The 55,690-nt window shown below is 71.5% G+C and carries 54 protein-coding genes and 1 pseudogene; 25 read left to right on the top strand and 30 right to left on the bottom strand.

What is annotated here, in order from left to right:
• Positions 1-89 precede the first annotated feature (89 nt).
• From ABZ793_RS24395 to ABZ793_RS24380, 4 genes are all read left to right on the top strand, one after another.
• Positions 90-371 (top strand): hypothetical protein, encoded by a 282-nt coding sequence (locus ABZ793_RS24395; protein WP_357461255.1) that lies wholly within the window; start codon positions 90-92, stop codon positions 369-371.
• Between the two features lie 215 nt (positions 372-586).
• On the top strand, positions 587-1,234 hold the full coding sequence (locus ABZ793_RS24390) for a DUF998 domain-containing protein (protein WP_357461253.1): 648 nt from the start codon (positions 587-589) through the stop codon (positions 1,232-1,234).
• A gap of 49 nt (positions 1,235-1,283) precedes the next feature.
• Complete coding sequence (locus tag ABZ793_RS24385; protein ID WP_357461250.1) at positions 1,284-1,655, top strand: YciI family protein; 372 nt, start codon at positions 1,284-1,286, stop codon at positions 1,653-1,655.
• 41 nt (positions 1,656-1,696) lie between these two features.
• Positions 1,697-2,962, top strand: a complete 1,266-nt coding sequence (locus ABZ793_RS24380) for an RNA polymerase sigma factor (protein WP_357461248.1) — start codon at positions 1,697-1,699, stop codon at positions 2,960-2,962.
• 317 nt (positions 2,963-3,279) lie between these two features.
• Here the strand turns inward: ABZ793_RS24380 and ABZ793_RS24375 are convergent, their stop codons facing one another.
• From ABZ793_RS24375 to ABZ793_RS24360, 4 genes and pseudogenes are all read right to left on the bottom strand, one after another.
• A complete protein-coding gene (locus ABZ793_RS24375) occupies positions 3,280-3,435 on the bottom strand; it encodes a DNA alkylation repair protein (RefSeq protein WP_357461245.1) in 156 nt (51 codons plus the stop codon).
• A gap of 64 nt (positions 3,436-3,499) precedes the next feature.
• Positions 3,500-3,598, bottom strand: a pseudogene (locus tag ABZ793_RS24370) (DNA alkylation repair protein); the annotation flags it as partial.
• Between the two features lie 145 nt (positions 3,599-3,743).
• Entirely contained in the window at positions 3,744-4,244 is a 501-nt protein-coding gene (locus ABZ793_RS24365; protein WP_357461242.1) for a GyrI-like domain-containing protein, read from the bottom strand.
• Positions 4,245-4,274: 30 nt separating this feature from the next.
• Positions 4,275-4,874: a TetR family transcriptional regulator C-terminal domain-containing protein gene (locus ABZ793_RS24360; RefSeq protein WP_357461240.1), complete on the bottom strand. Its 600-nt coding sequence runs from the start codon at positions 4,872-4,874 to the stop codon at positions 4,275-4,277.
• A 35-nt stretch (positions 4,875-4,909) separates the two neighbouring features.
• On the opposite strand from ABZ793_RS24360, the gene ABZ793_RS24355 reads away from it, so the two are divergent.
• The gene (locus ABZ793_RS24355; RefSeq protein WP_357461238.1) at positions 4,910-5,776 is read left to right on the top strand and encodes a hypothetical protein; all 867 of its coding nucleotides are present in this window, start codon (positions 4,910-4,912) and stop codon (positions 5,774-5,776) included.
• A gap of 178 nt (positions 5,777-5,954) precedes the next feature.
• On the opposite strand, the gene ABZ793_RS24350 is transcribed toward ABZ793_RS24355, so the two are convergent.
• The 3 genes from ABZ793_RS24350 to helR all read right to left on the bottom strand — a co-directional run bounded on the left by ABZ793_RS24350 (position 5,955) and on the right by helR (position 10,001).
• Positions 5,955-6,746, bottom strand: a complete 792-nt coding sequence (locus ABZ793_RS24350) for an NAD-dependent deacylase (protein WP_357461236.1) — start codon at positions 6,744-6,746, stop codon at positions 5,955-5,957.
• Positions 6,747-6,960: 214 nt separating this feature from the next.
• A complete protein-coding gene (locus tag ABZ793_RS24345; RefSeq protein WP_357461234.1) occupies positions 6,961-7,713 on the bottom strand; it encodes a HEAT repeat domain-containing protein in 753 nt (250 codons plus the stop codon).
• Between the two features lie 143 nt (positions 7,714-7,856).
• Positions 7,857-10,001: an RNA polymerase recycling motor ATPase HelR gene (gene helR / locus ABZ793_RS24340; protein ID WP_357461323.1), complete on the bottom strand. Its 2,145-nt coding sequence runs from the start codon at positions 9,999-10,001 to the stop codon at positions 7,857-7,859.
• Positions 10,002-10,674: 673 nt separating this feature from the next.
• On the opposite strand from helR, the gene ABZ793_RS24335 reads away from it, so the two are divergent.
• Together ABZ793_RS24335 and ABZ793_RS24330 are read left to right on the top strand one after the other, a co-directional pair.
• A complete protein-coding gene (locus tag ABZ793_RS24335; RefSeq protein WP_357461232.1) occupies positions 10,675-11,475 on the top strand; it encodes a GNAT family N-acetyltransferase in 801 nt (266 codons plus the stop codon).
• 227 nt (positions 11,476-11,702) lie between these two features.
• Positions 11,703-12,536, top strand: a complete 834-nt coding sequence (locus ABZ793_RS24330; RefSeq protein WP_357461230.1) for a DUF4328 domain-containing protein — start codon at positions 11,703-11,705, stop codon at positions 12,534-12,536.
• Positions 12,537-12,706: 170 nt separating this feature from the next.
• Here ABZ793_RS24330 and ABZ793_RS24325 read toward each other — a convergent pair whose 3' ends face one another.
• Entirely contained in the window at positions 12,707-13,483 is a 777-nt protein-coding gene (locus ABZ793_RS24325; protein WP_357461228.1) for an alpha/beta fold hydrolase, read from the bottom strand.
• 55 nt (positions 13,484-13,538) lie between these two features.
• On the opposite strand from ABZ793_RS24325, the gene ABZ793_RS24320 reads away from it, so the two are divergent.
• Positions 13,539-16,589, top strand: coding sequence for a BTAD domain-containing putative transcriptional regulator (locus tag ABZ793_RS24320; protein ID WP_357461226.1), 3,051 nt, complete (start codon positions 13,539-13,541; stop codon positions 16,587-16,589).
• On the opposite strand, the gene ABZ793_RS24315 is transcribed toward ABZ793_RS24320, so the two are convergent.
• The 3 genes from ABZ793_RS24315 to ABZ793_RS24305 all read right to left on the bottom strand — a co-directional run bounded on the left by ABZ793_RS24315 (position 16,586) and on the right by ABZ793_RS24305 (position 18,941).
• Complete coding sequence (locus ABZ793_RS24315) at positions 16,586-17,137, bottom strand: dihydrofolate reductase family protein (RefSeq protein ID WP_357461224.1); 552 nt, start codon at positions 17,135-17,137, stop codon at positions 16,586-16,588. The two genes, ABZ793_RS24320 and ABZ793_RS24315, sit on opposite strands and share 4 nt — an antisense overlap.
• A gap of 154 nt (positions 17,138-17,291) precedes the next feature.
• Positions 17,292-17,624 carry a putative quinol monooxygenase gene (locus ABZ793_RS24310; RefSeq protein ID WP_357461221.1) on the bottom strand — a complete coding sequence of 111 codons (333 nt, stop codon included), beginning with the start codon at positions 17,622-17,624 and terminating at the stop codon, positions 17,292-17,294.
• A 153-nt stretch (positions 17,625-17,777) separates the two neighbouring features.
• Positions 17,778-18,941: a DUF418 domain-containing protein gene (locus ABZ793_RS24305; RefSeq protein WP_357461219.1), complete on the bottom strand. Its 1,164-nt coding sequence runs from the start codon at positions 18,939-18,941 to the stop codon at positions 17,778-17,780.
• A gap of 82 nt (positions 18,942-19,023) precedes the next feature.
• Between ABZ793_RS24305 and ABZ793_RS24300 the strand changes: the two genes are divergently transcribed.
• From ABZ793_RS24300 to ABZ793_RS24290, 3 genes are all read left to right on the top strand, one after another.
• The gene (locus tag ABZ793_RS24300; protein WP_357461217.1) at positions 19,024-20,160 is read left to right on the top strand and encodes a sensor histidine kinase; all 1,137 of its coding nucleotides are present in this window, start codon (positions 19,024-19,026) and stop codon (positions 20,158-20,160) included.
• Complete coding sequence (locus ABZ793_RS24295; protein WP_357461214.1) at positions 20,157-20,843, top strand: response regulator transcription factor; 687 nt, start codon at positions 20,157-20,159, stop codon at positions 20,841-20,843. Before ABZ793_RS24300 ends, ABZ793_RS24295 begins: the two co-directional genes overlap by 4 nt.
• A 271-nt stretch (positions 20,844-21,114) precedes the next feature.
• Positions 21,115-21,747, top strand: a complete 633-nt coding sequence (locus ABZ793_RS24290; RefSeq protein ID WP_357461212.1) for a hypothetical protein — start codon at positions 21,115-21,117, stop codon at positions 21,745-21,747.
• A 116-nt stretch (positions 21,748-21,863) separates the two neighbouring features.
• Here ABZ793_RS24290 and ABZ793_RS24285 read toward each other — a convergent pair whose 3' ends face one another.
• Genes ABZ793_RS24285 through ABZ793_RS24245 form a run of 9 tightly spaced genes read right to left on the bottom strand, consistent with a single transcriptional unit; the run spans position 21,864 to position 30,434 of the window.
• Entirely contained in the window at positions 21,864-22,409 is a 546-nt protein-coding gene (locus tag ABZ793_RS24285) for an OsmC family protein (RefSeq protein WP_357461210.1), read from the bottom strand.
• A gap of 38 nt (positions 22,410-22,447) precedes the next feature.
• A complete protein-coding gene (locus ABZ793_RS24280) occupies positions 22,448-23,074 on the bottom strand; it encodes a VOC family protein (protein ID WP_357461208.1) in 627 nt (208 codons plus the stop codon).
• A gap of 39 nt (positions 23,075-23,113) precedes the next feature.
• On the bottom strand, positions 23,114-23,722 hold the full coding sequence (locus ABZ793_RS24275) for an alkylhydroperoxidase domain protein (protein WP_357461206.1): 609 nt from the start codon (positions 23,720-23,722) through the stop codon (positions 23,114-23,116).
• Positions 23,719-24,330 carry a CMD domain protein gene (locus tag ABZ793_RS24270; protein WP_357461204.1) on the bottom strand — a complete coding sequence of 204 codons (612 nt, stop codon included), beginning with the start codon at positions 24,328-24,330 and terminating at the stop codon, positions 23,719-23,721. The genes ABZ793_RS24275 and ABZ793_RS24270 overlap by 4 nt, the downstream gene beginning before the upstream one ends.
• On the bottom strand, positions 24,327-25,364 hold the full coding sequence (locus tag ABZ793_RS24265; protein WP_357461202.1) for a putative FMN-dependent luciferase-like monooxygenase: 1,038 nt from the start codon (positions 25,362-25,364) through the stop codon (positions 24,327-24,329). Before ABZ793_RS24265 ends, ABZ793_RS24270 begins: the two co-directional genes overlap by 4 nt.
• Positions 25,361-26,983 (bottom strand): ABC transporter ATP-binding protein, encoded by a 1,623-nt coding sequence (locus tag ABZ793_RS24260; RefSeq protein WP_357461200.1) that lies wholly within the window; start codon positions 26,981-26,983, stop codon positions 25,361-25,363. The genes ABZ793_RS24265 and ABZ793_RS24260 overlap by 4 nt, the downstream gene beginning before the upstream one ends.
• Positions 26,980-27,840, bottom strand: coding sequence for an ABC transporter permease (locus ABZ793_RS24255; protein WP_357461197.1), 861 nt, complete (start codon positions 27,838-27,840; stop codon positions 26,980-26,982). Before ABZ793_RS24255 ends, ABZ793_RS24260 begins: the two co-directional genes overlap by 4 nt.
• Entirely contained in the window at positions 27,837-28,781 is a 945-nt protein-coding gene (locus ABZ793_RS24250; protein ID WP_357461194.1) for an ABC transporter permease, read from the bottom strand. The genes ABZ793_RS24255 and ABZ793_RS24250 overlap by 4 nt, the downstream gene beginning before the upstream one ends.
• Positions 28,782-28,796: 15 nt before the next feature.
• On the bottom strand, positions 28,797-30,434 hold the full coding sequence (locus ABZ793_RS24245) for a TIGR04028 family ABC transporter substrate-binding protein (RefSeq protein WP_357461191.1): 1,638 nt from the start codon (positions 30,432-30,434) through the stop codon (positions 28,797-28,799).
• A gap of 581 nt (positions 30,435-31,015) precedes the next feature.
• On the opposite strand from ABZ793_RS24245, the gene ABZ793_RS24240 reads away from it, so the two are divergent.
• Together ABZ793_RS24240 and ABZ793_RS24235 are read left to right on the top strand one after the other, a co-directional pair.
• The gene (locus ABZ793_RS24240) at positions 31,016-31,999 is read left to right on the top strand and encodes a hypothetical protein (protein ID WP_357461189.1); all 984 of its coding nucleotides are present in this window, start codon (positions 31,016-31,018) and stop codon (positions 31,997-31,999) included.
• A 148-nt stretch (positions 32,000-32,147) separates the two neighbouring features.
• Positions 32,148-32,456 (top strand): hypothetical protein, encoded by a 309-nt coding sequence (locus ABZ793_RS24235; RefSeq protein WP_357461185.1) that lies wholly within the window; start codon positions 32,148-32,150, stop codon positions 32,454-32,456.
• Here the strand turns inward: ABZ793_RS24235 and ABZ793_RS24230 are convergent.
• Positions 32,453-33,064, bottom strand: coding sequence for a dihydrofolate reductase family protein (locus tag ABZ793_RS24230; protein WP_357461182.1), 612 nt, complete (start codon positions 33,062-33,064; stop codon positions 32,453-32,455). The two genes, ABZ793_RS24235 and ABZ793_RS24230, sit on opposite strands and share 4 nt — an antisense overlap.
• A gap of 181 nt (positions 33,065-33,245) precedes the next feature.
• Positions 33,246-33,989 (bottom strand): GntR family transcriptional regulator, encoded by a 744-nt coding sequence (locus ABZ793_RS24225; RefSeq protein ID WP_350705795.1) that lies wholly within the window; start codon positions 33,987-33,989, stop codon positions 33,246-33,248.
• A gap of 278 nt (positions 33,990-34,267) precedes the next feature.
• Here ABZ793_RS24225 and ABZ793_RS24220 point away from each other — a divergent pair, with 278 nt between their 5' ends.
• The 11 genes from ABZ793_RS24220 to ABZ793_RS24170 all read left to right on the top strand — a co-directional run bounded on the left by ABZ793_RS24220 (position 34,268) and on the right by ABZ793_RS24170 (position 47,542).
• Positions 34,268-35,368 carry an ABC transporter substrate-binding protein gene (locus ABZ793_RS24220; RefSeq protein ID WP_357461178.1) on the top strand — a complete coding sequence of 367 codons (1,101 nt, stop codon included), beginning with the start codon at positions 34,268-34,270 and terminating at the stop codon, positions 35,366-35,368.
• Positions 35,369-35,393: 25 nt separating this feature from the next.
• Positions 35,394-36,929 carry a sugar ABC transporter ATP-binding protein gene (locus ABZ793_RS24215; protein WP_357461175.1) on the top strand — a complete coding sequence of 512 codons (1,536 nt, stop codon included), beginning with the start codon at positions 35,394-35,396 and terminating at the stop codon, positions 36,927-36,929.
• A complete protein-coding gene (locus ABZ793_RS24210; protein ID WP_357461172.1) occupies positions 36,926-37,885 on the top strand; it encodes an ABC transporter permease in 960 nt (319 codons plus the stop codon). The genes ABZ793_RS24215 and ABZ793_RS24210 overlap by 4 nt, the downstream gene beginning before the upstream one ends.
• Entirely contained in the window at positions 37,882-38,901 is a 1,020-nt protein-coding gene (locus ABZ793_RS24205; protein ID WP_350705787.1) for an ABC transporter permease, read from the top strand. The genes ABZ793_RS24210 and ABZ793_RS24205 overlap by 4 nt, the downstream gene beginning before the upstream one ends.
• Positions 38,894-39,778 (top strand): 3-hydroxy-5-phosphonooxypentane-2,4-dione thiolase, encoded by an 885-nt coding sequence (gene lsrF / locus ABZ793_RS24200; RefSeq protein ID WP_357461168.1) that lies wholly within the window; start codon positions 38,894-38,896, stop codon positions 39,776-39,778. Before ABZ793_RS24205 ends, lsrF begins: the two co-directional genes overlap by 8 nt.
• A gap of 60 nt (positions 39,779-39,838) precedes the next feature.
• Complete coding sequence (locus ABZ793_RS24195; protein WP_357461165.1) at positions 39,839-41,500, top strand: glycerol-3-phosphate dehydrogenase/oxidase; 1,662 nt, start codon at positions 39,839-39,841, stop codon at positions 41,498-41,500.
• Positions 41,497-43,026 (top strand): FGGY-family carbohydrate kinase, encoded by a 1,530-nt coding sequence (locus ABZ793_RS24190; protein WP_357461161.1) that lies wholly within the window; start codon positions 41,497-41,499, stop codon positions 43,024-43,026. Before ABZ793_RS24195 ends, ABZ793_RS24190 begins: the two co-directional genes overlap by 4 nt.
• 233 nt (positions 43,027-43,259) lie before the next feature.
• Positions 43,260-44,102, top strand: coding sequence for a PPOX class F420-dependent oxidoreductase (locus ABZ793_RS24185; RefSeq protein WP_357461159.1), 843 nt, complete (start codon positions 43,260-43,262; stop codon positions 44,100-44,102).
• Positions 44,103-44,154: 52 nt separating this feature from the next.
• Positions 44,155-44,679, top strand: coding sequence for a PadR family transcriptional regulator (locus tag ABZ793_RS24180; protein WP_357461156.1), 525 nt, complete (start codon positions 44,155-44,157; stop codon positions 44,677-44,679).
• Positions 44,676-45,347, top strand: a complete 672-nt coding sequence (locus ABZ793_RS24175; protein WP_357461153.1) for an ABC transporter ATP-binding protein — start codon at positions 44,676-44,678, stop codon at positions 45,345-45,347. Before ABZ793_RS24180 ends, ABZ793_RS24175 begins: the two co-directional genes overlap by 4 nt.
• Positions 45,344-47,542 (top strand): FtsX-like permease family protein, encoded by a 2,199-nt coding sequence (locus tag ABZ793_RS24170; RefSeq protein ID WP_357461151.1) that lies wholly within the window; start codon positions 45,344-45,346, stop codon positions 47,540-47,542. The genes ABZ793_RS24175 and ABZ793_RS24170 overlap by 4 nt, the downstream gene beginning before the upstream one ends.
• Before the next feature lie 146 nt (positions 47,543-47,688).
• Here the strand turns inward: ABZ793_RS24170 and ABZ793_RS24165 are convergent, their stop codons facing one another.
• Complete coding sequence (locus ABZ793_RS24165) at positions 47,689-48,033, bottom strand: nitroreductase/quinone reductase family protein (protein ID WP_357461148.1); 345 nt, start codon at positions 48,031-48,033, stop codon at positions 47,689-47,691.
• A gap of 257 nt (positions 48,034-48,290) precedes the next feature.
• Positions 48,291-49,253 (bottom strand): FAD-dependent oxidoreductase, encoded by a 963-nt coding sequence (locus ABZ793_RS24160; RefSeq protein WP_357461145.1) that lies wholly within the window; start codon positions 49,251-49,253, stop codon positions 48,291-48,293.
• Between the two features lie 108 nt (positions 49,254-49,361).
• Between ABZ793_RS24160 and ABZ793_RS24155 the strand changes: the two genes are divergently transcribed.
• Positions 49,362-50,264, top strand: a complete 903-nt coding sequence (locus ABZ793_RS24155; RefSeq protein WP_357461142.1) for a LysR substrate-binding domain-containing protein — start codon at positions 49,362-49,364, stop codon at positions 50,262-50,264.
• A 238-nt stretch (positions 50,265-50,502) separates the two neighbouring features.
• Here ABZ793_RS24155 and ABZ793_RS24150 read toward each other — a convergent pair whose 3' ends face one another.
• The 6 genes from ABZ793_RS24150 to ABZ793_RS24125 form a co-directional block, all read right to left on the bottom strand.
• Complete coding sequence (locus tag ABZ793_RS24150) at positions 50,503-51,588, bottom strand: radical SAM protein (protein ID WP_357461139.1); 1,086 nt, start codon at positions 51,586-51,588, stop codon at positions 50,503-50,505.
• 29 nt (positions 51,589-51,617) lie between these two features.
• Positions 51,618-51,803, bottom strand: a complete 186-nt coding sequence (rpmF, locus tag ABZ793_RS24145) for a 50S ribosomal protein L32 (protein WP_357461137.1) — start codon at positions 51,801-51,803, stop codon at positions 51,618-51,620.
• A 547-nt stretch (positions 51,804-52,350) separates the two neighbouring features.
• Positions 52,351-53,325: a VOC family protein gene (locus ABZ793_RS24140; RefSeq protein WP_357461134.1), complete on the bottom strand. Its 975-nt coding sequence runs from the start codon at positions 53,323-53,325 to the stop codon at positions 52,351-52,353.
• A 5-nt stretch (positions 53,326-53,330) separates the two neighbouring features.
• Positions 53,331-54,047: a helix-turn-helix domain-containing protein gene (locus tag ABZ793_RS24135; protein ID WP_357461132.1), complete on the bottom strand. Its 717-nt coding sequence runs from the start codon at positions 54,045-54,047 to the stop codon at positions 53,331-53,333.
• A gap of 191 nt (positions 54,048-54,238) precedes the next feature.
• Positions 54,239-55,129 (bottom strand): peptidoglycan DD-metalloendopeptidase family protein, encoded by an 891-nt coding sequence (locus ABZ793_RS24130; protein WP_357461130.1) that lies wholly within the window; start codon positions 55,127-55,129, stop codon positions 54,239-54,241.
• Positions 55,130-55,300: 171 nt separating this feature from the next.
• A partial coding sequence (locus tag ABZ793_RS24125; RefSeq protein ID WP_357461127.1) for a LuxR C-terminal-related transcriptional regulator occupies positions 55,301-55,690 on the bottom strand: 390 nt, incomplete at its 5' end.

The raw sequence follows: 55,690 nt of genomic DNA, 5'->3' as shown, positions 1-55,690 counted from the left end.
GGTCCTGCCGCCGAGGCCGGCGGCGGTTGATCGAAGCGGGCCGAATTGTCAGCCGAGGCCAGCCCAGTCCAGCAGCTTCGGTTTGCGGCGTGCCGCTCCTCAACGCGGCGATCCGGGAGGACCTGCTCACCGACAACGGTGGCCATCCCTGTCCATGCAACACGCCCATCGCGGGCAAGTCGTACACCGTTCCTGTGGACGCAACCCCGCCCGGTCGCGTCCCGCGGCGTGGGCAGGCGGGCCGCCACATCGGCGAGGATGCGTTCGTGCTCCAGGAGCAAGTTGGTTGTTCCGGATTGGCAGGTATGGGGCGCTTCGGTGCGGTCTTGCCGGAGGGTGTGCGACAAAGCCTGCTCACCGCGTCGGGCTAGAAGCTGATCACGAACGGTGGCGGGAACCCGGCGGCGGGGGGGGTCGGCGTGTGCGCGGCGGGCGCTGCTGGCCCAGCCGCCCAGCACGCCTCCCGCTACGGAACAGCCTACGAGCAGGCAAAACAGGAACTTCAAAAAAATCTTGAAGGCCTTTGTCGAATCCGGGTCACCGCGTTCGAGGCCTAGGTAGAGACCTCGAATGAAGGAGACAGGACATGAACCCGCACTGCACCCCCGCCGTCCGGACCACCAGGTCGCTGCTCGGCTATGGCGTCGTCGCGGGCCCGCTCTTCGTCGTGGTGGCCCTGGCCCAAGCGCTGACCCGGGACGGCTTCGACCTGAGCAAGCACGCGTGGAGCCTGCTCGCCAATGGTGAACTCGGCTGGATACAGATCACCAACTTCATCCTCACCGGCCTGATGACTCTTGCTGCGGCGGTCGGCCTGCGTCGGGCGCTGATGTCCGGACGGGGCCGCACCTGGGCCCCGCTGCTGATCGCCATCTACGGTCTGAGCGTGATCGGGGCCGGCTTCTTCCGCGCCGACCCGGCGCAGGGTTTCCCCGTTGGCACGCCGGAGACCACGACGATCAGCTGGCACGGCATGCTGCACTTCATGGTGGGCGGAGTCGGCTTCCTGTGCCTCATCGCGGCCTGCTTCGTGCTGGCCAGCCGCTTCGCCGGCGACGGGCGACACGGGCTGGCCTGGTTCTCCCGCATCACCGGGGTGGTCTTCCTCGCCGGGTTCGCCGGCATCGCCAGTGGCTCGCATGGCCCCACCACGCTGGCCTTCGTCGCAGCGGTTCTGACCACCTGGGCCTGGATGACCACGGTTTCCGTCCACCTCTACCGCACCGCTGCCTGATACCACCAGTAAACCCAGATACCACCAGCAACAAGGAGAGGACTCGATCATGCGCTACATGGTTCTGCTCAAGGGAAACCAGCCCGCGACCCCGCCGCCGGCGGAACTGATGGACGCCATCATGAAGCTCGGCGCGGAAGCCTCCGCGGCCGGTGTGCTGCTGGACACCGCAGGCCTGGCCCCGAGTGTCGCCGGCGCCCAGGTGCGCCTCTACGGCGGCAAGCTGAGCGTCACCGACGGCCCGTTCGCCGAGGCGAAGGAGACCATCAGCTATGCCCTGTACGAGGTTCGGTCCAGAGAGGAGGCAGTGGAATGGACCTCCCGGTTCGTGAAGCTCCACCGCGACCTGTGGGAGGGCTGGGAAGGCGAGGCCGATGTGCTGAAGGTGTTCGGCCCTGAGGACTTCGGAAGCCCCGCCTGAGGTACGCCCAACGTTCCAGTTGAGTGCGAGGATCGGTAGCTATGACAGCTACCGATCCTCGTCGCGTCGTGGAGGCGGTCTGGCGCATCGAATCCGCCCGGATCATCGCCGGCCTGGCTCGCATCGTCCACGACGTCGGCCTGGCCGAGGAGTTGGCTCAGGACACGTTCGTCATCGCGCTCGAGCAGTGGCCGGTCACCGGCGTTCCGGACCACCCGGGCTCCTGGCTCATGGCGACGGCGAAGCATCGGGCTGTCGACGTGTTACGCCGGCAAAGACGGTACGGGCAGAAGCTTGCCGAAATCGGAAGGGCGACGCCGGACGCGGAGGACCCCGACATTGCCGCGGAGCTCGACGACTACGTCGGCGATGACCTGTTACGGCTCATCTTCACCACCTGCCATCCGGTGCTGTCGGCCGAATCCCGGGCCGCGCTCACCCTCCGGCTGCTCGGCGGGCTCACCACCGACGAGATCGCCCGGGCCTACCTGGTCCCGGAACCCACCGTCGGCCAACGTATCACCAGGGCCAAGCGGACGCTCGCCGACAAGGAGGTGGCGATCGAACTGCCACCACCCGCGGAGGCCGCCGATCGGCTGGCCTCGGTGCTCGAGGTCATCTACCTGATTTTCAACGAGGGTTACGCGGCGACGGCCGGTGACGACTGGATGCGGCCCTCGCTCTGCGAGGAGGCGTTACGACTGGGCCGGATCCTGGCCACGCTGGCGCCGCAGGAGCCGGAGGTGCACGGCCTGGTGGCCCTGATGGAACTCCAGGCGTCGCGCACGCCGGCCCGTACCGGCCCGGACGGGGCCCCGATTCTGTTGCAGGAGCAGAACCGGCGGCGCTGGGATCGGCTACTGATCCGGCGGGGACTGGAGGCGCTCGCCCGCGCCGAAGGCACCTTCGGGCCGTATGTGCTGCAGGCCTCCATTGCGGCCTGCCACGCCCGCGCGACCCGCCCGGAGGAGACCGACTGGAAGCGGATCGCGGCGCTCTACGAGGTGCTGGCCCACGTCTCGCCGTCGCCGGTAGTGGATCTCAACCGGGCGGTGGCGGTCGGCAACGCCTACGGCCCCGCGCGGGGGCTGGAGATCGTCGACCGCTTGGTGTTGCCGAGCTATGCGCTGGTCCCGGCGGTCCGCGGCGACCTGCTAGCCAAACTAGGCCGCACCGCCGAGGCCCGCAACGAGTTCGAACGTGCTGCGGTAATGACCCGCAACGCCCGCCAGCGCAGCCTTTTTGAAGCCCGGGCTGCGGCGCTGGAGTGCGGGGCGCAGCGATCTGAGCTTGAGATTAACCCTTGATCTGCTGCTCAACCTTCCGCGTCGTATCCACTATGGACTTCCTGCCGGCTGGATATGGGGTTCGCGGGGGCCGGGTGCCACCCACGGGACGGCCGGGATCAGGGATGGTCATTTTCGGCCTACTGGCCGGAGTGCACAGATGTCGGCGCAGTATCGAATCCCGGCGGGCCCGACCGGGGTGATCGACCGCCCAGCAGGGATCGTCTTCTCCCGGGGGAGAAGCCGTCCTACCATCGACGCCACGTGAAACATCCGCGACCGTCGTGCAGCACCTGCCGACGTTGTTGCCCGGGATGGTGTTGCCGTGCGGTCGGCGGTCATTGCTGCCGGCGTAGCCGCAGGTAGAGTCGACGTTGTTCGGGCTCGAAATGTTCGATCGCGTACCGCAGCATCACGCGGGGCGTCGTGGCGGCGTGCCGGTCCAGGAACGCGGCCAGCCCGGGCCGGTCGTGTTTGCCGGTCTCCTGGATCATCCTCGCCGACGACCTTGGGGATGAGATCGTGCGGGTCGTGGACAAGGATCTCCGCGATCCGGTAGGTGTCGTCAAGATCGCCGGGGCGGATGAACGGCATCGTGGCGTAGATCGCGATCCGGCGTTCCCACCATCGCTCGGAGCGGGCCAGGTCATAGAGCACGTCACGGGGAAACACGACGCCGGGGACGCCCCATTGAAGACGTCATCGTCGCCGGGTCGGAACTGCCGCCGGGCCGCCTCCTGGTCGACTTGCGAGCCGTAGGCTGCAAGCCGGTCCAGGAAGCACGCCGCGGTCAGGCCGTCGGTCACGCGGGACGGACCGGCTGCACGATCTCGGTACTCCACTCGGTCGGGCTGGGCCAGGCGGACGGGTCCAGCGGTTCGGTCGGGTCGATCCACGTGTAGACCTCCCATGCCGGACCGGCCGGCGTGCGTCGATGCTCGCCGAGCCACGCTTCCAGCCGCGCGTACGCCTCGGCGAGTCGGTCGTGCGCACCGAGGTGCCACGTGCTGACGGCGGTGCCGCCGGGCAGCTCGGTGACGGCGATGCGATCCGTGCCGTCGGCATCGTCACCGACCGGAATGCCGGTCTCCAGGTCGGTCTCGTCGTCGCCGAACGTGTGGTAGCGGACGAACGGCGCGCCGGCCGGTGCGACGCCGGAAGCGCGGAGGTGGCTGATCAGCGACGCGAGCTGCTCGCCCTGGGTCTCGGTCAGCCGAGCCACCGGCACGGTGGCGCGGATGCTCAAGGAACGTTTCGGGTCACGCCGGTGCTCGACAACGTCGGCGGGCTGTTCGGTGGTCATTGGTTCTTCCTCTCCTGGGACGTTCACCGGTCAGGCGGTGGTGCCCGATGGCGTGGTCGAGGTGGCGGCGAGTGCGGCGAGATGCGCCTTGACGACCGCCCGGGCGCGTCGCGGGCTCTCGCCGTGCAGCACCGTGTGCAGGATGAGCCCGTCGACGAGCGCGTACAGCCGTCGCGCTTCCAAGGGACGGTCGACGTCCGGTCCGGCGATCCGTGCGACGAGATTGGTAAAGGCCTGGCGGAGCAGGCGGTGCATCTCGACGCTGAGGAGCCGCAGCGCCGGATCCACCAGCGACTGCGCGGAGAACGCGAGCCACACCTGACACTCAGCCAGTCGGTCGGCATCCAGCGGCAACATCTCGGCGATCGAGCGCTCCACGACCCGGAGCTGGTCACCGGTCACGTCGATCGCCTCGATCCGGGTTTGGATCCGTTCCGCGACGAGCCGCATGGCGAAGACCGTCAACTCCGTCTGCGACGGGAACGAGTGGCGCAATGATCCGGCTGACAGACCGGCCTCCTGCGCGACGTTGCGGACCGATGCGTGCGCCAGGCCGGCGCGTCGGACGACCCGCCAGACTGCCTCGGCCAGCTCGGCACGGCGGGCCTCACTGTCGACGATCTTCGGCATGGCTCTTTCTAACACAGTCGTGTTAACTTGCCAACATGACACAGTCGTACCAAAACGAGCTCGGCCAGATCGGTGTCAGCGCGGCCGTGGAGGTCGTGGTGCTCGCGGCAATCGTCTGGCTGCTCACCCGGCGCGCCGCCGTCGACGTGGCCGCCCGCGCGCCCACGGCACCGGCCGCGCGCCGCGAGCTCCTCGGGCTGATGGCGTACGGGCTGCTGGCCCAACTGCTCGGCGCGGCACTCGGCCACGCGCTGGGGTGGCACCCCATCAGCTTTCACCTCGCCGGCACGCTCATCGGCGGCGAGGAGCATCTCGGCCCGGCCGAAGTGCTCGGCTGGGCCGCGTACAACGCCACCGCCTACGCCGCACTGCCGTACCTGTGGTTCCGTCGTCGATACGACACGACCGCACTGTGTCTGCGAAGCGCGAACCGCCGCCGCGACCTGACCGTCATCGGTGTCGTCCTGGCAATCGAGTCGGTCACCCAACTGCTCGCCCTCAGCTCGGCCGTCCTCACGCTGACGGCGCGACAGACAGCGTCGGGCGTGCCGTTGACCTTCGTCCTCTACCTGCTGGGCACCGGCCTTCCGACACTCGTCTTCGTGCAGGCGCTGGTCGTGCCCAGACTCGCCCGGCTCACCGGACGGGTCGGCGCGGTGACGCTCGGCGGCCTCACCTACGCCGCCCTGCACCTCGGTGACGCGTGGACCAGCTACGCGTCCGCCAAGGACACCGCCGCCTCGATCGGCCTGGTGCTGCTCGTGTACACACTGCCCGGGATGTTCAAGGCGTTCCTCACCGTGCAGACCGGCAACGCCTGGGTGCACCTGTGGGCCTATCACGCCATCGCGCCGCACACTCTGATCGACACCCCACTCATCGTGCGCGTCTTCCGACTGTGACGGCTGCCGCTCGCCGAGGGCGAGACCTCCCGTACCGCGTGTGCCCGCGCCCTGCTGCGAACGGGGGTGGACGACAAGTCCGGCGAGAGCCTGTCCCCTGCCGCTGTCCTGGGACGTCTGGGCACATCTGACCCTCCACCGGCGGCCGATCCGGGAGCCGGCACGATGCCCGCCGCCGCTACTCCTCGCCGGTCTCCTCCCACGCGGCCGCGACCAGGGCCGGTAGAACGTGTGCCGCGGTGCCGCGCAGGTTGATGGCGCAGACCTGGTCGAGTGGGGTCGGCTGCGGATTGACCTGGATCACGGCAGCGCCTGAGCGTGCCGCGACCCGGGGGATCTCGGCGGCCGGGTGGACGACACCGGAGGTGCCGACCGTCAGCAGCACGTCGCAGGCAACGGCCGCTTCGACCGCCGCGGTCAACGCCGCCTCGGGCAGTGGCTCACCGAACCACACCACTCCCGGGCGGACGAGCGCTGCGCAGGACGCGCACCGCGGCGGCGGAATCCGGCGACCTTCGTGCGGCTGCGCGGGCTCGCCGTCCGATGTGCCCTCGAAGGTCGCCGGGTGGGCCGCCGCCGCGACGCAGCGGGGTGCGAACAGGCTGCCGTGCAGATGGATCGGTGCCCGGGTTCCGGCCCGTTCGTGCAGGTCATCGACATTCTGGGTGATGACGGTGCTGCCGAGGACCCGGGTCTGGATGGTGGCGATCGCCAGATGACCGGGGTTGGGTTCGGCTCGGGACACCCGCGCGCGCCGCCACTCGCACCAGCCCCAGACCAGGTCTGGATCGGCGTGGAACGCCTCGGCGGTAGCGAGCCGCTGAGCGTCGAAGCGCGCCCACAGGCCGGTGAGGCCGTCACGAAAGGTGGGCACACCGCTCTCGGCGGAGATGCCGGCGCCGGTGAGGACGACGACACGGCGGGCGCTGCCGAGGAGTTGGGCAGCTCGACGGAGCAGGACACCTTCCATGTGTGGAGATCCTGCCACCACGCCAGGACGACCGGCGTGCAACCGCCTCGCGGCAGACCGGGCCGGTTCGGGCACCAGGACCCCGACCCGGACACCCGGCTGCGGAGTGCGCCAGAGCCGGCGCGCCGCGCCGCCCTCACGTTGGTCGCGCGGGCACTCGCCGATCGCTGCCCGGCTGACCCTTCGAGAGTGCCGGCCGGGTCGACGGTGTCGATCAGTTGTCCGGATCCGCCGCTGTTGAATCGCTGAGCTGTAACCGCTCGCGTAGCCGCCGCGCTTCGCGGCCGCGGTACGCCCGCAGGACGCCTTCCAGGGTGTCGCGTACGTGCGGATCGGGATGATCGGCCAGGTATGCCAACTCCTCTGCACCGCCGCGCCGGCCGCGGCCCAGCTCGCAGAGCACATCGATGATCTCGTCGGCGCTGCTTGCCGCCCGCAACCGCATCATCAGCTCAGCCTTCGGCTTCGGTGGCTCGTCGTAGGGGAACCGGCGCCGCAGCTTGTCCACCTTGTACCCTCCGCGCGGCAGGCAGGATGGGCACGGGCAGGGGCGCCGACCGTGAGCTGCCGGCAGGTACCGCCAACCGACTCCTTGCGGGACGTCACGGATCCGTCGTATCTCGGCGCTCGTGATCGCGCGAGGCACGAACACCTCGTAGCCGCGCGGATCGTCGAGTTCGCGCAGCGCCGCGACCGCCTGGGCGGCGGTAGCCTCGCGCGGTGGGGTGCCGTAGTGCCCGACGGTCACCGGCTCGTCGTCGGGCAGCCGCAGATGCACCCCTACCAGCACCCCCGAGTGCCACCGCCGCAGCTCACGAACCCACTGGTAGGTGAGCGTGTACGACGGCAGCACCGACATGCAGTACACGCCCCGTCCGCCGGCCCGCCCGTGGCTGCGTGCGGCGATTCCCGAGCGCTCGATGCGTCGAGCCGACCGCCTCACGGTGATGTGCACGAACTCCGCCATTGCCGGGGATGGTAGCCGGCCGGCGGGTGGCGACGGTCACGAGTTTTCGGGCGTCCTACGCGATCGGGGCGACCGACAACGTACTCGTCCCGGGTGAGGATCCGCACCGCCCGCGCCCGTTCGGCGGTATGCGGTGGGGAAGATCAGGGGCTCGTGAGGATGACGAGCTGCTGGGTGGCTCGGGTCATCGCGACATAGCGGTCGACCGCTCCTTCGATGCCCTCGCCGAACGCCTCCGGGTCGATGAGGACCACCAGGTCGAACTCAAGCCCCTTCGACAGCTCCGGGGTCAGCGACCGGACGCGGGACGTCGCCCGGAACGTGGGATCGCCGATGACGCAGGCGATCCCCTCGGCGTGCGCGGCGAGCCAGGTGGCGAGGACCGAGTCCAGATCCGCAGCGGATCCGTGTACGACGGGGACGCCGCTGCTGCGGACGGAGGTCGGCACGTTGGCGTCCGGGAGCGCGGCCCGGATGACCGGCTCGGCTTGCGCCATGACCTCTTCCGGCGTCCGGTAGTTGATGGTCAGGGAGGCCACGTTGATCCGGTCGAGCCCGATCCGCTCGAGCCGTTCCTGCCAGGACTCGGTGAATCCGTGCCGGGCCTGGGCGCGGTCCCCGACGATGGTGAAGCTGCGCGACGGGCAGCGCAGCAGCAGCATCTGCCACTCGGCGTCGGTCAGTTCCTGGGCCTCGTCGACGACGATGTGCGCGAACGGGCCGGCGAGCGGGTCCCGATCAGCGCCGGGCAGTCCGGTCCCGTCGACCAGGGCGTCCCGCAGGTCCTGCTGGTGCAGCATCGTCATCAGGCCTTCGCCGTCGTCGTACGCGGCGGATGCGATCAGGTCGTCGACGACCCTGGCCATGTGCTCGCGCTGGACGGCGACGGCGGCGTCGCGCCGATGCCGGCGTCGGGACGCCTCCGGGTCGCCGAGCCGCTGCCGCGCCGCGTCCAGGAGCGGCAGGTCGGACACCGTCCACGCCCGCGCGTCTCCGCGTTGCAGCTTCCGTACGTCGTCGGGGCCGAGCCAGGGAGCGCACTTGCGCAGGTAGGCGGGGACCGACCACAGGTCCGCGACGAGGTCGGCCGGGTCGAGCAGCGGCCAGGCGCGGTGGAAGGTCGTGAGCAACTCCCTGTTGCGTAGCAGCGACCTGCGGACCACGTCATCCGGCTCGTCGCCGTCGTACTTGTCCAGCAGGACGGTGAGCAACTCCGCCCAGATCTCGTCACGTGCCTCGTTGTGCGGGGTACCGGGCCCCGGCGCCTCGAACGCCTCGGCCCAGTCGTCGGCGCTCAGCCAGATGTCGCACTCGTCGGTCGTGACCGTCATCCCCTTGGCCGGCGGCTCCTCGTAGAAACTGACGGCCGCCTCGATCGCCTTCACCAGGTCCGCGGACGACTTCAGCCGGGCCACGTCCGGGTCGGTCTCGACGGTTGCCGCGGCACCCTCGGGGACGAGGTCCCGCAGGGTGCAGGTCTGCACGTCCTCCTCACCGAGGCTGGGAAGGACGTCGGCGACGTAGGCCAGGTAGGGCTCGTGCGGACCGACGAACAGCACGCCGCCCCGGCGGTGACCGAGGCGAGGGTCGGCGTAGAGGAGGTAGGCGGTGCGGTGCAGGGCGACGACGGTCTTCCCCGTGCCCGGACCACCGTCGACGACGAGCGCGCCGCTCGACCCCGCGCGGATGATGGCGTCCTGGTCGGCCTGGATGGTGCCGAGCACGTCGCGCATCCGGGACGACCGGGTGCCGCCCAGGCTCGCGATGAAGGCGGACTGGTCGTCGAGCGCGGCGTGCCCGTCAAGCCCGTCCGAGGTGAACACCTCGTCCCAGTAGTCGCTGATCCGGCCACGGGTCCAGCGATACCTGCGCCGGCTTGCCAGACCCATCGGGTTGGCATGGGTCGCCCCGAAGAACGGCTCCGCCGCCGGGGAACGCCAGTCGAGCAGCAGCCGGCGACCCGCGCCGTCCGTGAGGCCGAATCGTCCGACGTACACGGGCTCGGAGTTGTCCGCGCCGACCATGCGGCCGAGGCACAGGTCCAGACCGAAGCGACGCAGGGCGCGTAGGCGAGCGGTCAGCCGGTAGATCTCCTCGTCCCGGTCCATCGCCCGCCGGCCCATCCCGCCGGGCGCCTTGCGCGCGGCATCGAGGCGGCCGGACAGGTCCGCGATCGACTGCTCGAGGCTCTCCGCGATGGCCGCGAAATGCTGCTCGTCGGCGGCGATCAGCTTCGGGTCGGCCTTGGCGGAGAGGTTGTCGGGAAGGTCAAACGCGCTGGTGGTCAGCGGGTTCACGTCATAGCTCCGATCTGAGGCCGCTTGCAACGATTGCGCGGCAGGGCGTCTGAAGCGGCGTGCCGAACCTGGGGGCCGTGACGAGCAACGCTCCGCCGGACGCGGATCCCGTGGCCGTTGTCGGTCCAGGTCGCCAGAGTTCGCAGGTTTCCGCGCGCGGCCCATACATCGACAACAACACACGCATTCCGCGAATCTCCCATTTCCGTAAGTTCTGGCCTCGGCCGGCAATTCTGCGGCACGACCCGGGTCTTGCCACAAGCCCCGGGGTGCGATATACGTTGGGAGTGGCAGGGAGTGGATATTTCCTTCCTGGATCCCCCTGTGGACGGACACGCCCTTCGTGAAGCGACGGCGCGCCGCGTTGTGGCCTGGTCAACAGACTGATGCAGGCGCGGTTGTCGATGTGTAGGCGGTGGCCGCCGGCGGCGTGTTCGACCGACACCAGCACGACAAAACCCGGGTCGGTGCAGCCCATGCCGCCCGACAGTCACGTACTCGACGGCGCGGAATCCAGGTGCTGCTGGGGCGTGGCGGCGGATAGCTTACGCAAATGAGCGCAATCCCGATCACCGGACCGCACCTACAGTTCCACACCGATCCGGGTGAGTTTCTTGCCGCGGCCGGCGACTACCTGGCCGCCGACCCGGTGGTCAGCACGGTCGTGACCACCGTTGCGCACCGACTGTTGTCGCAGCGCGCCGCCGGGATCGCTCAGCCCGACCGCAATTGGTGGCTGGTGGTCAGGGACGAGTCCGGCGCCGTGGTCGGTGCCGGGATGCGGACGGCGCCGTTCGCACCCTATCCGCCGTTCCTGTTGCCGATGCCCGACGAGGCGGCCGTGGCCCTGGCCCACACGTTGCACGAGCGCGGGGAGCAGGTGCTCGCGGTCAACGGTGCCCTTCCTGCCGCTGAGCTGTGCGCCGCCGAGCTGGCCCGACTCGGCGGTGGCCGAGTCCAGGTCAATCTGCACACGCGGCTGCACGAGCTCGGTGAGCTGGTGTGGCCGGCGCGAGTGCCCGGCGGCTTGGAGGTGGCGACCGAGGACGAACTGGAACTGGTCACGGAGTGGTTTGGCGCGTTCATGGGCGACGCCGACGAACAGGCCGGCCGCCGGCGCGGTGCCAGTGCTGACGAAACACCCGACCGTGCGGAGATGCTGCGCCGGCTACAAGGCGGACAGTTCTGGTTCTGGGTCGACGAGACTGGGCAGCGGGTGCACCTCACCGGCGCCAACCCACCGTCGTTCGGGGTCGCGCGCGTGGGCCCGGTGTACACGCCGCCGGCCCAGCGCGGGCGCGGTTGGGCCAGCAACGCGGTCGCTGAGGTTTCCCGGCGGATCCAGGCCGAAGGTGCCCGGGTGTGCCTGTTCACCGACCAGGCGAACCCGACCTCCAACAGGATCTACGCCACCCTCGGCTACCGGCCTGTGGTCGACATGGCCAACCTGGTCATCATTCGCTGACGTCGAACGCATCGCGGTGTGCACCAGCATCCGGTACGCCCCCTCCACGCCGCGCGACGCGGGGTCACCGTCCGCCGCATGATCGTCTAATCTGCGCGCGTCGCCTCTCGCCGCTTTCCTGGACGGTCACCATGCAATGCCAGACCTGTGGGGACGCCACGTCCCCGGCTTTCAACGAGTGTCAGCGCTGCGGCACGCCGCTCGGTCAGCCGGCAGTCACGCCAGGCGTGCCCACGTACCCCGTCTGGAGCCTGGGCACGGCCGCCGCGACAGCGGTCGGCGCGGCCAGCCTGCTCTACCTGCCGAGCGGGCTGTTCCCCGTGCTCGGCGTCCGGATGGCCCGCACGGCCGCCGAGCGGAGTGACCGCGACCTGCTGCTGGGCGCGGCGGTCGCCGAGGGGCTACTCACCCTGGTCTACCTGCTGGCGATCCTGACCGCCGCGGTGCTGGTGATCATCTGGACGTGGCGGGTGCGGACGAACCTGGCGGCATTCCCGGGAGCCCTGCCGACGCTGAGCCCGGCCTGGGCCATCGCCGGTTGGCTGGTCCCGTTCGCCAACGTCGTCGTGCCGGCCCGGGTGGTGGCCAACGTGGCCCGGGACAGCCTCTGGCGGCGGAACACGCCCGTGCTGGTCGGGGTCTGGTGGACGGCCTGGTTGGTGTTCGTCGTCGGGGACCGGGCCCTCGGTCTCCGCGACGAGCAGCGGTACGGCCGGCTGACCGAGTGGCCCCGCAGCGAGACGGAGTTCGCCACGTACGTCCGCTACTACCAGGAGGCGCTCGGCCCTCGGGTGATCCCCACGGTCGCCTGTCTGGTCGCTGGCGCGTCCTTCATCGTGCTGATCCGCCGGATCTCCGTCGCCCAGCAGGACCGGATCGCGAAAGCAGCTCCGCGCTGGCCCGGGTACCCCGGCGGGGTCGTGCCGGGCGCGCCCTACCCGCTGCCCCCGGGTGCGTCGGCGAACCCGGCGGGATCGATGTCCGGCATGCCGGCCGTGCCGGGTCCGGCCTCAGCGTCACCGCCGGCCCCGCCAGCGGCGGGTGACACGATCGGGGCGTGACGGGACTGGTCCAGCCGGCGGTCGCTGCCATCGCAGCATCTGGCGTCGCCGGCGCACCGGCCGCGCGGGAGTTGCTCGCCGGATCGAACCACCCCGCTGGCCAGTCAGTGGGTGCACGGCACGGACGCGACGCTCCCCGACCCCGGCAACGCCACCCGCCGGGGCCGCCGTTACGCGTCGAGGAACTCGTCGATCATCGGGGCCAACCATTCCGCGCGCTGCGGCAGCATGGTGTGGGTGGTGCCGGGCAGGACCGCCAGCCGGCAGGCCGGCAGGCCCGTCAGGTCACCGACCAGCCCGCCGCCGAGCAGCCGGAACATCTCCACCGCGTGCTCGGGCCGGACGATGTCCGAGTCAGCCAGGACCAGCAGCGTCGGCGCGGCCAGCGCCCGGATCGCCGAGGGCGACCACCGGGGCGGGTCCGCGTCCAGTTGCTTGATCTTGCGTACGAGGGTGGGCCAGGCCGCCGGGTCGGGGGCGGTGCCCACGTACTCGTCGTGGAACTCCGAGCCGTGCAGGTGCTCCGGTTCGAGATGCTGGATGCCGTCCAGCAGCCCCGGATGCAGGCCGGTGGCGTCGAAGCTCACCGAGGCCAGCACCAGACGGCCGACGCGGTGCGCGTGATCGGTGCCCAGCCGCAGCGCCACCGCCGCGCCCAGGCTCCACCCGAACACGTCCGCCACGGCGACGTCGAGATGGTCGAGCAGGGCGACGACGTCGACCGCGAAACCGTCGACCGACAGCGGGCCATCGCTGTCCGCCGTGCGTGCGTGGGCCCGCAACTCGACCGCGACCACGCGCCGGGTCTTCGCCAGCAGCGGCAGGATCGCGCCGAACGAGGTGCCGATGCCGGACAGGGCGCCGTGCAGCAGCACGAGCGGGCGGCCGGGCCCGTCGCCGTGCGACTCGTAGTACATGGACAGACCGTTCACGGGTGCGTACGCCATGGCGTCACCCTGGGCCGCGCCGCTTACGACCCGCTTACCGCGTAGGGTGGCCGGCATGCGTTTCGGCGTCCTCGGGCCGCTCGCCGTTGCCACGGACGCTGGCGCGCCGGTCACGGTGCCGGGCGCCAAGGTGCGGGCGCTGCTGGCCGACCTGCTCGCGCACCGCAACCAGGTGGTCTCCGCCGGCCGGCTCGTCGACGACCTCTGGGGTGACGCCCCGCCCGCCAACGCGGCGGGTGCTCTCCAGGTGCGCGTGTCGCAGCTACGCAAGGCCCTCGACGACGCCGAACCCGGTGCCCGGGACCTGGTCGAGTCCCGCGCGCCCGGGTACGTGCTGCGAACCGACGCGGTGGACGCCGACCGGTTCGTCGCGCTGGCCGCCGAGGACGACGTGGAGAGCCTCACCGAGGCGCTGGGATTGTGGCGGGGCGAGCCGTACGCGGACGTGGCGGACGAGGAGTGGGTGCGCGCCGAGGTCACCCGGCTCGCCGAAGCCCGGCTGGTGGTGCACGAGAAGCTGGCGGCGGCGCGGTTGACCCGGGGCGAGCACGCGCTGGTCGCCGCCGACCTGGCCGAGCTGGTCACCCGCCACCCGCTGCGGGAGGGGCTGCGGGCGCTGCACATGCGGGCCCTGTACGCGTCAGGCCGGCAGTCCGAGGCCCTGGACAGCTACGCCGACCTGCGCCGCCGGCTCGCCGACGAGCTGGGCCTGGACCCCGGCCCGGACCTGGCCGCGCTGCACCGGCGGATCCTGGAGCAGGACATCGCGTTGCGTCCGCCGCCGGCCGCCGCGCGGATCCGCAACAGCATGCCGGCCCGGCTGGACGAGCTGGTCGGCCGCGCCGAGACGCTCGCCGAGCTGCGTGCCCTCGTGCCGGGACAGCGGCTGGTCACGCTGGTCGGTCCCGGTGGGGTCGGCAAGACCCGGCTGGCCACCGAGGTCGCCCGTGAGCAGGCGTACCCCGACGGGGTGCACCTGGTCGACCTGACCGCGTTGCGCCCCGGTGAGACCGGCGTGGCCGACCTGGTGCTGGCCGCGCTCGACGTCCACGAGATCGCGGGAAGCCGCGTCACCGCCGAGGACCATCTGGTGGCGGCGCTGCGGCATCGGCGGACCCTGCTGATGCTGGACAACTGCGAGCACGTGGTCGAGCCGGCCGCCGCGCTGGTCGCCCGGCTGCTGCGGCAGGCACCGGAGGTGACGGTGCTGGCGACCAGCCGGGAACCGCTCGGCCTCGCCGGTGAGCTGCTGTGCGAGGTGCGGCCACTGCCCGTACCCGCCGAGGAGTCGGACCTCGACGCGGTCCGGCGGTCCGCGGCGGCCCGGCTGTTCGCGGCCCGGGCCGCCGCGCAGCAGCGCGGCTTCCACCTGGACGAACGGACCGCGCCGGCCGTCGCGCAGCTCTGCCGCCGCCTGGACGGCCTGCCGCTCGCGCTGGAGCTGGCCGCGAAGCGGGTACGCGCGTTCGGTCTGGCCGGTGTCGTCGAGCGGCTGGACGACCGGTTCCGGCTGCTCGGTACGACGCAGCGGGACGTCCCCGCCCGGCAGCGCACCCTGACCGCGGTGATCGGCTGGAGCTGGGACCTGCTCACCGACCACGAGCGGACGGTCCTGTCCCGGCTCGCCGTGCACGTGGACGGCTGCCCGGCGGAAGCCGCCGAGGCGGTCTGCGACGCCGACGTCGACGTCCTGTCCGGGCTGGTCGACCGGTCGTTGCTGGTGCTGGACGAGTCCGGTGTGGCGCCGCGCTACCGCCTGCTGGAGTCGGTCGCCGCGTACGCCCTCCAGCGCCTGGACCCCGCCGACCCGGTCCGGGCGCGGCACGCCGCGTACTGGACAGGGTGGGCCGAGCGCGCCGACCCGCTGCTGCGCGGCCCCGGCCAGCGCGAGTGGCTGGCCCGCCTGGACGCCGAGAGCGGCAACCTGCGTGCGGCCCTCGCCCACGGCGGCGGCCTGCGCCTGGCCAACGCCCTGACCTGGTACTGGTTCCTCCGTGGACGGCTCACCGAGGCCCACCGGGCCCTGACGCTCGACAGCGACGCCGCGGCTCGCGCCGAGGCGGCCGTGTGGCGGGTCGGGTTCGCGCTGCTGAGGGGTGAGCCGGTCCCGCCCACCGAGGTCGACGCCGCGCTCGCCGGCCACGCCGACGGCCGCGCCACCTGGTTCGTGGCTGCCGCGCTGCTGGCGAACAGCAACCGGACGCGGACCGCCGACCTGCTGGACCGGGCCGTCGCGGCCGGAGACGACCCCTGGGTCGAGGCGGCCGTGTGTCTGACCCGGGCCATGCTCGCCCACGCCGCCAGCGACGTCGCCGCGTTGGAGAGCGCCGGCACCCGTGCCGCCACGCGCTTCGCGGAGCTGGGCGACGACTGGGGCCGGCTGCAGGCGACCGACTGGCTGGGCGGGCTGGCCGAGTTGACCGGCGACCACGAGCGGGCCGCCGCCCTGCACCGCCAGGGCCTGCGCTGGGCCGAGGAGCTGGGGCTGTGGCCGCAGGTAGGGTCCAAGCTGTCCTGGCTGGCCTGGCTCGCCGTGCAGACCCGGGACCACAGCGCGGCGCGGGAACTGGCGGAGCGCGCGTACCGGCTGGCGGTCGAGCAGGACTCGCCGTCCGCGCAGGTCTTCGCCGAACTCAGCCTCGGCATCGCCGCCCGCCGCGACGGCAAGCTCGACGTCGCCACCACCCACCTGGAACGCCTGGTCGCGCAGGGCGGAGAGGACGCGCTGTTCCTGCCGATGGTGCTCTCCGAGCTGGCGTACGCCGTCGCGGAGGAGGGCGACGGCGACCGCGCGTTGGCGCTGCACGCCCGGGCGTTCGACGTGTCCGTCGCCATCGACGCGCCGCGCGACGCCTGCGGCGCGTTGGAGGGGCTCGCGTCGGCGGCCCCGACCCCGCAGGTCGGGGCGCGGATCCTCGGGGCCGCGCACGCCGCCCGGGTCGCGGCGCAGGCGCCGGTCGCCCCGGCCGAGCAGGACGAGATCGACCGTACGACCGAGCGATTGGCCGCGGCGCTCGGTGCGGACGGATTCGCCGCGGCGTACCGGGCCGGGCACGACCTGGGCCCGGGCGAGGCCCGGGCCCTGGTCCAGCCGCTTCCTGCCTAGGCGGCGGCCGGCGTGTAGGTCGCGATGATCACGCCACTCTTCATGACCTTCGTGTCGGTGAGGGTCAGCGTGGTCCGCGCGTCGGACAGCGGCGCCGACACCGAGGGGCCGCCCACGAGGACCGGGTGGATCCAGAACCGCACCTCGTCCACCAGGCCGGCCTTGACCAGGGCGTCGGTGACCACGCCGTAGCCGTACATCAGGATGTCCTTGCCGTCCTGGGCCTTCAGGGCGGTGACCGCCTCGATCAGGTCCCCCTGCAGCACCTCGCTGTTCTTCCACTCCGGGTCGGTGAGGGTGGTCGAGGCGACGTACTTCTTCACGTTGTTGAAGTAGGCGGCGCCGGTGCTCGGGTCGCTCTCGTCCATGTTCGGCCAGGCCGCCGCGAAGCCGTCGTAGGTGCGCCGGCCCATGAGCAGGGCGTCGGCCGCCTCGGTCTGCGCACCGGCGAAGGCGGCGGCCTCGTCGTCGAAGTACGGCATGGTCCACGCCGGGTCCTCGATGACGCCGTCGAGGGTGAGGTAGGTCGAGTTGATGATCCTGCGCATGTCGGGTTCCTCCTGGTTGTTGCGTGCCCCGTTCGACAACCAGGACTCTGCCCGAGGCCCCTTACGGTTCGCTTCACGTGCCCTTACGGACCACCCTTCCGCCGGCCGCCGCGCATCGGCGACGACCGAGCAGTCGCGCGCTCGCGACTGGTGGTCAGCTGCGGTCGGGAACGGCCATCTCGCCGAGCAGGGACCAGTCGTCCTGCGGGATCGTCACGTTGACGATGCGGGGCGTCTCGGCGAGGTGCGGCGGCAGGGTCTGCTGCGCCGCCCTGAAGTGCTCGGACTGGACGTGTGCCGCGCCGGCGTTCTCGTCGCGGAACGCCTCGACCAGGACGTACTCCGTCGGGTCGTCGACGCTGCGGGACCAGTCGAACCACAGGCATCCCGGCTCACGGCGAGTTGCCTGGGTGAACTCGTCGGCGATCTCGGGCCACCGGTCGGCGTGTTCGGGCAGTACCCGGAACTTGGCGGTAATGAAGATCATTGACATCTCCCGTTCGTAGGTGCCTCGTCACCCGGCCGGCGCTGGCCCGATTGCCGGCGTACCGGCTCGCCAGCGTGAATCGAGACGGTGAGGCCCGTGCACAGGTGGGACTGGCGGCGTCCACCCTATACGCCCGGAATGCAGTGCCCTTGGTCAGGTTCGCCACGAATCACGGGGTGGTCCCGGTGGTCCCGGTCGTCGTGGTGGGGAGACCGACGTCGGCCGCTCTCCCCGGGCGGCGACCCGCAGGGGCGGGCGGCGAGCCCAGGTGGCCCACCGCCAGAGCCACTCAAGCGGGCCGCTGCGGTACCGGGTCAGCCAGAGGGTGGACCACAGCCATTGGACGACGAGGACAGGGCCGGCGATCAGGAGGGCCGTCGTCACGGGCCAGTCCTCCGGCCGGCCGCCGACGAGCCTGGCGGCCACCAGCACCAGGATCGTGGCGGTCAGGTAGTTGGTCAGTGCCATCCGACCCAACGGCGCGAAGACGGTCCGCAGGGCCGGGCGGAGCGGCGTCCTGAGCAGGACCAGCAGGGCACACACGTAGGCCCCGGCGAGCAACAACCCGCCCAGGGACATCGAGAGGCTGGCGTCGCTGTCCTGGTCGCTGCTCAGCGACTTGGTCTGCGACCACAGGAACGGCGCGGCCGCTACCGCGAAGACCAGGCCGAGCACGGCCGGCACCGTCGCAGACTGCCCCATTCGGCCGATCACGCCGTACCGGGTGAGGGCTGAGCCCGCCAGAAACAGCCCGGCGATCAGAACGAAGTGGCTGTCTCCGATGATCAGCGCGGTGACGATGAGGAGGGTGCCGAGGATCGCCACCGTCCACCGGGGCAGCCAGGTCGAGGGGAGCAGGATCAACAGGCCGACGATGGCGTAGGCGTGCAGGATGTCGCCTTGCCACAACAGCAGATGCGCCACACCGATCGCGAGCAACAGCAGAAGCCGGCGTAGCAGGAGCACCCGTGGACGGGCAACGCGCCCCTCGGCGGAGGCCAGCAGCAGCGAGAACCCGATGCCGAACAGGAACGCGAAGATCGGAAAGAAGCGCTGCTCGACAAGGAGCCCCATCCACGCGTGCCCGTCGTCCAGGCCTGCCGGCGGTCTCGCCTCGACGACGACCCGACCGACGTTGGCTATCGGCTGGACGTTGGCCAGCAGGATGCCACACAGCGCGAAGCCGCGAATCACGTCGAGCGCGGCGATACGTTGTCGGCCCTCGGGGCGCGTCGGTGGGCGCTCGGCTTCGAGCGTCAGGCGAGAGTCGTGATGTGACATGGGGTTCATCCTGCGGACACCGCCGGCCGCCGGCATCGGGCCAAAGCACACTCCGCACTGTCGGCGACCGTACTTTTGACCGGTTCGGTGCGGATGGAGATCTCGTAGTCTGAGCAGAATGGGTCTTCACGATCGGCTGAGCCGGCCGGCCGATGTCGGCCTCGGCGTCCTCTCCGCCGCCGTACTCGCCCTCCAGGCAGTCGCGATCGCGCAGACCTGGGGTGGCGGCTACTGGCAGTTCGACTGCGCCGCCGGCGCGGTGATGTACGGAATTGCCCTGCTCCGCCGGCGTCACCCAACCGGGGCAGCGGCTGCGGGCCTCGCCGTCGCGGCGACCGCCATCCTGGTCTCCCGACTTGCCCACCTGCCCGCCGAGCCCAGCCCCGCCATGGTTCTCGTCCTGTCCGTGCTCGTCGGCTCGGCGGTCAGGGCACTCCCCGTACCGTTGGCCGGCGCCGTCGCGGCCGCCGGGCTCGCAGTGGTCGCCAGCACCCGGCTCGCCTTTCCCGGCGACCCGGGAAGCCGGGCCGTGACGTCGTGGAACGCGGCCGGGTGGCTCGCGGCTGTCGCGCTCGGGCTGGGTCTACGGTTGCTCGACGCCCGCGGCCGGGCCGTCGCCGAGCAGGTGCGCCGGGACGAGCGCATGAATCTGGCCCGGGAGCTGCACGACGTCGTCGCCCACCACGTCACCGGCATCGTGCTCCAGGCCCAGGCCGCCCAACTCGTCGCCGGCAAGCGCCCGGAGACGCTGGCCGGCGTGCTGTCCGGCATCGAGCAGGCCGGCTCCGACGCGTTGGCCGCGATGCGGCGCGTCGTCACCCTGCTGCGCGACAGCGACGACGTGCCGCCAGCCGCCGTCGTTCCCGAGCGGCTCAGCGAGTTGGTCAACCGCTTCGGCGGCCACGGACCCACGGTACGACTGCGAATGCCCGACGGAGAACCCGAATGGCCACCCGAGGTGACCAGCACCGTCTACCGGATCGTCCAGGAATCGCTGACCAACATCTCCCGCCACGCCGCCCACGCCCACTCGGTCATGGTCACCGTCACCCAGGATCGGTCGGCCGTCACTGTCGAGGTCGCCGATGACGGCAAACGGGTCCGCCCCCGACCTCACCACCTCGGCGGGTACGGCCTCGTCGGAATGCGCGAACGCGTCGAAGCCCTCGGCGGCACGCTGCGGGCCGGCCCGCGAGAGGGCTCCGGCTGGTGCGTACACGCCACCCTGCCCGTCCCCACCCCGGAGCCGCGATGACCATCACCGTCCTGCTCGCCGACGACCAGACGATGGTACGCAGCGGCCTGCGGCTCATCCTGGAGAATCAGCCCGACATCAGCGTGGTCGCGGAGGCCGCGGACGGTGTCGAGGCGCTCGCCGCGGCCCGACGACTCCGCCCGGACGTATGCCTCGTCGACATTCGGATGCCCCGCCTCGACGGCATCGAGGTGACCCGCGCGCTGGCGGGTCCCGGCGTCGTCGACCCGCTGCGGGTGGTCGTGGTCACCACCTTCGACCTCGACGAGTACCTCTACGGTGCGCTGCGTGGCGGGGCGGTCGGTTTCGTCCTCAAGGACGCCGGCCCCGCGCTGCTCGTCGAGGCCGTTCGGGCCGCCAGCGTCGGCGACGCGCTGATCTCCCCGTCGGTCACGCTGCGGCTGCTGCGCCACCTGGCGGTCACCGCATCACCCGGGAAGTCGGGACGTCAGCCGCTCCGGCCACTGTCCGAACGGGAGACCGAGGTGGTCAGGGCCATCGCCGCCGGCCGTACGAATCAGGAGATCGCCGCCCAGCTGTTCATCTCCCTCAGCACCGTCAAGAGCCACGTGTCCGGCATCCAGACCAAGCTCGGCGTCCGCAACCGGGTGGAGATCGCCGCCTGGGCCTGGGAGAACCGCATCGTGGGCGGCGGGCGGCAGTCGGATCTCGGGCCAGGGTGACCGGACGGGAACCGAGACGGGCCACCGCGCGCTCACTACCCTGTTGGATGATCCTGGGCACAAGTCGACAGCGATAGGGCTTCACATGACCGACAGTCACCCTCCATACGGAGGGCAGCCGGATCCAAACGTCACCTCCCGGAGCGGGCCGCCGGCCCCGCAGGGCGGGCATCCCGGACACGGCCAGCCACGGCAGGCACCGCGGTTCGAGGCTCCGGCCCTGCCGCCGCAGAAGCCGAAAAGGGCTCTGGTCATCGGTCTGGCCGCCGCCGTGGTGGCCCTGCTCGTACTCGCCGGCGTCGGGTTGGCCCTCGTCGACGACGACGAACAGACCCCGAGCGCAACCAGCGGCGGGCCGGGCGCGGACGCCTCCCCCACCCCTGGGGGGTCCGAGTCGCAGGAGCCGGGCGACAACGCGGTGACCGCCCGCTCCGACAGCGACCTGGGCAACGTCTGCGAGGGCAGCCAGATCCTCAACGCGGCGCCCTACAACGGGCCGTCGGGCGCGAAGGCGTACACATTCGCGAACTCCCCCGACCGGCCGGCGCTCTGGTCGTCGACGTCGATCGCCTCAGACAAGCCGTACCACGCCGAGAGCACCGACTTCGAGTCGGTGTCGGTCGTCGGATGCCTGGAGTTCGTGGGCGGCCAGGGCACCCCCCGCGAGTGCGAATACACCGACCTCGGCAACAGGCGGGTCACCATCGACTATGTCGCGTCGCGCTACAAGCTGACCTTCTACGCGGCGAAGACCGCCGAGAAGATCGGCGACGGCGGCACCGTGAGCACCCCGGCGAACCGCTGCCCGACCTTCCTCTCGTCGTACAACAAGAACACCGACAAGGCGTACGCCTCGCCGGACACCGACGCCGTCGAGACGGCCCTGGACAAGTTCCTGTCCTGAGCGGCAGGGTCGAGATCGGGGAGGGACGGTGACCCGTCCCTCCCCAGCGCCCGCAGGCCGCCTCTGTGGACCCGCCCGCCACCGCCCGCACCGGCATGCGCGCCGCTGCCGGCGAGTCAGGCGGCTCGGCCCTGCTCGTCCCCGTCGGCCCGAGTCACCCGAGTCACCGAGCCGCTGATCTCCTGCGGATTGCGCAGCAGGTTGAGGATCGGGCACACCCGTTGCACCTCAGCGTGCAGTCGTGCCAGGTCCTCGTCGAGGGCCGGCGAGTCGACCCGCACCTCGTAACGGAAGTTGTACGGGTGGACCGGCGCCTCGGTGTTCCCGGGCTCCTGGGCACGTGGGTCGTACTCGGCCTGCACGTCCACCGCCAGGGAGTCGAGCGGGATCTCCAGCTCCGCTGCCTTGATCAGGAAGATGTGCGTCACGCAGCTGCCGAGCACGCCGGCCTGCAGCTCCGGGGAGCCGGGCCCGAGATCGTAGCCGGCGAAGTCCGGACCGCTGTCGCTGATGACCTGGAAGTCACGGATCCGGATGCGCCGTACGCCGCTGCGTCCCTCGGCGGTGACCCGGGCGCGCAACGGAACGGGGCCGCGGTCCGGGGCACGGCGCGCGGTCAGTGCCGCCCGCTTCTGGGACAGGTATTCACGAAGGTTACTCACAGCATTCGCTCTCTTCTGGGTGTTGTCCGATCGGCCGCTCAGCGCAGAGTCACCGAGCCGCGCGGGGTGTCGAGTACCGCCTCCAGCGCGGTCTGCGGTCCGGCGGTCACGTCGAGTTCGACGCCGAGCGCGGCGAGGTCGCGGCGGACCACCGACGGGTCCGGGTGCGTCGCGGTGAACGAGGCGAGCCGCACCTGCGGCAAGCCGGAACGCGCGGGATGTTCCGTGCCGCCCCAGTCGATGAGGATCGGCACCAGCCCGCCCGCCGCCCGTTCCTTTCGTCGGGTCAGCCGCCAGGACAGCAGCACCCCGTCGGGTCGACGACGGGACAACGGCTGGATCTCGCCGGGGTCGTACCCGCGTTCGCGCGCGAGGCCGACCGTCTTCTCGATGTCGTCCGGGTGCACCGCCCAGGTGGCGAGGCGAGGCTCGGTCAGGGCGTCCAGGCCGAAGGTGCTCGGGCGGAGGGCGGGATCGGCCTCCGGATCCGGACCGATGATCTCGAGGTATGCGGTCGGGCCGAACCCGACGAGGTAGTTGGCGGTACCGCCAGGGTGCCGGCCCCCGGGAACGGGGGTGACGCCGGTGCGCGCCGCGAAGTCGGCGACACCGGCGGCGAGGTCGGGCACCGCGTGGACAAGGTGGTCGAGTCGGGGCTCGGTCACGTCACTGCCTTTCGTACGAGGACTGGTGGCTGGCGGCGCTCACGCGGCCGGTGGTGGAGTCGGCTCCCCGAGGGAGAGCATGAGTCGGTTGGCCCAGTTGAAGAAGGCGGCCGCCTGCAGCAGGTCGCTGATCGCCAGGTCGTCGAGACCGACCGCGCGCAGGGCGTGGATGTGCTCGGCGGTCAGCGCGGCCGGCGTGGCCGTGAGGGCCACTGCGGCGTCGACGATGGCCCGCCAGCGCTCGTCCTGGGGTGCGTCGACCCCCTCGTCGAGCAGCCGCTGCACGTCGTCGGGGCGGTTGGAGTGGTGCGAGGCGAACCGGGCATGGACGGAGGCGCAGAAGACGCAGCCGTTGCGGCGCGAGGTTGCCGCCGCCGCGAGTTCCCGCTCCGCCCGCGGTAGGCCCCCGTCCGGGTTGTAGAAGATGTCCTTGTCGGTCTTCGTCCGCGCGCGCAGGATCTCCGGGTCCCGCGCGAGCAGCAGGAAGTAGGGGAAGTTGGCGCGCGCCTTGTCGACGAGCGCCTCCCGATGGACGTCGGTGAGTTCCGCCTCGCTCAGCGGTGCGAGCCAGGGCTCCCAGCCGAGTTGGTCCTGGGTGAAGGCGAGCGACCGCGCGGCGGCGGGACGGTCGAGCACGGTGTCGGTCACGACGGGGATTCCTTTCTGGGTGGCACGGCCAGCAGCCGAAGGCTCGTGACGAGGCGCACCTGGAAGCTGAGGAAGGCGACGAGCTGCGACAGGGTCACCACGTCGGTGGTGCTCCAGCCGGCGTCGAGGAGTGCCTGCAACGCCTCACGGCTCGACTCGCGCGGACGGAACACCAGGAGGTGGGCGTGTTCCAGTGCGGCGGCGAGTCGCGTTCCCAGCGCGTCGCGGTCGTTCGTCCGGTACGCCGGCCCCGCCACGCTCTCCGCGGCGAGCGGACCGGGCGCCGGGTAGGCGCCGTACGGGCCGGTGGTCCTGCCTGCCTCGGCCTCTCTCGCGACCGCCGCGGCCAGCCGCGGTGAGTGCTCCGCCAGCCGGGCGGCGTAGAAGTCGGCGGTCGCGGCGTCCTGGTGGAGAGCGGTCACGAACGCGGCGACGGCGAGCCGCTCGGTCGTGGTGACCGCCCCGGCGAGGCGCGGCGAGAAGAGGGCCTCGTAGCTCGCCTGTGCGTTCCTCCTGGCCTCCGGTCGCCGGTGGCGGATCCGGTCGAGGTGGGAAGCCGGCTCGATGCCGACCAGGTGGTCGATGACGTCGGCGACGGATGTGCTCATGCTCTGCTCAGCTCGGTCGACGGGTCGGCGGTGGTGCTCGACGTCCAGCCGAGCGCGGGCGCGACCTCGGTCGCGAGCAGCTCGATCGAGCGGAGGACGAACGGATGCGGAGGGTCGACCGAGTGCACCTGGAAGACCAGGTCGGTCGAGCGTTCGAGGGTCGGGTCGGCCTCCAGGCTGGCGATGACGTCGTCCGGGGTTCCGACGTGCACGTCGAACGCGGCGATGAGCTGCGCGAGGCCCCCGTCCGGCACGGGGTGGCCCTTCGCCCTGAGCTGCCGCGCGGCGCGACCGAGCCCTGCCTCGGCGACGCGCAGCGCCTCGGCGCGGCTGTCGGCGACGAAGGCCGTACGCGACGCCATGATCCGCGGCGGCACACCATCCGGCAGGTTGTCGTGGTAGGCGTCCACGATGGGACGCTGGATCTCCGCCAGCGTGGCGTGCGGGGCGTCCTCGGTGCGCGGCTGGGTACGCGAGAGCATCAGTCCGTTGCCGGCCTTCCCGGCGCGGGCTCCCCCGCTCACCGAGAAGGTCGCCTCCCAGATGGCGTCGAGCAGGCGCGGCGCCGCCGGGTAGAGGTGGTTGCCGTCGTCGCCGAGGGCGCGGCCCGACCAGGCGTCGACGAGCACCGCGAGATGCTGGGCGTAGATGGCCGAGCGGTTCGCGCTGTCCTGCCCGAACGCGCTGAACGACGAGGGGGTGCCGCCGTTGCCGACGCCGACTTCGAGCCGGCCGCCGCTGAGCAGGTCGAGCACCGCGGCGTCCTCGGCGACGCGAACCGGGTTCTCCAGCGGCAACGTGATGATGCCGGTGCCGAGACGGATCCGACTGGTCTGCGCGGCGACGTGCCCGAGGAACACCAGCGGTGCCGGCAGCCCGCCCTCGGCTGCGTGGAAGTGGTGCTGGGCCACCCAGGCGGAGTCGAACCCGTACGCCTCGGCGTGCCGGATCTGCTCGGCGGCCAGCCGGTAGCGCGCCTCCGCCGGCCCGTCGTCGAGCAGCCGGGTGAAGAACCCGAGTCGCGGACGGCTCATGCCGCCAGCTCCGCGACGGCGCCGGGTACGGCGGCGAGCAACTCGGGGGTGTACTCGTGCTGCGGCGTCTCGAAGACCTGCCGCGTGGTTCCGGTCTCCACGATGCGTCCCTTTCTCATGACCGACACGGTGTCGGAGATCTGCCGCACCACCGAGAGGTCGTGCGAGATGAACAGGTAGGTGAGCCCGAGTTCGCGCTGCAGCCCGTCGAACAGGTCGAGGATCTGCGCCTGCACGGTCACGTCGAGCGCGGAGACCGCTTCGTCGAGCACGAGCACCTCCGGGTCCACGGCCAGCGCGCGGGCGATCGCGACGCGCTGGCGCTGACCGCCGGAGAGCTCACGCGGCTTGCGGTCGAGCACCGTCTGCGGCAGGGCCACCCGGTCGACCAGGTCCCGCACCCGCTTGCCACGGCCGGCCCGGTCACCGAGCCGGAAGTTGCGCAGCGGTTCGGCCACGATGTCGCCGACGGACTGCCGGGGATCGAGCGAGCCGGCGGGGTTCTGGTAGACCAGTTGCACCCGGCGGCGCAGTTGGCGCAGTTCCTCGCCACGCAGCCGCGCCACGTCGGTGCCGCCGATCGTCACGGAACCGGAGGTCGGCGCGGCGAAGCGGACGACCATCCGCGCGGTCGTCGTCTTGCCGGACCCCGACTCGCCGACGAGGGCATGCGTCGTCCCCCGCCGTACGTCGAACGAGACCCCGTCGACCGCCCGGAACGTCTTGCGCCCGACCCGGAACTCCTTGACCAGGTCGCGGGCGACGATCGCGGGCGGCTGCCCGCCGGCGGAGCTTCCGCCGCGCGCCGGAGGGGGGACGTCGCGGAACTGTCGTGGCGCCAGCGACGGGGCGTCCCGCAGCAGTCGCCGGGTGTACTCGGCTTCCGGTCGGGCCAGCACCGCCGCGGTAGCCCCCTGCTCCTCGACCCGCCCGTCGCGCATCACGACGAGCCGGTTCGACCGGTCGGCGGCGACGCCGAGGTCGTGGGTCACGAGGATCACGGCGGTGCCGAACTCCGTACGGAGGTCGTCGATGAGGTCGAGGATGCGCCGCTGCACGGTGACGTCGAGCGCGCTCGTCGGCTCGTCGGCGATGACGAGCTGTGGTTCGAGGGCGATCGCGCTGGCGATGAGGACGCGCTGACGCATCCCGCCGGAGAGTTCGTGCGGATACTGCCGGGCGCGCAGCTCGGGGTCGGACAGGCCGACCCGGTCGAGCAGTTCGATCACGCGGCGCGAGATGGCGCGTCGGTCGCCACGCTTGTGGATCCGCAGCGTCTCGCCGATCTGCGCGCCGATCGTCATGACCGGGTTCAGCGAACTCGTCGGGTCCTGCGGGATCAGGCCGATCTGCGCGCCACGGACCGACTCCAGACGCTTCGACGACCAGCCGGCGACGTCCGTGCCGTCGAGCAGGATCTGGCCGGAGTCGACGGACCCGTTCGCGGGCAGCAGGCCGATGATCGCGTGTGCCGTGGTCGACTTGCCGGAACCGGACTCTCCGACGACCGCGACGACCTCGCCGCGTTCGACGGCGAACGAGATGCCGTCGACCGCGGGGTGGACGTGGTCGCGGGTGCGGTAGGAGACGGTCAGGTCGCGTACCTCGAGCAGGCTCATCCGTCCTCCCTGCTGATCGCGCGGCTGATGCGGCTGGCGGCGAGCACGACGAGGACCACGACCACGCCCGGCAGGGTGGTCAGCCACCACGAGGTGGCCAGGTAGTTGCGTCCTTCCGAGATGAGCAGCCCCCACTCGGGGGTGGGCGGCTTCACGCCGTAGCCGAGGAAGCTGAACGTGGAGATGGCCAGGATCGCGGCGCCGAACTGCACCGCGGCGAGCGCCACGACGGGACCGAGCGAGTTGGGCAGCACGTGCCGCCGGAGCACGGTGGTGAACCGGCCTCCGCTGCCGAACGCGGCCTCCACGTAGTCGGCGCGCCGGACCCGTACCACCTCTGATCTCGCCAGCCGGGCGAAGGCCGCCACCGAGCCGATGCCGACGGCGATCGCCACGTTGATGGTGCCTGGGCCGAGCAGGATGATGGCCGTCAGCGCGAGCAGCAGTCCCGGGACCGCCAGCAGCACGTCGACCACCCGCATCACCAGCTCGTCGAGCAGGCCGCCGACCGATCCGGCGAGCAGCCCGAGCAGCGTGCCCAGCACGAGCCCGACCGCCACGGCGACGAACGCGCCGGACAGCGAGCGGGCGGAGCCGTGCACGACGCGGGCGAAGAGGTCCCGGCCCAGGGCGTCCGTGCCGAAGAGATGCTCGGCGCTCGGTGCCTGGAGCTTCTGCGCCGGTACGCCGTTGATCGGGTCGTGGCCGGTGAACAGGCCCGGCGCGACCGCCCACAGCACGACGACGGCGATCGCGAGCCAGGCGAGCACGAGCGCGACGGGTGGCCGGCGCAGCGGCAGCCGGGCCGGGGCCGGCCGCGCGGGCCGGAGGGCGTCGATACCGGATCGGGCGGTCATGCGGTGACACCGACCTTCGTCGTCAGTCGTGGGTCGAGAACGGGACAGAGCAGATCGACCACGAGGTTGACCAGCACGAACACGGCTGCGGCGAGCACCACGACGGCCAGCATCACCGGGGTGTCCTGGGCGGTGACCGCCTGTTCGGTCAGCCGGCCGATGCCGTTGCGGCCGAAGACCGTCTCGGTCACGACCGACCCCGCGATGAGCTCGCCGAAGGTCACCCCGGCGATCGTCAGCGTGGGTAGCAGCGCGTTGCGGGCGACGTGCCGCCAGAGGATCCAGCGGCGCGAGGCGCCCTTGGCGGCCACCACCGCGACGAACGGCTGCGCGTGAACCCGGTCGAGGCTGCGGGCCAGGACCTGCGCCAGCGGCGCCGAGATCGGTACGGCGAGAGTCAGCACGGGCAGGACGAGCTGTTCGAACCGGGTGCCGCCGATGACGGGCACCAGTCCGAGCTGGAACGAGAACACCTGGATCAGCACGATGCCCAGCCAGAAGGTGGGGACCGAGATGAACAGCGACGGCACCGCCAGCAGCGCACCCCGGATCCAGGCGAACCGGCTGTGGCTCGACACGAAGGCGATGGTCACGGCGATCAGCACGGCGACGAGGAAGCCGAGGCCGGCGAGTTCGGCGGTCGCCGGCAGGCCCTCGGCCAGCCGCTCGATCACCGGCGTGCCGGTGTCGATCGAATAGCCGAAGTCACCCCGCAGGAAGCCCAGCAGCGTGTGGACGTACCGGACGATGCCCGGCTCGTCGCCGCCGTACAGCTGGCGGATCTCCGCGATCTGCTCGGGCGAGAGCCCGAGTTCCGGGTTCTGGAACTTGATCAGAATGGAGTCGCCCGGCAGCAGTTGCAGCAGCACGAAGCCGACGGTGAAGGCGGCCCACAGCACGAGTACGGCCTGCCCGACACGGAGCGCGAGATACCTGGTCATGAGCCGCCCGCCGCCCTACTTGTCCTTCTTGTACAGCCACACGTCGTAGAAGCTGGGGCGTGCGACCGCCTCGAAGCCGACGCCGTGCACGTACGGCGCGGCGCCGTACACCTGCGGCTCCTCGAACAGCGGGATCGCGTAGCCCTGCTCGATCACGTACCGCTGGATCTCGACGACCTTCGCGTTGCGCGCGTTCTCGTCGACGAGCGCGGACTGCTCCTCGAGCAGGCGATCGAGCTTCGGGTCATTGGAGAGCAGCACGTCCCGGTTCTTGGTGTGGAAGTGGCTCTTGATCACGTCCTGGTCCGCCCGTCCCACCATCGAGTGCGTGATGGCCGTCCGCTCGGCGTTCTTGATGTCCACGGCCTGGGTGCCGGAGTCCGCGGGGCGGACGTCGAGCCGCACACCGATCCTGGTCCACTGCTGGGCGACCAGTTCGAGGGTCTGCTTCGACAGCGGCTGCGGGCCGGAGACGAAGACGCCCAGTTCGAGCTTGCGGCCACCCTTCTCCCGGATGCCGTCGCCGCCGCGTACCCAGCCGGCCTGGTCGAGCAGGGCGTTGGCCCGGTCGGGGTCGTAGGCGAGTTGCGCGGACAGGTCGGTGTACCCCTCTGCCAGGTGGCTGAGCACCGAGGTCGCCACCGGGTAGCTGCCGGTGAAGAGCGTTTCGACGACCTCCTTGGCGTTGGTGCCCGCCTGCAGCGCCTTACGGACGTTGATGTCCTGCAGGATGCTGTTCGCCGGTCGCAGGTAGAGCCCGTTGTTGACGCCGCGGGTCGGCTCGGCGTAGATGCGGTGGCCGGCGGAGGTCACGGTCGCCTCGTCGTACGCCTGCACGTAACGCACGTAGTCGGCCTGCCCCGAGGTCAACGCGCCGACCCGGACGCTGTCCTCCGGAGCCACGATGATCTTGATCCGGTCGAGGTAGGCGCGCCCCTGGTGGGCGAAGGACGGCGGGGCCCAGTTGTAGTCCTCGCGGGCCACCAGTTCGATCTCCTTGTCGACGACCTGGTTCGCGACGGTGAACGGGCCGGACCCGACGACGTTCTTGAGCTGGCACTGCTCCTCGTACGGCAGCGAGATGGTCTTCTTGGACACGAGGCCTGCCCCGATCACCGACGTGCCCTGCAGGAAGCCGGGCGACGGCTTGTCGAAGTGGAACTTCACCGTGTCCTTGTCGACGACCTCGCTGCGTTCGTAGTTGTTGACGAACTCGGCCACCGGAAGCTTCAGGTCCTTGTTGCCGAGGCCGTACACGTCGTAGTTCGCCGCCACGGTCTCCGCGTCGAGCGGGCTGCCGTCGCTGAAGGTCACCCCGTCGCGCAGGTGGAACGTGTACTCGGTCGCGTCGGCGTTGACCTCCCAGGACTTGGCGACCCAGGGCTCGACCTTGAGTGTCTTCGGGTCCTGCCAGGTGAGTTTGTCGGTGAGCTGGTTGAGCACCCCGCCGTTCGGGTAGAAGCCCGCGGCCGGCAGGTAGAGGCAGCTCGGCGGCTGGTGCTCGAGGTAGACGAGCGTGCCGCCGTAGACGGGGTCGCCGGCGTCCTGCCCGGCACCGGGCGAGCCGCCGCCCGAGCAGGAGGCGAGCAACCCGGCCACGGCGAGGGCGGCAGCCCCCGTCAGCGCGGTGGACCGGAACCTGGATCGTGACATGCGTGATGGCCTTTCGTGCCGGCAAGGAAAACTGCGTGGAGGGGCGACGGGATTCAGGCGCAGGGCGACGTGCTCATGCCGGAGCCGCCCGGCGTCCGGGTGTCAGGGCCGCCGGGCCAGGCCGGCGAGAGGTGGGAGGTGACAGCGGTCGGATGCGCCGCGACGAGCGCTCGTGCGGGAGCAGCTGCGCGCCGCCGCGGAAGCGACGTCCTCGCCTACTCGGTCAGCGCGGACAGAGCGCGCTGCAGGTGCGCTGGTGGTCGACGTAGCGCCGCACGACCAGGGAAGTGACGATGCGCTTCCCGGTCGGCGAGTGGCTGCTACGGATCATGGTTGGGAAGTTATCCCATCGGTTTGGTAGGTAACAAATCCCTGCTCGCATCGTGGGATGCGCCGGAAGCCCCGGTGACCGCGGTGCCCCGGCCCCGACCAGTATGGTGTGCCCCTCCGGTGACGCCCGACAGGTCAGCGAGCGGCGGATACCGCCGATCGCGTCGATGCCGGTGCCTGGACGCGGTCACGAATGCCCAATCGGTCAGGGCGGGCGGACGTGTAGTTGTGTCGATCTTTATGATCGCCGGATGTTCGGACGCTTCCGCAAGCCGCCCAACCCGGATTCCGACTACAGCCAGGCCGATCTGGAGTTGCGCGCCGCGCGTGACCGGGCGCTCGCGGGTGACTGGGCAGCAGCCCGGGACCTGACCGAGGCCACTGGCCGGGACTGGGAGCTGCGCGGCCGCCGGCTCTCGGTGCTGGGTGGCGCTGCCGGTCAGTCCCCCCACTGGCTGGACGCGTGGGAAGCCGCTGTGCCGGACGACCCGACGGTCGCCATCCTGCGAGCTGACGCCCTGATGGACCTGGCTGGCGAGGCCCGGGGTGCCGCGTCTGCTCGCGAAACCAGCCGGGAGCAGTTCCAGGAGTTCCACCGACTCTCCGCCCTCGCGGCCCGGGCCAGCCAGCGCGCGGTGGAGCTCAACCCCGACGACCCCTACCCATGGGTGGTCCGCCTGACCTCGATGCTCGCCGACGGCCACCGGCAGCGTGACGAGTTCCTCGCGGCGATGGGCGAGTCGGTCAAGCGCGACCCGTACAACTTCGAGACCCACCTCATGGCGGTGACCTTCCTCTGCGAGAAGTGGTACGGCTCGCACGAGCAGATGTTCGCCGCGGCCCGCGAGCCCGCCGCCGCCGCGCCCGTCGGCTCATCGGTGGCGATGCTGCCGCTGCTCGCCCACTTCGAGTACGCGCTGCGCGAATACGGCTTCGACACGCGGGCGGAGTCGCTGGCCGCGAAAGCGAGCTACTTCCGCCGGCCCGAGGTGATCCGGGAGATCGACGCGTGCGCCGCCAAGTGGCGCGGGGCCGGCGAGCCTCGCCTGATCGGCCGGGGCATCACGCTTCGGCACTGGCTGGCGCTGGCCAACTACCTGGCCGAGCATGACCGAAAGGGCACCAGGGCCCTGCTCGCGCAGATCGGGCCCTACCTCGGAAGCACCGCGACGTACGGCTACTTCTGGATGCGGCAGACCGAGGGCTTCCACGCCGTCTGGAAGTGGGCCAGATGAATGAGCAGGCCGGGACCGGGCACGCTCCGGCCCGACGCTCTGTCGCGAATTCCGCTACCACGGTGCAGGCGCGGCCGCCTACGCTCGCACCGTGGCCAGGATTCGCAAGCGGAGGATTCGCGTCGCCGGCCTCGATTACCGATGGATGGTGAGTCACGTCGACCCCGGTCACGTCGTGGTCAGGGTCTGGCACATCGCAACCAGGAGCAGCCAGTTGGAGGTCCAGGTGGCCTTCGACGACCCGTGGCTCAACTTCGGACCGATCATCACCGCACCTGCGGACCGGGTGGCCGAGGTGTTCGCCCTGGCCCCGGTCACGCCACGGCTGGTCGCGGAACTGATCCAGGCGGCGCTCGCCGGGGGCTGGCCGGTTCATGGTGACGGCGGGCCGCTGCGCTTCACGCTCGGTCGGGGCCGTGAACGGCTGGAGCCCGCGTCCGGTGCGACGCACCGTTAGACGGCGAGGTTGCCGTAGCTCGGGATGCCTGCCGTCATGTAGGTCAGTTGCAGTGCGCCGTTGGAGTGGGTGATCGACTCGGCGAGCCGGAAGGCGGTGGGCACGGTGCCCCCGGCGAACAGCCGCTTGCCGCTACCGAGCACCAGCGGATAGAGCCACAGGTGCAGCCGGTCGACGAGGCCGAGGCGCAGCAGCGACTGCACCAGGTCGAGGCTGCCGATCACGTGGAGCTCGTCGTGGCGATCCTTCAGCCCGGCAACGCCCTCGGCGAGATCACCGCTGACGAGCGTCGATCCCTCCCACCCCAACGGCTCGGCAAGCGTACGGCTCGCCACGTACTTGGGCACCCGGTTGAGCAAACCGGTGAAGGGGATCTCCGCAGGCGCCTTCGGCCAGTAGGCGGCGAAGATCTCGTACGTCTTCCGACCCAGCAGCAGCGCGTCCATGCTCGCGGCCTGCTCGAACATGGCACTGCCGGACTCCTGGTCCACCAGCGGCGCCTGCCACCCGCCATGCGCGAAGCCGCCGTTGCGGTCCTCGTCGGGCGCCCCCGGCGCCTGCGCCACCCCGTCCAGCGTCACGAACTCCGTCACGACGAGCTTGCCCATCTGACGCTCCCTCCACTCCCCGATCCGCCCCTCGACCGGACCGCGCGACGGATCGAGAACCATCGGCCTGATCCGTGGGCCGAAGCCAGCACTGCCGCCTACCGGCCGCCCCTGGGAGCAACGATCCGACGCGCGGCCGGTTTCAGTACGGTGGGCACCCGCCGCTCGGGTGCTGCCGAGGTCAGCGGATGCCGACGAAGAAGCGGGTCTGGTCGCTGCGGTGCAGTGCGTAGTAGGCCTCGAACCGGGTGCCGTCCGGCAGCCAGGCCACGGACTCGATGCCGAGCAGGGGCGTCGAGGCGGTGACCTCGAGCAGGGCGGCGTCCTCGGGTTCGGGGAAGACGGCTTCGATCCAGCGGTCGGCCCCGACAGGTTCGAGCCCGTACCGGCGGCGCAGCACGTCGTAGAGGGACTGATTCTCCAGGACGGCGCGGTCCAGGCCGGGCACCAGCCGGGCGGGCAGCGCGGTGTCGACGAGCAGCCAGGGCTGGCCGTCGACACCCCGGAGCCGGCGCATCCGCACGACCGGCTCGCCGACCGGAATCTGCAACAGGTCCGCCTCGCGCTGGTCCGCCGGGCTGAGGCTCTGGCTGATCGTGTGGGTGGTGACCCGGCGTCCCGACTCCCGCAGGTCGTCGGCGGAGCCGGACACGGAGCCGACGAAGCGCAGCTCTGTCTTGCGGGGAGCGACGAAGGCGCCCCGCCCCTTGACCTTGTAGATCATCCGTTGCTGGACGAGCTCACGCAGCGCCTCACGGACGACGGTGCGGGAGACGCCAAAGAGGTCGGTCAGCTCCGCCTCCGACGGCAACGGCTGGTCCGGGGCTATCTCACCGGCCTCGATCTGGCCGCGCAGCTCCCGCATCAGCTGCATCCACAGCGGCTCGCTCCCATCGCGGGTGAGCCGCCGGTACGTCATCGTCATGGACTTCCTTCCCCATCGACCGGATACAGCATGCCATGACCGCGCAGCCCTGTCATGACAGGAAGCGAGGGTCGTTTGCCAGCCCAATCACCGAATTGGCACGTTAACGTAACCACCATCACTGTGACTTGAAACACGTTTGTCATCTAGATCTAGCCAACCTGTCACTACAGGTCTGTAATGACTGGACCTCACCGCGGCCCCTCAGCTGCGGTCGGCTGACTGAGCACGTCCACTCCCGCTCCGACGGGTTTTCGCTCTATCTGGAGGCCCCCACCATGCGTACCCATCCCTCGTCCCGACGGCGGCGCACCGCCGTCGTGGCCGCGCTCGTCGCGACGGTCGCGGTCACCGCGGCCGGCTGCGGCTCCGGCGCGAGCGGCGGCAACGCCAAGGACGGCGACAAGCCGTTCATCGCGCTGAGCAACGGCTTCATCGGCAACGGCTGGCGGCAGACCATGATCGCCAAGTTCGAGGCCGCCGCCACCAAGGCGCAGAGCGACGGGCTGATCGGCAAGTTCAAGGTCGTCAACGCCCCCGGCGAGAACTCGGCCACCGAGCAGGTCGCCCAGATCAAGAGCCTGCTGCTGCAGAAGCCGGACGCCCTGCTGATCGACCCGGCCTCGCCGACCGCGCTCAAGCCGGTCATCCAGCAGGCCTGCGACGCCGGCATCAAGGTCGTGGTCTTCGACTCGGCGATCGACGCCCCCTGCGCCCACGTGCTGCTCAACAGCTTCAAGGACTGGGCGACGGCCGCCGCCGAGCCGCTGGTGAAGGGCATCGGCGGCAAGGGCACGGTGATCGTCAGCCGGGGCGTGGTCGGCTCCCAGCCCGAGGCGGAGATGTACCAGACCACGCAGGACATCCTGGCCAAGAACCCGGACGTCAAGGTCGCCGCGACCGTCAACGGCATGTGCGACGGCGCCAAGGCGCAGAAGGCCGTGCTCGGTGTGCTGTCGAGCGTGCCGCAGGTCGACGGGGTCATCGGCTGTGGTGACGGCTACGGCGTCGCCCAGGCCTTCACCAGCGCGGGCAAGCCGGTCCCGGCGGTCACCTTCGAGACCAACGGTCGCGCGCTGAAGTACTGGCAGGACAGCAAGCTCGACAACGGCTCGGTCGCGGTCATGTCCGACCCGGGCCAGTCGGTCGCCGCCCTGTGGCAGGCGATCGACCTGCTCGACGGCAAGGACATCCCGAAGGAGATGACCTTCCCGATCGTGCTGGTGGAGCAGAAGGACGTCGCCGCGTGGGCCGGCGTCCTGAAGCCCGACGAGTACGCGGCATGGCCGTGGACCCAGGAGCTCTTCCGCAAGCAGGTCGAGGCCGTGAAGAGCGGCGGCGCCCCGGTGCAGCCGCCGATCCCGACGGCTGCCGGCTGACCAAACAGCAACAGAGGAGCGCATCATGCACGTCGACAACCTGCCGGTGGGGTCGCACGCGGCCCCGCCGCAGGACGACCGGACGCCGTCCGCGGCGCCACCGGTCGTCACCGCGCGGCGGGTGACCAGGACGTACGGGCGCACCCGAGCCCTCACCGGGGTGGACCTCGACGTCCGCGCCGGTGAGGTGCTCGGCCTCGTCGGCCACAACGGCGCTGGCAAGAGCACGCTGATGCGCATCCTTGCCGGCCTGGAAGCGTGCGACGAGGGCATCGTCACCGTGGGTGGGCAGGAGGCGCCGCGCGCCGTCGCGCCGGGCTCCGAGCCGTTCCGTGCGGTCCGGATGGCCTACCAGGAGACGTCGCTCTGCCCCGACCTCACCGTCGCGGAGAACATCTGGGTCTCCTCCCGGCACTGCCTGCCCCGCCTGCGCTGGCGGCGGGCGGCCAGCGCCAAGGTCACCCGCCGGCTGGACGAGATGTTCCCGGGCCACGGGGTGTCGCCGCGGGACCGGGTCGAGGACCTGTCGCTGGCCCAGCGGCAGATGGTGGAGATCGCCCGGGCGAGCCTCGTCGATCGGCTCGACCTGCTGATCCTGGACGAGCCGACCGAGTCGCTCGGCCCGGACGCCGCGCGGTCGCTCTACGCGTACGTCCGGCGGCTCACCGCCCAGGGCACGGCCGTCCTGCTCATCTCGCACCGGATCCGTGAGGTGCTCTCCGTGGCCGACCGGGTCGCGGTGATGCGCGACGGCGCGGTCGTCGAGGAGCGGACCGCGGCCGGCCTCAGCGAACAGGACGTGCTCACCCTGATGGGTGCGGAGGTGGCCGAGCCCGCCGCCGCGCCCGCCCCCGCCCGCGTGGCCGGCGACCGGCCGGTCGTCGGCGAACTGCGCGGCGCCACCGGCCACGGCCTGCACGACGTGTCGATCACGGTCGGCCGGGGCGAGGTCGTCGGGCTGGCCGGCCTCGCCGGCCAGGGCCAGCAGCAGGTGCTCGAACGGCTGTGGCGCCCCGTCCGGCGGGACACCACCGTCGAGGGCACCCGCGCCTATGTGCCCGGTGACCGGCAGCGCTCCGGCATCCTGCCGCTGTGGTCCGTGGCGGAGAACCTCATCGTCACCGCCATGCGCGGCCTGGCCCGATACGGCGTACGCCGTACCGGCGCGGAGGACGCCGCGGTCCGCGACTGGGTGGACCGGTTGGCCATCCGTGGCGGCGCCGACGCGGGCATGACCGAGCTCAGCGGCGGCAACCAGCAGAAGGTCATCGTGGCCCGGGCGTTCGCCTCCACGGCGGACCTGGTCCTGCTCGACGACCCGTTCCGCGGGGTCGACGTGCACACGAAGACCGACCTCTACACGCTCATCCGGCAGGAGGCGGCGGGCGGCCGCAGCGTGGTCTGGTACTCGAGCGAGAACGCCGAGATGGCGCACTGCGACCGGGTCTACGTGCTGCGCGCCGGCCGGGTCGTCGCCGAGCTGACCGGCGCGGAAATCTCCGAGGAACGGATCATCGCCGTCTCCTTCGCCGAATCCGAGCCCACGGGAGCACAGCGATGACGAATCTCGTCGCGACGGCGATGCCGTCGCGGGCCCTGCTGCGCCGCACCGGCCCCGCCATGGTCAGCGCGGTCGCCATGGTGGCCATGATTGCGGTCTGCGCGTCCCTGCAGTCCGACGTGCTGACCGTCCCCGGTCTCACCCTGGTCCTCTCGGCCACCGTGCCCCTGGTCATCGCGGCCCAGGCCCAGATGGTGCTCATGTCCGTGGGCGACATCGACCTCGGCATCGGCAACTTCGTCGGCCTGGTCACCGTCATCACCGCCACGAAGCTGGTCTCCTCCCCCGGCACCGGCGCGCTGATGCTGCTCGGCCTCGTGGCGGCCTACGCGGTGCTCGGCGCGCTGATCCACCTGCGCCGGGTGCCGTCACTGATCGCCACCCTCGGTGCCTCGTTCGTCTGGCTGGGACTGGGAATGTTCGTCCTGCCCACGCCGGGCGGCAGCACCCCCGAGTGGTTGGCGACCTTCGGCTCCTGGCAGCCGGGCGGCTTCCCCGCCCCGCTGCTGCCGATCCTCGTCGTCGCCGCGGTGGTCTGGCTGCTGTCCGCCCGCAGCTCCGTCGGGGTGCGGGTCCGCGCGCTGGGCAGCAACCCGGTCGCGCTGCAACGGGCCGGCCTGCGACCGCTGACCGCGCGGATCATCGCGTACGTCGTGGCCGGGGCGCTCGGCGTGCTCTCCGGGCTCGCCCTCGCGTCGCAGACCGGCGGCGGCGACGTCTCGTCCGCCACCAGCTACACCCTGATCACGGTCGCCGCGGTGATCCTCGGCGGCGGATCCTTCGCCGGCGGCACCGCCGTGCCGTGGGGCGTCGCCATCGGCGGCATCACCCTCGGCCTGGTCAGTGTCGTCCTCAGCCTGCTCGACGTGCCGTCGAACATGCAGTCGGCCGTACAGGGCGTGATCGTGCTGGCCGTGCTGGCCGGCCGCGCCGTGGTCGGAAAGGTGCTCCGATGACCCTCCGTACGCTCGCCCGCCCCTGGATCTGGGGCTTCGTCGCCGCCACGCTGGTCTGGGTCACCATCCTCGCCATCTCCAGTCAGGGCAGCGGGCAGACCGTCTCGCTCGCGCTGTCCCTGGCCCCGTACCTGGTCATCGTCGGCCTCGGCCAGATGCTGGTGATCACCGCGGGGCCGGGCAACATCGACGTGTCGGTGGCGCCGATCATCTCCCTCGCCGGTTTCGTCGCGGTCCAGGTGACCGCGTCGACCGGTTCGGTGCCGGTCGGCATCCTGGCCGGCATCGGGACCGGGCTGGCCGTCGCGGTGATCAGCGTGGTGGCGATCCTCGGGCTGTCCGTCCCGCCGATCATCGCCACCCTGGCCGCCGGGCTGATCGCCTCGTCGCTGACGCTGTCGCTGGCCGACGGCTTCACCGCGGTGCCCGACGACGGGCTGCGCAAGCTGCTCAACCTGCGCCCGGCAGGCGTACCCGTGCTCGCCGTCGCGGTGGCCGCGCTGACCGCGCTGGTCGTCGTCCTGCTCCGCCGCACGACGTACGGCCGCTCGCTGCTCGCGGTCGGGCAGAGCCGGCCGGCCGCGGAACGGGCCGGCATCCCCGTCACCCGGATCATCGGCACGACGTACCTGGCCAGTGGCGCCCTCGCCGGACTGGCGGGCGCGCTGCTCGCCGCCTACATCGCGCCGTCGCCCGACCTGGGCACGCGCTACCTGCTCGACTCGGTCGCCGTCGTCGTCATCGGCGGCACGCTCATCTCGGGCGGCCGGGCCGTGCCGGTCGGCATCTGGGGCAGCGCGCTCTTCTTCATCCTGCTCGACGGTCTCGTCAACCTCGTGGGCTGGAGCACGGCCGCGCAGAACCTGCTCAAGGGCGGCCTGGTGCTGTTCGTCCTCTTCCTCGCCGGTGGCGGAGCGCTCCGCAACGCCGGCGGGACCACCCGAACCCGTCGACGGCTGCGACCCGCGGCCGCGACAACCGCTGGAACTAGCACAGGAGAAAACAGCAATGGCTGACACCGACGGTCTGCTCGACGCCCGCGATTTCGGCGGGGCCGCCGCCACCGCCGCCGGGTTCCACGTCAAGGGAGCCCACGCCCAGGACTGGGGCCTGCAGAACCGGCTGTCCCGGATCTTCCGACCCGACAACGGCCGTACGGTGATGCTGGCCTTCGACCACGGCTACTTCCTCGGGCCGATGGCCGGCCTGGAGCGGCTGGACACCAACATCGCCCCGCTCGTGCCGGACGCCGACGCGATCATGATGACCCGCGGCGCCCTGCGCACCAGCATCCCGTCGCACAGCAACGCCGGTGTCGTGCTGCGGGCCAGCGGCGGGCCCAGCGTGCTGCGGGACCTCTCGGACGAGCACATCGCCCTGGACATCGAGGACGCGGTCCGGCTCAACGCCGCGGCGCTGGCGATCCAGGTGTTCATCGGCGGCGAGCACGAGTCCCGGTCGGTGGCGAACCTGGCGGCCCTGGTGGACGCCGGGCAGCGGCACGGCATCGCCGTGCTCGGCGTGACCGCCGTGGGCAAGGACATGGTCCGCGACGCGCGCTACTTCCGGCTCGCCACCCGGATCAGCGCGGAGATGGGCGCCCACATCGTCAAGACGTACTACGTCAACGAGGGCTTCGAGACCGTGACCGCGGCCTGCCCGGTGCCGATCATCGTCGCCGGCGGCAAGAAGCTGCCCGAGCTCGACGCGCTGACCATGGCGTACCGGGCGATGCAGGAGGGCGCGGCGGGCGTCGACATGGGCCGCAACATCTTCCAGAGCGAGTACCCGGCCGCGATGCTGGCCGCGGTCCGCGCCGTGGTGCACGACGACGCCAAGCCCGAGGACGCCTACGAGCTGTTCCGGGAGCGGTCGGCCTCTTCCGCGTCCTGATCATCGCCAGGGGTGCGGGTCTCCCACCCGGCCCGCACCCCTCATCTCCGGGAGCTCCTCATGCCACACCCACAGACCGGCGCCGACGACATCGTCGACCTCGTGGTCATCGGCGCCGGCATCAACGGCCTCGCCATCGCCCGAGACGCCGCCAGCCGGGGCCTCAGCGTCGTCGTGGTCGACCGCGGTGACGTCGGCGCCGGCACCACCGCCACCTCCAGCCGGCTCATCCACGGCGGCCTGAAGTACCTCGAGCGCTACGACTTCGCCCTGGTGCACGAGTCGATCCGGGAACGGCACCTGCTGTTCCGCACCGCGCCGCACCTGGTCCACGACTACCCCATGCTGATCCCGTTCTACGCCGGTGACAGCCGGCCGGGACCCCTGATCCGCCTCGGCCTGGCCGCGTTCGACGTCCTGGCCGCGGGCCGTGGGCGCGGACGCAGCCGGGGCATGTCCGCCCGGGCGATCGGCCGGCGCTGGCCGCACCTCTCGCGCAAGGGGCTGCGCGGCGGGGTGCTCTTCAACGACGCCCAGGTGCCGTGGGCCGAGCGGCTCTGCGTCGAACTGCTCATCGACGCCGAGCGGCTGGGCGCGCGGGTGCTGACCTACACGACGGTGACCGGTCTGCTCGTGACGGGCGGGCGGGTGGACGGGGTCCGGACCCGGGACAACCAGTCCGGGCGCGAGGGGGAGATCCGGGGACGGCTCACGATCAACGCGGCCGGGCCGTGGATCGACCGGATCCTCGACGGCCAGGTGGCGAGCGGGCGCCTCAACGGCGGCACCAAGGGCAGCCACATCATCATCGACCCGTTCCCGGGCGCCCCGGACACCTGCATCTTCTTCGAGGCCGCCGCCGACCGGCGACCGATCTTCATCTTCCCCTGGGAGGGCCGCTACGTCCTCGGCAGCACCGACCTCACGTACGAGGGTGACCTGGACGAGGTGGTCGCCAGCGACGCCGAGATCGACTACCTGCTCACCGAGGCCAACCGGTTGTTCCCCCAGGCCGGCCTCACCCCGGACGACGTGCTCTACAGCGTCGCCGGAATCCGCCCGCTGCCCTACACGGCCGGCGTGTCGGACAACGCCAAGATCAGTCGCGGGCACACGGTGCTCAACCACGCGCCCGCGTACGAGGGGCTGCTCACGATCATCGGCGGCAAGCTGACCACCCACCGGGCCCTCGCCGAGGACGCCACCGACGAGGCGCTGAAGGTGCTCGGCCGGCCGGCGCAACGGTGCATCACCCGTACCCGGCCGCTGCCCGGCGCCGACACGCCGGACTGGTACGCCTTCCGCGCGGAATTCGCGCGTTCGGCCACTCCGTTCACTCCGGCGCAGTCCGCCCGGCTGCTGGACATCTACGGCGTCCGGGCCCGCCAGGTACTCGAACTCGCCGTAGCCGATCCGACACTGGCCGAAGTCGTCGACGAGCGGACCGGGGCGGTCGCCGCCGAGATTGTCATGGCCTTCCGCGAGGAACGGGCCGTGACCTTGGCGGACGTGCTGCTGCGCCGTACGCTGATCGGCCTCGGCCCGGACATGGCGGTGTCGACGGCCGTGACCTGCGCGGACGTCGCCGTACGGCATCTCGGCTGGGACACCGAACGGGCCGACGCCGAGGTTGCCGCCTACCGGGCGGAGCTGCGGCGCTTCCGCCCGCGCGGGCTGAGCCTCGCCCCGGCGACCGGAACGAGCGACAGGAGGACGTCGTGACGACCCCGCACACCTGCTACCTCGGGGTCGACGTCGGCCTCACCGCCACCAAGGTGGCCGCCTTCGACGTCGTCGGCAACGAGCTGGCCGTCGTGCACGCCCGCACTCCGCGCACCAGCGTCACCGCCCACCGCCACGACGTCGACATGACCGCCCTCGCCGACACGGTGCTGTCGCTGCTGGCGGACGTCGCCGGCAAGCTGGCCGCCGAGGGGTACGCCCCGGCGGGCATCGGCGTGGCCGCACACGGCAACGGCATCTACCCGGTCGACGCGTCCCTGCGCCCGATCGGGCCGGCCATCGCCTCGTCGGACAGCCGGGCGCAGCACATCGTCCAGGCGATCCCGCCGGAGGGGGCCCGCCGGCTGGCCCGGGAGACCGGCTCGATCCCGTGGGCCGCCCAGCCCGCCGTCCTGCTGCGCTGGCTGCGGGACGCCGAACCGGCGACCTACGCCGCCACCCGGTGGGTGCTGTCCTGCAAAGACTGGGTCACCGCGCAGCTCACCGGCGTGGCCAGCGCGGACTACAGCGACGCCAGCGCGTTCGGCATGGTCGGGCTCGACACCCGCGCGTACACGCCCACGGCGCTCGAACTGGTGGGCCTGCCCGCCGCCGACCTGGACCGGTTCCCACCGCTGCGCAGGTCCGACGAGGTGGTCGCCGGTCTGAGCGCGGCGACGGCGGCCCGCACGGGGCTGCCCGAGGGCCTGCCGGTCATCGCCGGGTGCATGGACTGTGTGGCCGCCACACTCGGCGCCGGAGGTCGGGAGCTCGGGGACGGGACGATCATCGTCGGCACCTGGGCGATCAACGGCGTGGTGGTGCCCGCCCGCACCCCCGCCCCGGAGGTCACGCTCAGCGCCTTCATGCCCGATCCGGCCACGATGCTGGCCATGGAGGTGGCCCCCACGTCAGCCGCCAACCTCGACTGGCTCGCCTGCGCCGGGGTGCCCCACCAGCAGACCGGCGGCGTCGCCGCGGCGGAACTGCTGCAGGAGGCCGCCGCGGTGCCGCCCGGCGCCGACGGCCTGCTGTTCCTGCCCTTCGTCAACGGCTCGCCCGAGCATCCGTCGGCGTCCGGCACCTTCCTCGGCATCTCCAGCAACCACCGCCGGGGCCACCTCACCCGGGCGGTCATCGAAGGCGTCGCGCAGTACCACCGGGTGCAGCTCGACCGGGTGCTGGCCAGCGGCGCGGACGTCGGTGACCGGCCCTGGCGGCTGGCCGGCGGCGGAGCGCGGTCGACGGTGTGGGCGCAGATCTTCGCCGACGTGCTCGGCCGCCCGGTCCGGCGGCAGCTCACCAGCGAACTCGGTGCCCGGGGCGTCGCCTCCCTGCTGCCCGGCGCCCTCGGCCACGACGTGCCGCCGTGGACCGTCAACGACGAGGACGACCTCTGCGTGCACCCGGGGCCGAACCGCGCCGCCTACCGGGAACACGCCCAGGCGTTCGACCGCTGCCTCGCCGGGATGTCCGCCGTGTGGTCGGAGGTCGAGCGCTACCGCAGCGCTGGAGGAAACTCCTGACATCGGGTGGCGGGTGACATCCGGCGGGCTTGAGGACTGTCCCGCCGGATGTGAAGGGTGAGCAGCCGCGGTGGATCGCCTCGGACGATTCGTGGGCCGCGATCGCACCGCTGCTGCTGCCCGGCCGCCCACCGGGCCCCGCCGTCGCTGACCCCGGCGTGCGGGGCGTGGTCGAGTTGGCGTCCCCGGCCGGGCCACGGTCACACCGCGGGCGGCCGGCCCGTCTCAGGGGCATGAGAAGCCTTGGACGTGGGGTGGCGGCGCTGCTCGGCGCGGCGTCGGTGATCATCGGGCTGTGGGCCCTGCTGCGGCCCTTCTCCTTCAGTTCGGCGGTGAACTTCCCACCGCACGAGCACTTCGTGCACGACGTGGGGGCGTTCCAGTTCGGCATCGGGATGACCCTGCTGCTGGCGCTGATCTGGGCCGACGCCCTGGCCGTCGCCCTCGCCGGGTATCTGGTCGGCGGGGCGGCGCACACGGTCTCGCACCTGGTCGACGCGGACGCCGGCGGCAGCGCCGCGCAGACCTGGCTGGTCGGCCTGTCCGCCGTACTCGCCCTGGCTGCGCTGGCGGCCCGGCTGCGGAGGCTGGGCTGGGTGGTTGGGTACGTCGATCCCGCCCCGTCCGCCGTCTGGGCACCGCTGGTCCGCCAGAAGACGGTGGCACTGACGACGTACAAGCGCGACGGCACGGCCGTGGCCGCGGCGGTGAGCATCGCGGTGGCGGGGGAACGGGCGTACGTGCGCAGTTTCGAGAAGGCGTGGAAGACCAGGCGGATCCGCAACAATCCGCGGGTGGCCGTGGCCCCGTCTACCGCGCTGGGAAAGCCGACCGGTGCGGCGGTCGAGGCCGAGGCGCGGCGGTTGACCGGGGCCGAGTACCGGGCGGCCAGCCGGGCGCTGGTACGCAAGCAACCGCTGTTGCAAGGGGTGGTGGTGCCGTTGACGCACTGGCTCGGGCGGGCGAAGACCGGGCGTACGGTCCACTTCGCGCTGACCCCGGTGGCGTCGGCCGGGCACGTCAGCCCCACCGCCGTGGCAGGTCGGCCGCCCACGCCCGCAGCCGACGAGCACTGATATACGCGCGAGGTATATACGCGGGGTATACGCTCGGGGTATGGTGGCCGCCATGAGCGTTCCCATGACCCTCCTCGGCCTGCTCGAACGCGAGCCCAGCCACGGCTACGAACTGAAGCGCGACTACGACTCCTTCTTCAGCCGCGGCAAGCCGCTGCCGTTCGGCCAGGTCTACGCGACCCTCGGCCGGCTCGTCCGCGACGGCAAGATCGTGGTCGGCGAGGTCGAGCCGGGCGTCGGCCCCGAACGCAAGCGCTACGTCATCACCGACCGGGGCGCGACCGATTTCGAGTCGTGGCTGACCGAGCCGGTCGAGGCCGAGCCCAACCTGCAGACCGTGCTGTTCACCAAGGTCGTGCTGGCGCTCATGCTCGACCGCCCCGCCGAGGAATACCTCGACACGCAGCGCGCCACACACCTGCGGCGGATGACGGAACTCACCGAGATCAAGCGCAGCGGCAACCTGGTCGACACCATGCTGGCCGACCACGGCCTGTTCCACCTGGAAGCCGACCTGCACTGGATCGACACCACGGTCGCCCGGCTGGACGCCCTCCGGACGGTGGTACGCGGATGAAGGCGATCGAGGCGCGAGACGTCCACCTGTCCTTCGGCGAGACGCCGGCGCTGCGCGGCGCCAGCATCTCGGTGGCCCCGGGCGAGATCGTCGCCATCATGGGCCCGAGCGGCTCCGGCAAGTCCACCCTGCTGCACTGCCTGGCCGGGATCCTCGTGCCGGACGCCGGCGAAATCCACTTCGACGGCCGCCGGATCGACACCCTGGGCGAGCAGGAGCGCAGCATCCTGCGCCGGGACCAGTTCGGGTTCGTGTTCCAGTTCGGACAGCTCGTACCGGAGCTGACCGCGGAGGAGAACGTCGCGCTGCCGCTGCTGTTGAGCGGCGTCAGGCGGGCCGCGGCGCTCACGGAGGCGCGGCCCTGGTTCGAGCGGCTCGGCCTGGCCGGGCTGGAGCGGCGCCGCTCCGGTGAACTCTCCGGCGGTCAGGCGCAGCGGGTCGCGCTGGCCCGCGGCCTGGTCGCCCGGCCCGGGGCGCTGTTCGCCGACGAGCCGACCGGGGCGCTCGACTCGCTGACCGGCGAGCAGGTCATGAACCTCCTGGTCGCCTCCGCCCGGGAGCAGGGCACGACCGTCGTGGTCGTCACCCACGAGGCCCGCGTCGCCGCGTACGCCGACCGGCAGGTCATCGTGCGCGACGGCAAGGTGAACGCGCTGGTGCCCGCATGATCCGGTTCGCGGTACGGCTGTCCGTGGCCGGCGGGCGGGAAGCCGCTACCCGGCTCGTCATCATCGCCGCCGCGGTGGCGCTCGGCGTCGGCATGCTCCTGGCGACAGTCGCCGGCATGAACGCGGTCGGCGCACAGAACCAGCGGAACGCCTGGCTCAACACCGCCGTCGCGCCGGCCTCCTCCGATCCCTCGGTCGACCCGCTGTGGTGGCTCGTCCGGGAGGACTACTACCACGGCACGTCCATCGGCCGGGTCGACGTCGCGGCGACCGGCCCGGACGCGCCCCTCCCGCCGGGCATCCCGCGCCTGCCCGGGCCCGGCGAGTACTACGTCTCACCCGCCCTCGGCGAGCTGCTGCGGGCCACCCCGGCCGCGGAACTCGGTGACCGCTTCCCCGGCCGCGAGGTCGGCACGATCGGTCGGGCGGCGTTGCCCTCTCCGGACTCGCTGCTGATCGTCATCGGCCGCCCGCCCGCCGACCTGGAGCACCTGGGTGCCCGCCAGGTCACCCAGATCATGACCGCCTCTCCGGACGGCTGCGCCGACGGCTGCTATGTCGGCATCAACGGCGACGGCATGGCGCTCGTGCTGTCCGTGGTCACGGCCGCGCTGCTCTTCCCGGTGCTCATCTTCATCGGCACCGCGACCCGGCTGGCCGCCACCCGTCGGGAGCAGCGCTTCGCCGCGATGCGGCTGGTCGGCGCCACGCCACGGCAGATCTCGCTGATCTCGGCGGTCGAGTCGACACTCGCCGCCGTCGCCGGTACGGCAGCCGGGTTCGGCCTGTTCTTCGCGTTCCGGCCCGGCCTCGCGGCGATCCCGTTCACCGGCGAGCCGTTCTTCGCCGCCGACCTCTCTCTCACGATCGTCGACGTCCTGCTGGTCACGCTCGGCATCCCGGTCGGCGCCGTCGTGGCCTCCTGGCTGGCCCTGCGGCGGGTGCAGATCTCGCCGCTGGGCGTGAGCCGGCGGGTGACGCCGAAGCCGCCGCGCGCCTGGCGGCTCATCCCGCTGGTCGCCGGGCTCGCCGAACTGACCTACTTCATCGGCCGTCGTCCCCCCACGACCAACGGCCAGCTCACCGCGTACCTCTCGGGGTTTCTGCTGATCCTGGTCGGGCTGGTGCTGGCCGGACCGTGGTTGACCATGATCGCCGCGCGGCTGCTGGCCGGGCGGGCGAGCCGGCCCGCCACGCTCATCGCCGCGCGCCGCCTGTCGGACAACCCGCAGGCGGGGTTCCGGTCCGTGAGTGGGCTGATCGTGGCGCTGTTCGTGACCAGCGTGGCGACCGGCACGATCACCACGTACATCGCCAACCGCGGCGAGCCCCGCACCGACTCGGTGGCCGCCACGTCCCTGTCGAAGATCTTCTGGCCCGAGGACGGTCCCGCGCCGACCCCGGACCAGATCCCGGCCGGGCTCGCGGCGATCCCCGGGGTGCGCAGCGTGACCGTGGTGCACCGCAACCCCGACCCGGACGGGTGGCACGGCATCATCACCTGTGCCGAGCTGGACCGCCTGGCGGCGTACGGCAGCTGCCCCGCGGGCGCGAAGGTCGCGACCGTGACCCCCGACCTCGTCGGCTTGCGCGCGTTCGACCTGACCAACGACACGTACGTCTGGAAGGCCGCCGACATCGATCCCGCGCAGGTCGACCGGCAGCCGATCGTGTCGGTGGTCGTCGACACGACCAGCCGCGCCGCGTTCGAGCGGGCCCGGACGATGCTGATCGACGCGTTCCCCAAGGATCGCTTCCCGACCAGCACCGCCGAATGGGAGTCGAGTTCCGCGCGGCTGCTGCGGCAGTTCCAGCAGCTGGCCAACGTGGTGATGCTGGCCAGCCTGCCGATCGCGGGTTGCAGCCTGGCGGTGAGCGTGGCCGGCGGGCTGAGCGACCGGCGGCGGCCGTTCAGCATGCTGCGGCTCACCGGGGTGCAACTGCGCACCCTGCGCCGGGTGGTCGCGCTGGAGACCGTCGCGCCGCTGCTGATCGTCGCGGCGGTGGCGATCGGGATCGGGTTCCTGGCCGCGCATCTGTTCCTGCGGGCGCAGTTGGGCTACACGCTGCTGGCGCCGAAGCCGTCGTTCTACCTCATCGTGGTCGGTGGGTTGGCGGTGTCGCTGGGCATCGTCGCCTCGACGCTGCCGCTGCTGCGGCGGATCACCGGCCCGGAGACCGCCCGCAACGACTGAGCCGTCCTCCGGCAGCGCGGTTGCATCTCGAGCCGACGGCGCTCGGTTCACGAGGTGCAACCGCGCTGCGGAATGTGGCTCGGCTACCGACACATCGAGTAGCCCCGGCGACTGACCTCTCCGCCGGTCGTCGATCTGGTGTCGGGTCAGCCGAGTGGGACCTGCACGGCGACGTCGTGCCTCGGGTACTGCGCCTCGACCTGGTCGGCGCCGTACTTCTCGCAGAACATCTCGACGACGTGGTTGACCCGGTCGGCGTCGGTGATGGGGGTGGCGCTCGAACTCAGGGCCGTGCCGTTCGCGGCCAGCTGGACGAACGGGGTCCGCCGGACGTTCTTGTACCAGTCGCTGTCCGAGCCGGTGATCGGCACCAGGAAGACGCTGTCCTCCTCCTGCACGAACCACACCGGGTGCGAGATCTGCCGTCCGGTCTTCCGGCCGGTCACGGTGATCTCGACCTCCTGTACGCCCTGCAGAGCGTCCCTGATCACGTTGCCCACGATGCCTCCGCCAGCCTCCCGACGTGCTCCCGCTCGCCAGCCTATGAACCGGCGCGCATGCTCGTCCCGGATTCCGGCATCCGGCGGCAGGCGGGGTGGCCGAAGGCTCCGGCCTGGTGTGCGAGCCGAATCGGGCGCTCCCACCCGCTCCCCGGACGGCGCCCAGCCGCCACCCCACCTGGCGGGACGCACCCGGGCCCCCGCCCCAGCCGCCTGGCGGCACAGGAGCCTCGCCCGGGTGCGCCCGGTCAGCCGCCCAGGGCGAGGTCCGCCACCTCGGCGGCGCACCCCCAGGACAGGGTGACCCCCGCCCCGCCGTGGCCGTACGCGTGCACGAGCCGGCTGCCGCGCGGGCCCGCCGGCTCCGGGTCCACCTCGACCCGCGGGCCGCCGTGCCGGGCCGGCCGCAGCCCGATCCGCTCGCCGAGCACCGGCGCCTCGGCCAACTCCGGCACCAGCGCGACGCAGCGGCGCCGGATCGCCGCGGCCGTGTCCGGGTCGGGCGCGGTGTGCCCCACCCCCGGCTGGTATGTGCCGCCGAGCACCACGTCGTGCCGGCGCGGGTGCACGTACGTGATCCCGGCCGGGTCGTCCTCGTCACGCACCGAGACGGTCAGGCCCGGGTTCGCCACCAGCACCAGGTGCCCGCGCACCGGGTGCACGGCCGGGTCGCCGGCGAGCTGGCCGGCGGCCAGACCCGTCGCGTTGACGACCGTCGGCGCGGTGTCGAACGCGTCGGCGAGCCGCCGCACCCGGCGACGCAGCACCCGCCCGCCGCCGGCCTCCAGCCGCTGCCGTAGCCAGGCCAGGTATGGCGTCATCTCCACCGTCGGCGCGGTGAACCGCAGCAGCGCCGTGTACGGCGGTCGCGCCGGCTCCGCCACCAGGTCCCCGCACGCCTCCGCCCACCAGGGCGGGCCGGCGTACGGCTGGCGCAGCAGCATCCGGGTCGGCCGCGCGACCACCCCCGGCACACCGTCCGCGGCCTGGCGGCCCAGCTCCGTGTGGGTCTCCCGCGCCCAGCGCAGCACCCGCGGGTCCTGGTCGGTGTGGCTTGGGTACCAGACGGCGGCGGCCACCGTGGACACCGTGTCCGCCGGGTCGTCGGCGGCCAGCACCGTCACCCGCGCCCCCCGCCGCTGGAGGGTGACCGCCGCCGTCATCCCGACGACCCCACCCCCGACCACCACCACGTCCGTCGCTGCCGTCATCATCCGCTCCCTCGCTCGTGCCGTTGGTCTCGGATCGTCGCCGTCCCGGCGGGCCGCCGTCCAAGACGGATCGGACAGCCGGCGATAAGCGGGGCTTATGATCGATCCATGTCCGACGCGCCGACCCTGGACGCCTGGTTGGACCTGCGGCGGCTGCGCTACTTCGCCGTGCTCGCCGAAGAACTGCACTTCACCCGGGCCGCCGCCCGGCTGCGCGTCGCCCAGCCCGCGCTCAGCCAGCAGATCCGGGCCCTGGAACGCCAACTCGGCGTGCCGCTCGTGCACCGCACCAGCCGGGGCTGCCGGCTGACGGAGGTGGGGGCGCGGGTCGCCGACGAGGCCACCCGGCTGCTCGCCGAGGTGGACGCGGGGACCGCCCGCATCCGGGACCTGGTACGCGGGCGGGGCGGCCGGCTCCGGCTCGCGTACACGCGGTCGGCGCGGGGCGGCCGGGTCGACGCGCTGGTCGCCCGGTTCCGGGCCACCCACCCGGACATCGAGGTGGTCCCGGAGACGGCCTGGACGGCGCCGAACGTGGCCGGCCTGCTCGCCGGCCGGCTCGACGTGGCGTTCGTCCGCCCGCCTGTCGACGAGCCGGCGTTGGCCTGCCGGACGGTCGACACCGAGGAGCTGCTGCTGGCCCTGCCCGCAGGTCACCCCCTCGCCGCCAGCCGCCGCCGGGTCAGCCGGGCCGAGGTGGTCGACCTGCCAGCCGTGATGTGGCCACGCGAGAACGGCCCCGGCATGTTCGACCGCACGATCGCCCAGGTCTGGCCGCAGGGCGGGTTCCGGCTCGTCCGGCAGGAGCCGGACGACGAGCAGTTGCTGCGGGCGGTGGCGCAGGGAGACGTGATCGCGGCCGTCCCGGCCGGCCGCGCCCGCGCGCTGCGGCTGCGCGAGGTACGACTGCGCCGGTTCACCGCCCCGACACCCACCGTGGACGTCGCCCTGGCCTGGCCGCGCGACAGCACGAACCCCGCCCTCCGCCGGTTCCTCGCCCTGCTCGACTGAGGCCGGGCGAGAACCTGACAGGCGAAGATGTCGGACTTTCCGCCTCCCGCACAGGCGCCTTCACGAGCCGGAACAGGGAGGGTCGCAGGCCGGCCGCCGAAGGTGCGGCTGGCGTGAACGGTTTCCCACCGAAGGAACAGGCGGACGCGACGGTCCCGTCTGGCCATTCGAAGGTCAGATCGCGAAGTGTGATCGCGGACTTCGTAGACATGGTTGCCGTTTCTCTTCTTTCGTCCCGTCAGCTACGGACGGGTGTGACTGGGATCAGTTCGGTGTCGACGGGAGCGGCGACCGGAGGGTTCGCGGCGAGGTACCTGCCGTGGAGCTGCCCGCAGGCGGCATCGATGCCGGTGCCGAGCTGTCGGCGCCTGGTCGCGTGCACACCCCGCGCGGTGAGCCCGCGCACGAAGTCGTCCACTCGCCCGGAGGACGGGGCGCGGTGGTCCGGTGCCGCGCCGATCGCCTCGTTGTAGCGGATGACGCTGACGTGGAACAGCTCGGGTCGGGACCGCTCGTGGACAAGTTGGGCGAGAGCGGCGAGGTGGTCGTCGCTGTCGTTGACGTCGGCGATGAGCAGATAGGCGAGGTAGACCTTTCGGCGGCTCGTGGCGGCATGCCGGTCGAGGATGTCGAGGCTCCGCGCGAGCGGGAACCGTTCCTCGAGGGGGACGATGCGGGCCCGTTCCTGCGGGAACGGCGAGTGCACGGACAGGGTGATCGTCACCTGCGGGTGCTCGTCGACCAGGCGTGCCAGGTTCGGCGCGAACCCCACGGTCGACACCGTGACCCGGCGTGCGGACATCCCCGCGTATCCGGCGTCGGTCAGCAGGGTGAGCGCGTCGAACACATGGGGGTTGGCGAGCGCCTCCCCCATTCCCATGAACGCGACGCTCGCGGGCCTGGGCAGCCCTTCGCGGGTCCAGTGCGGGTGCATCACCTGCGCGACGATCTCGTCGGCGGTGAGATTGCGGACCAGGCCCACCGCGCCGGTCGCGCAGAAGGTGCAGCCCAGGCCGCACCCGGCCTGCGACGAGATGCACATGGAGTCCCATCCGGCTCGATAGTGCGAGACGACGGTCTCGATGCGGGCACCGGTGTCGGATGCGAAGAGCACCTTCTCAACCTGCTCGTCCCGTTGCACTTCCAACGGGGTCAGCGGATGCAGCCGTGGGCCGAACTGCTCTGCAAGATCGGCGCGCAGGCCGGCCGGCAGTGCGTGGACGTCGGCGAACGTCTCGGCCGTCGAACTCTGCCACGCGGTGATGAGCTGGCGGAATCGGAACGCCAGAGCGCCGGTCTGGGCAAGATGGTCGCGGATGCGCATCCAGCGGCTCCTCGTGGTCAGGACGGTGTTCACGAGTCGCCGCCCTTGGGAGGAGAGACCTCGCGTCCCCGGTAGAAGCCGCAGTGCTGGCAGGCGCGGTGCGGCGGCGTGGGCTTGCCGCAGGCGGGATTCGTGCAGGTGGTGAGCGCCGGAACGCTGGTCTTCCAGTGCGCGCGACGGTGGCGGGTTCGGGAACGCGACGTACGGTGCTGCATGGCGATGGCCTCTCGTGAGTGGTTGTGGCTGCCAGCGGAGCTGGCGGGACAACCGACCACGGGCCGTGAGTCGATGCGGCGAGAGATTCGATCGGACCTGCCGAGGCACACCCGCCTGCGCCGTCAGGCCGCTGCCTGGGTGACGGGCGATGGACGGATGAGTACGGAGAGGATCGAAGTCGCGCGTTCGCAGGCACGCACTCTGGACCGAGGTCGGTGCGGTGCGAACGTGCCGGCGAGGTTCACGCAGGGGTGTCGACGCCCGGGGCGGGCGGACTCACGCTGCGTCAGGAAACGATCATTCACCGGTGCGGGCGCTGCCCACACGAGTGAAAGCCACCGGCAGTTCGGTGGCTAGATTCTGTCGACCTCAATCATTCCCATGCCGGCCACCGTATCAGCCCATGTGTGCGCGCCCGGCGGCGGGGAGGTTCACCCGCCTCCTCCCCGCGCACATGGGCTACCGCGCGTCCGTCGCGTGGCCGTCGCGAACCGACGGAGCGCGCCCGTGAGCACGTAGGCACCAAGCCGGGCAGGAGTTCGGATGTCAGTCGGCGGCGGGGCGGAAGGCGATCGTGGCGCCGAGGGCCCCGCTGGCTGGTACGACGATTTCACCCGCGCCGGGCTTGATGTGTGGCACGTCGGCCGTCCGCAGGTGGTGCTCGGTTTGGGCGATGTCGTGTACCGCGACGGTGTAACCGACGAAGGCGGGTAGGGCTGGCGGACGCTCGTGGGGCAGGAGGTCGGGCAGCACGGAGGCGGCGACCAGGGTGATGGTGGCGTCGTCGAGGTCGAAGGTCGCGGTGGAGCCGTCGTGGTGAGCGGTGCGGCCGAGGTACGTCTCGTAGCGGCGCTTGACGTCGGGCAAGGCGCCGTCGGGTACGCACAGCGTGCATCCGATCAGGTCGATGGCACCGTTGGCGTGCTCCGGCTGCTGCTCCTCGACGGCGGCGGCCTTCTCGGCGACGCCGAGCCTGCCCTCGGGCAGCCGGCCGGGTGGCGCGCCCGCCTCGTCGTCGCTGATTTCCAGGTAGCGGGCGGGAACCATTCGGGTGCCCTTGGCGGTCTCGATCGGGCGCTGTATCGCGTGCACGCCGCCGTGGGCGACACCTGCGGTGTCGAGGCGGGCTGCAGCGCGGTCGATGTCCGGCGAGTCGAAGATGAGGATGTGCATGCCTTGAAACCGGTCCAGGCAGGCGGTGAGGTTCGCGGCGGCGCCGCGAACGGCGGCCAGGAGCCCGGGAAGCTTGTCGTCGGGAACGTTGATGGGAATCAGTTTGGCTTCCCCGGGGACCGGCTGGCCGTCCCTGACGACGGTCACGAGTTCGACGAAGTTGCGGCGCAGGTAGATGTGGGTGTTGGCTGCGCCGACCGGAAGGGCGGGCGCTCCCGGGGCGGCGGGCAGCGTCGGATAGGCCGGCGGCGCCACGGTGAAACCGAGCCGCCGGTAGGTCTCGATCGCCGCGGCCATGTCGCGCACGACGATGCCTACGTGGTGCAGGCCGTTGATGTCCGTGCCCATGCTTGTCACCTCTGGTCTTCTGACGCGCCATAGGCAGCGCGGCGGTAGTCGTCGGTGTGCCCGTCGAAGATGGCGATGACCGGCGGCGCGGCCGCGGCGAGCCGCGCCGATGGCGGCGGCTTCGCCGGTTCGAACGCGTGGCGGAGGGTGTCGGCCAGCTGATCGGCCTTGTCCGGCAGACTCAACTCCACCGCGTCGGCAAGAAACGGATCGATGCCGAAGAAGCCGAACACGACCGCCGGCAGGGTGTAGTCCAGATCCGCTGGACGCAGGTCCGCCCGCAGCAGGCCGTTGTCGGCGAGTACGCCCAGGTATTCGCGGGAGGCCAGCAGCTTGGAACTCTGCAGCGGCCGGCGGGCGGGGCTGGACAGGAACCGGTCCAGCACGTCACTGTCCCGGGTGAAGATCGCCCGCAGCACTGGTCGCGACATCGCCTCCAGGAAGAACCGGCGCATGTACCGGTGGAGCGCGATCTCCTTCGGGTCTTGGCGCATCGCGGCCACCACCGCGGTGAGCATCGCGACCGCCTCCCGCGCACCGACCGCGAAGAACAACTGTTCGCGGCTGCGCCAGTGCAGATAGACGGTGCCCTTGCCGACACCGGCGTGCCGGGCGATCTCGTCAATGGTGACCCGCCGGTATCCCCAGCGCAGCAGCAACTCCTTCGCCGCGTCCAGGATCCGGTCGGCGCGGTCGATCTGGCCCGGTTGCGACTCGGTCATGGCGCCCCTCTCTGTGACTGATGACCAGAATACCATTCCGGTCATCAGTCACGACGGGAGCGTCGAAGGCTGTCGTCACTGCGGTGGCGGGTAGCTCGGCTCCCGGGCGGGTGGGGCCGAACGGCTTTGTCGATTTCCGCTGTCGTGACTTCAGCGGCCTGCATCGTTGGTGGCGGTGGCCTGGAAAGGGGTCAGTCCCACTGGTCCTGGTTGAGGAAGCGGGCGAAGCCCCGCCACGAGTTGGGTCCCATCACGCCGTCGATCGGGCCGGTGTAGCCCCAGCCGGAGGCGAGTCGCTGTACCGCTTTCCAGGTGTTCGGCCCTGGTATGCCGTCGATGGGGCCGGTGTAGCCGTAGTTGCGCATGGCTCGTTGCAGGGCGGCGTACGTGTTCACGCCGGGCACGCCGTCGATCGGTCCGGTGTAGCCGGCGGTGATCCGTAGCCAGTTCTGCATCCGCTGGTAGAAGATCGGGCCGGGGATGCCGTCCTGCTCGGTGGTCGTCTTGGGCAGGCTACCGCCGCCCGGGTTCTGGCCGATGTAGGTCAGCGGGTTGATGCGTACCCCGCTCGGGTTGATCATGTGCCAGTGCAGGTGCGGGCCGGTGGAGCTGCCCGAGCCGGGGGCACCCACGGCGCCGCCCGACCGTCCCACGATCGTCCCGGCGCCGACCGCGGTCCCGTTGGCCAGCAGGAACTGTGACAGGTGCATGTACTGGCTGCGGTAACCGTCTGCGTGGTAGATCGTGACGGTGTGCCCGCCCGTACCGTTGTAGGGGATGTTCTGGATCGTGCCGGCGCCGCAGGCGGGCAGCGCGGTGCCGACCCCCATCCCGAAGTCGATCCCGCCGAGCGACCCGTAGTCGAGGTGGTCCTGCCAGGTGCCGGTGATCGGGTAGCCGGCGAACGGGTTGTAGATCGCCGGCGCCGCGTGGGCGGTGCCGGGCAGCCCGACGACCCCGCCACCGACAACGAGGGCGCCGGCGGTCAGAGTCGTGCTGCGCAGCAACGTACGGCGGCTGAGCCCGGTCGGTGGCCGGTCTGTCGCACCGCCACAGCAGTTGGGCTGAATCTCCTCACTCATCATCGGCTCCTCATCCGTGCCTTGTAGTGCGTGGATGACGACGAGACTAAGGGCATCGGACTGTACAAATATCGGCTGATCGACCGATCAGGGAGAGGCGCCGGATGAGGACGGGCGAGGCGTGCGTTCGACCGACAGCCGTCCGGGGCAGGAAACCAACCACGCACACCGTCACAGATCGTCGAGCTGGATCAGCCCGTCCTGGATGGCGCGCGCTACCAACATCGCCTTGGTGGGGGCCGCCCGGCCACGCATCGCGTACTTGATCCGGATGTGCTCCAGATGGGAGTTGACCGTGCTCAGCGAAATCCCCAGACGCTGAGCCACGAACTCCTTGGACTGCGACTGGAACCACTGGATCAGCACCTCGGTCTCGCGCGCCGACAACACCGGCCGGTGGGCGGAGCGGTCGCCGGCGAGCGCGCCCGCCAGGGATGGCGCGGTGTACGCCTGACCGGCCGCTGCGGCCCGGGTGGCGTTGAGGAGGTGTTCGGTGCCCTCAGCCTTGGTCAGGTAGCTCAGCGCGCCCAGTTCCAGGCACTGAAGTGCGATCACGTCGTC

The organism is Micromonospora sp. NPDC047465, from assembly GCF_040643125.1.
GTDB lineage: Bacteria > Actinomycetota > Actinomycetes > Mycobacteriales > Micromonosporaceae > Micromonospora.
This window is presented reverse-complemented; position numbering and strand designations above follow the sequence as displayed.

Excerpts from the sequence above, each read along its gene's own strand:
- ABZ793_RS24390 (WP_357461253.1), top strand. The coding sequence starts at position 587 with ATGAACCCGCACTGCACCCCCGCCGTCCGGACCACCAGGTCGCTGCTC.
- ABZ793_RS24385 (WP_357461250.1), top strand. The coding sequence starts at position 1,284 with ATGCGCTACATGGTTCTGCTCAAGGGAAACCAGCCCGCGACCCCGCCG.
- ABZ793_RS24380 (WP_357461248.1), top strand. The coding sequence starts at position 1,697 with ATGACAGCTACCGATCCTCGTCGCGTCGTGGAGGCGGTCTGGCGCATC.
- ABZ793_RS24375 (WP_357461245.1), bottom strand. The coding sequence starts at position 3,435 with ATGATCCAGGAGACCGGCAAACACGACCGGCCCGGGCTGGCCGCGTTC.
- ABZ793_RS24365 (WP_357461242.1), bottom strand. The coding sequence starts at position 4,244 with ATGACCACCGAACAGCCCGCCGACGTTGTCGAGCACCGGCGTGACCCG.
- ABZ793_RS24360 (WP_357461240.1), bottom strand. The coding sequence starts at position 4,874 with ATGCCGAAGATCGTCGACAGTGAGGCCCGCCGTGCCGAGCTGGCCGAG.
- ABZ793_RS24355 (WP_357461238.1), top strand. The coding sequence starts at position 4,910 with ATGACACAGTCGTACCAAAACGAGCTCGGCCAGATCGGTGTCAGCGCG.
- ABZ793_RS24350 (WP_357461236.1), bottom strand. The coding sequence starts at position 6,746 with ATGGAAGGTGTCCTGCTCCGTCGAGCTGCCCAACTCCTCGGCAGCGCC.
- ABZ793_RS24345 (WP_357461234.1), bottom strand. The coding sequence starts at position 7,713 with ATGGCGGAGTTCGTGCACATCACCGTGAGGCGGTCGGCTCGACGCATC.
- ABZ793_RS24325 (WP_357461228.1), bottom strand. The coding sequence starts at position 13,483 with ATGGCGTACGCACCCGTGAACGGTCTGTCCATGTACTACGAGTCGCAC.
- ABZ793_RS24320 (WP_357461226.1), top strand. The coding sequence starts at position 13,539 with ATGCGTTTCGGCGTCCTCGGGCCGCTCGCCGTTGCCACGGACGCTGGC.
- ABZ793_RS24315 (WP_357461224.1), bottom strand. The coding sequence starts at position 17,137 with ATGCGCAGGATCATCAACTCGACCTACCTCACCCTCGACGGCGTCATC.
- ABZ793_RS24310 (WP_357461221.1), bottom strand. The coding sequence starts at position 17,624 with ATGATCTTCATTACCGCCAAGTTCCGGGTACTGCCCGAACACGCCGAC.
- ABZ793_RS24305 (WP_357461219.1), bottom strand. The coding sequence starts at position 18,941 with ATGCCGGCGGCCGGCGGTGTCCGCAGGATGAACCCCATGTCACATCAC.
- ABZ793_RS24300 (WP_357461217.1), top strand. The coding sequence starts at position 19,024 with ATGGGTCTTCACGATCGGCTGAGCCGGCCGGCCGATGTCGGCCTCGGC.
- ABZ793_RS24295 (WP_357461214.1), top strand. The coding sequence starts at position 20,157 with ATGACCATCACCGTCCTGCTCGCCGACGACCAGACGATGGTACGCAGC.
- ABZ793_RS24270 (WP_357461204.1), bottom strand. The coding sequence starts at position 24,330 with ATGAGCACATCCGTCGCCGACGTCATCGACCACCTGGTCGGCATCGAG.
- ABZ793_RS24265 (WP_357461202.1), bottom strand. The coding sequence starts at position 25,364 with ATGAGCCGTCCGCGACTCGGGTTCTTCACCCGGCTGCTCGACGACGGG.
- ABZ793_RS24260 (WP_357461200.1), bottom strand. The coding sequence starts at position 26,983 with ATGAGCCTGCTCGAGGTACGCGACCTGACCGTCTCCTACCGCACCCGC.
- ABZ793_RS24255 (WP_357461197.1), bottom strand. The coding sequence starts at position 27,840 with ATGACCGCCCGATCCGGTATCGACGCCCTCCGGCCCGCGCGGCCGGCC.
- ABZ793_RS24250 (WP_357461194.1), bottom strand. The coding sequence starts at position 28,781 with ATGACCAGGTATCTCGCGCTCCGTGTCGGGCAGGCCGTACTCGTGCTG.
- ABZ793_RS24245 (WP_357461191.1), bottom strand. The coding sequence starts at position 30,434 with ATGTCACGATCCAGGTTCCGGTCCACCGCGCTGACGGGGGCTGCCGCC.
- ABZ793_RS24240 (WP_357461189.1), top strand. The coding sequence starts at position 31,016 with ATGTTCGGACGCTTCCGCAAGCCGCCCAACCCGGATTCCGACTACAGC.
- ABZ793_RS24230 (WP_357461182.1), bottom strand. The coding sequence starts at position 33,064 with ATGGGCAAGCTCGTCGTGACGGAGTTCGTGACGCTGGACGGGGTGGCG.
- ABZ793_RS24225 (WP_350705795.1), bottom strand. The coding sequence starts at position 33,989 with ATGACGATGACGTACCGGCGGCTCACCCGCGATGGGAGCGAGCCGCTG.
- ABZ793_RS24220 (WP_357461178.1), top strand. The coding sequence starts at position 34,268 with ATGCGTACCCATCCCTCGTCCCGACGGCGGCGCACCGCCGTCGTGGCC.
- ABZ793_RS24215 (WP_357461175.1), top strand. The coding sequence starts at position 35,394 with ATGCACGTCGACAACCTGCCGGTGGGGTCGCACGCGGCCCCGCCGCAG.
- ABZ793_RS24210 (WP_357461172.1), top strand. The coding sequence starts at position 36,926 with ATGACGAATCTCGTCGCGACGGCGATGCCGTCGCGGGCCCTGCTGCGC.
- ABZ793_RS24205 (WP_350705787.1), top strand. The coding sequence starts at position 37,882 with ATGACCCTCCGTACGCTCGCCCGCCCCTGGATCTGGGGCTTCGTCGCC.
- lsrF (WP_357461168.1), top strand. The coding sequence starts at position 38,894 with ATGGCTGACACCGACGGTCTGCTCGACGCCCGCGATTTCGGCGGGGCC.
- ABZ793_RS24195 (WP_357461165.1), top strand. The coding sequence starts at position 39,839 with ATGCCACACCCACAGACCGGCGCCGACGACATCGTCGACCTCGTGGTC.
- ABZ793_RS24185 (WP_357461159.1), top strand. The coding sequence starts at position 43,260 with ATGAGAAGCCTTGGACGTGGGGTGGCGGCGCTGCTCGGCGCGGCGTCG.
- ABZ793_RS24180 (WP_357461156.1), top strand. The coding sequence starts at position 44,155 with ATGAGCGTTCCCATGACCCTCCTCGGCCTGCTCGAACGCGAGCCCAGC.
- ABZ793_RS24175 (WP_357461153.1), top strand. The coding sequence starts at position 44,676 with ATGAAGGCGATCGAGGCGCGAGACGTCCACCTGTCCTTCGGCGAGACG.
- ABZ793_RS24170 (WP_357461151.1), top strand. The coding sequence starts at position 45,344 with ATGATCCGGTTCGCGGTACGGCTGTCCGTGGCCGGCGGGCGGGAAGCC.
- ABZ793_RS24160 (WP_357461145.1), bottom strand. The coding sequence starts at position 49,253 with ATGACGGCAGCGACGGACGTGGTGGTGGTCGGGGGTGGGGTCGTCGGG.
- ABZ793_RS24155 (WP_357461142.1), top strand. The coding sequence starts at position 49,362 with ATGTCCGACGCGCCGACCCTGGACGCCTGGTTGGACCTGCGGCGGCTG.
- ABZ793_RS24150 (WP_357461139.1), bottom strand. The coding sequence starts at position 51,588 with ATGCGCATCCGCGACCATCTTGCCCAGACCGGCGCTCTGGCGTTCCGA.
- rpmF (WP_357461137.1), bottom strand. The coding sequence starts at position 51,803 with ATGCAGCACCGTACGTCGCGTTCCCGAACCCGCCACCGTCGCGCGCAC.
- ABZ793_RS24140 (WP_357461134.1), bottom strand. The coding sequence starts at position 53,325 with ATGGGCACGGACATCAACGGCCTGCACCACGTAGGCATCGTCGTGCGC.
- ABZ793_RS24135 (WP_357461132.1), bottom strand. The coding sequence starts at position 54,047 with ATGACCGAGTCGCAACCGGGCCAGATCGACCGCGCCGACCGGATCCTG.
- ABZ793_RS24130 (WP_357461130.1), bottom strand. The coding sequence starts at position 55,129 with ATGAGTGAGGAGATTCAGCCCAACTGCTGTGGCGGTGCGACAGACCGG.